The 57,671-nt window shown below is 65.5% G+C and carries 47 protein-coding genes and 1 pseudogene; 19 read left to right on the forward strand and 29 right to left on the reverse strand.

The features are described 5' to 3' along the window. Positions 1–169: 169 nt before the first annotated feature. Both P8R42_20875 and P8R42_20880 read right to left on the reverse strand, forming a co-directional pair. Positions 170–1,966 (reverse strand): hypothetical protein, encoded by a 1,797-nt coding sequence (locus P8R42_20875; protein ID MDG2307053.1) that lies wholly within the window; start codon positions 1,964–1,966, stop codon positions 170–172. Positions 1,967–2,106: 140 nt separating this feature from the next. Next, positions 2,107–4,281 carry a sulfatase gene (locus P8R42_20880; GenBank protein ID MDG2307054.1) on the reverse strand — a complete coding sequence of 725 codons (2,175 nt, stop codon included), beginning with the start codon at positions 4,279–4,281 and terminating at the stop codon, positions 2,107–2,109. Positions 4,282–4,356: 75 nt separating this feature from the next. On the opposite strand from P8R42_20880, the gene P8R42_20885 reads away from it, so the two are divergent. Further along, positions 4,357–4,623 carry a hypothetical protein gene (locus P8R42_20885; protein ID MDG2307055.1) on the forward strand — a complete coding sequence of 89 codons (267 nt, stop codon included), beginning with the start codon at positions 4,357–4,359 and terminating at the stop codon, positions 4,621–4,623. Here the strand turns inward: P8R42_20885 and P8R42_20890 are convergent. Continuing rightward, positions 4,606–6,177 (reverse strand): aldo/keto reductase, encoded by a 1,572-nt coding sequence (locus P8R42_20890; protein MDG2307056.1) that lies wholly within the window; start codon positions 6,175–6,177, stop codon positions 4,606–4,608. The two genes, P8R42_20885 and P8R42_20890, sit on opposite strands and share 18 nt — an antisense overlap. A gap of 1,309 nt (positions 6,178–7,486) precedes the next feature. Here P8R42_20890 and P8R42_20895 point away from each other — a divergent pair. Beyond that, complete coding sequence (locus P8R42_20895; GenBank protein ID MDG2307057.1) at positions 7,487–7,669, forward strand: hypothetical protein; 183 nt, start codon at positions 7,487–7,489, stop codon at positions 7,667–7,669. A 60-nt stretch (positions 7,670–7,729) separates the two neighbouring features. Here P8R42_20895 and P8R42_20900 read toward each other — a convergent pair whose 3' ends face one another. Continuing rightward, a complete protein-coding gene (locus tag P8R42_20900; GenBank protein ID MDG2307058.1) occupies positions 7,730–9,160 on the reverse strand; it encodes a hypothetical protein in 1,431 nt (476 codons plus the stop codon). A 166-nt stretch (positions 9,161–9,326) separates the two neighbouring features. Between P8R42_20900 and P8R42_20905 the strand changes: the two genes are divergently transcribed. Next, positions 9,327–10,583: an aldo/keto reductase gene (locus tag P8R42_20905; protein MDG2307059.1), complete on the forward strand. Its 1,257-nt coding sequence runs from the start codon at positions 9,327–9,329 to the stop codon at positions 10,581–10,583. 8 nt (positions 10,584–10,591) lie between these two features. On the opposite strand, the gene P8R42_20910 is transcribed toward P8R42_20905, so the two are convergent. The 7 genes from P8R42_20910 to P8R42_20940 form a co-directional block, all read right to left on the reverse strand. Beyond that, positions 10,592–11,608, reverse strand: a complete 1,017-nt coding sequence (locus tag P8R42_20910; GenBank protein MDG2307060.1) for a haloalkane dehalogenase — start codon at positions 11,606–11,608, stop codon at positions 10,592–10,594. Next, entirely contained in the window at positions 11,586–12,017 is a 432-nt protein-coding gene (locus P8R42_20915) for a hypothetical protein (GenBank protein MDG2307061.1), read from the reverse strand. The genes P8R42_20910 and P8R42_20915 overlap by 23 nt, the downstream gene beginning before the upstream one ends. 200 nt (positions 12,018–12,217) lie before the next feature. Beyond that, positions 12,218–12,541 carry a multidrug efflux SMR transporter gene (locus P8R42_20920; protein MDG2307062.1) on the reverse strand — a complete coding sequence of 108 codons (324 nt, stop codon included), beginning with the start codon at positions 12,539–12,541 and terminating at the stop codon, positions 12,218–12,220. A 33-nt stretch (positions 12,542–12,574) separates the two neighbouring features. Then, a complete protein-coding gene (locus tag P8R42_20925) occupies positions 12,575–13,144 on the reverse strand; it encodes a TetR/AcrR family transcriptional regulator (GenBank protein ID MDG2307063.1) in 570 nt (189 codons plus the stop codon). Between the two features lie 84 nt (positions 13,145–13,228). After that, positions 13,229–13,468, reverse strand: a complete 240-nt coding sequence (locus P8R42_20930; protein ID MDG2307064.1) for a hypothetical protein — start codon at positions 13,466–13,468, stop codon at positions 13,229–13,231. 64 nt (positions 13,469–13,532) lie between these two features. Then, entirely contained in the window at positions 13,533–13,745 is a 213-nt protein-coding gene (locus P8R42_20935; protein ID MDG2307065.1) for a hypothetical protein, read from the reverse strand. Between the two features lie 48 nt (positions 13,746–13,793). After that, a complete protein-coding gene (locus P8R42_20940; GenBank protein ID MDG2307066.1) occupies positions 13,794–14,537 on the reverse strand; it encodes a phytanoyl-CoA dioxygenase family protein in 744 nt (247 codons plus the stop codon). Between the two features lie 133 nt (positions 14,538–14,670). Here P8R42_20940 and P8R42_20945 point away from each other — a divergent pair, with 133 nt between their 5' ends. After that, positions 14,671–15,300: an NUDIX hydrolase gene (locus P8R42_20945; GenBank protein MDG2307067.1), complete on the forward strand. Its 630-nt coding sequence runs from the start codon at positions 14,671–14,673 to the stop codon at positions 15,298–15,300. 7 nt (positions 15,301–15,307) lie between these two features. Here P8R42_20945 and P8R42_20950 read toward each other — a convergent pair whose 3' ends face one another. The 4 genes from P8R42_20950 to P8R42_20965 are packed head-to-tail and all read right to left on the reverse strand — an operon-like array spanning position 15,308 to position 19,421. Then, on the reverse strand, positions 15,308–16,000 hold the full coding sequence (locus tag P8R42_20950) for a hypothetical protein (protein ID MDG2307068.1): 693 nt from the start codon (positions 15,998–16,000) through the stop codon (positions 15,308–15,310). Positions 16,001–16,049: 49 nt separating this feature from the next. Continuing rightward, a complete protein-coding gene (locus P8R42_20955; GenBank protein ID MDG2307069.1) occupies positions 16,050–16,589 on the reverse strand; it encodes an SRPBCC domain-containing protein in 540 nt (179 codons plus the stop codon). Continuing rightward, a complete protein-coding gene (locus tag P8R42_20960) occupies positions 16,586–18,127 on the reverse strand; it encodes an alpha-amylase family glycosyl hydrolase (protein MDG2307070.1) in 1,542 nt (513 codons plus the stop codon). The genes P8R42_20955 and P8R42_20960 overlap by 4 nt, the downstream gene beginning before the upstream one ends. 10 nt (positions 18,128–18,137) lie before the next feature. Beyond that, positions 18,138–19,421, reverse strand: a complete 1,284-nt coding sequence (locus tag P8R42_20965) for a cytochrome P450 (GenBank protein ID MDG2307071.1) — start codon at positions 19,419–19,421, stop codon at positions 18,138–18,140. A gap of 174 nt (positions 19,422–19,595) precedes the next feature. Between P8R42_20965 and P8R42_20970 the strand changes: the two genes are divergently transcribed. The 7 genes from P8R42_20970 to P8R42_21000 all read left to right on the forward strand — a co-directional run bounded on the left by P8R42_20970 (position 19,596) and on the right by P8R42_21000 (position 27,099). After that, positions 19,596–20,807 (forward strand): DUF362 domain-containing protein, encoded by a 1,212-nt coding sequence (locus P8R42_20970; GenBank protein ID MDG2307072.1) that lies wholly within the window; start codon positions 19,596–19,598, stop codon positions 20,805–20,807. A gap of 72 nt (positions 20,808–20,879) precedes the next feature. Continuing rightward, positions 20,880–22,604, forward strand: coding sequence for an amidohydrolase family protein (locus P8R42_20975; GenBank protein ID MDG2307073.1), 1,725 nt, complete (start codon positions 20,880–20,882; stop codon positions 22,602–22,604). A 13-nt stretch (positions 22,605–22,617) separates the two neighbouring features. Continuing rightward, on the forward strand, positions 22,618–23,646 hold the full coding sequence (locus P8R42_20980) for a TauD/TfdA family dioxygenase (GenBank protein MDG2307074.1): 1,029 nt from the start codon (positions 22,618–22,620) through the stop codon (positions 23,644–23,646). A 55-nt stretch (positions 23,647–23,701) separates the two neighbouring features. Then, a complete protein-coding gene (locus tag P8R42_20985) occupies positions 23,702–24,580 on the forward strand; it encodes an LLM class flavin-dependent oxidoreductase (GenBank protein MDG2307075.1) in 879 nt (292 codons plus the stop codon). Positions 24,581–24,734: 154 nt separating this feature from the next. Continuing rightward, positions 24,735–24,923 carry a hypothetical protein gene (locus P8R42_20990; GenBank protein MDG2307076.1) on the forward strand — a complete coding sequence of 63 codons (189 nt, stop codon included), beginning with the start codon at positions 24,735–24,737 and terminating at the stop codon, positions 24,921–24,923. 72 nt (positions 24,924–24,995) lie between these two features. Next, the gene (locus P8R42_20995; protein ID MDG2307077.1) at positions 24,996–25,799 is read left to right on the forward strand and encodes a DUF2470 domain-containing protein; all 804 of its coding nucleotides are present in this window, start codon (positions 24,996–24,998) and stop codon (positions 25,797–25,799) included. 97 nt (positions 25,800–25,896) lie between these two features. Continuing rightward, positions 25,897–27,099, forward strand: coding sequence for an amidohydrolase family protein (locus tag P8R42_21000; protein MDG2307078.1), 1,203 nt, complete (start codon positions 25,897–25,899; stop codon positions 27,097–27,099). 22 nt (positions 27,100–27,121) lie between these two features. Here the strand turns inward: P8R42_21000 and P8R42_21005 are convergent, their stop codons facing one another. From P8R42_21005 to P8R42_21045, 9 genes are all read right to left on the reverse strand, one after another. Further along, positions 27,122–28,024 carry an alpha/beta hydrolase gene (locus P8R42_21005; GenBank protein ID MDG2307079.1) on the reverse strand — a complete coding sequence of 301 codons (903 nt, stop codon included), beginning with the start codon at positions 28,022–28,024 and terminating at the stop codon, positions 27,122–27,124. An 81-nt stretch (positions 28,025–28,105) separates the two neighbouring features. Then, a complete protein-coding gene (locus tag P8R42_21010; protein MDG2307080.1) occupies positions 28,106–29,656 on the reverse strand; it encodes an NAD(P)/FAD-dependent oxidoreductase in 1,551 nt (516 codons plus the stop codon). Between the two features lie 14 nt (positions 29,657–29,670). Next, positions 29,671–30,315: a TetR/AcrR family transcriptional regulator gene (locus tag P8R42_21015; GenBank protein MDG2307081.1), complete on the reverse strand. Its 645-nt coding sequence runs from the start codon at positions 30,313–30,315 to the stop codon at positions 29,671–29,673. 64 nt (positions 30,316–30,379) lie between these two features. Further along, a complete protein-coding gene (locus P8R42_21020; GenBank protein ID MDG2307082.1) occupies positions 30,380–31,192 on the reverse strand; it encodes a hypothetical protein in 813 nt (270 codons plus the stop codon). A gap of 164 nt (positions 31,193–31,356) precedes the next feature. Further along, a complete protein-coding gene (locus tag P8R42_21025; GenBank protein ID MDG2307083.1) occupies positions 31,357–32,664 on the reverse strand; it encodes a DUF1552 domain-containing protein in 1,308 nt (435 codons plus the stop codon). 1 nt (position 32,665) lies between these two features. Beyond that, the gene (locus P8R42_21030; protein MDG2307084.1) at positions 32,666–36,706 is read right to left on the reverse strand and encodes a glycosyl hydrolase family 18 protein; all 4,041 of its coding nucleotides are present in this window, start codon (positions 36,704–36,706) and stop codon (positions 32,666–32,668) included. A 363-nt stretch (positions 36,707–37,069) separates the two neighbouring features. Further along, positions 37,070–38,014: an SPFH domain-containing protein gene (locus P8R42_21035; GenBank protein ID MDG2307085.1), complete on the reverse strand. Its 945-nt coding sequence runs from the start codon at positions 38,012–38,014 to the stop codon at positions 37,070–37,072. 12 nt (positions 38,015–38,026) lie between these two features. Further along, entirely contained in the window at positions 38,027–38,473 is a 447-nt protein-coding gene (locus P8R42_21040; GenBank protein MDG2307086.1) for an NfeD family protein, read from the reverse strand. 79 nt (positions 38,474–38,552) lie between these two features. Next, positions 38,553–38,771 (reverse strand): hypothetical protein, encoded by a 219-nt coding sequence (locus P8R42_21045; GenBank protein MDG2307087.1) that lies wholly within the window; start codon positions 38,769–38,771, stop codon positions 38,553–38,555. Positions 38,772–38,877: 106 nt separating this feature from the next. Here P8R42_21045 and P8R42_21050 point away from each other — a divergent pair, with 106 nt between their 5' ends. Both P8R42_21050 and P8R42_21055 read left to right on the forward strand, forming a co-directional pair. Next, the gene (locus P8R42_21050; protein MDG2307088.1) at positions 38,878–39,261 is read left to right on the forward strand and encodes a hypothetical protein; all 384 of its coding nucleotides are present in this window, start codon (positions 38,878–38,880) and stop codon (positions 39,259–39,261) included. Positions 39,262–39,929: 668 nt separating this feature from the next. Continuing rightward, entirely contained in the window at positions 39,930–42,077 is a 2,148-nt protein-coding gene (locus P8R42_21055; protein MDG2307089.1) for a M12 family metallo-peptidase, read from the forward strand. Between the two features lie 602 nt (positions 42,078–42,679). Here P8R42_21055 and P8R42_21060 read toward each other — a convergent pair. From P8R42_21060 to P8R42_21070, 3 genes and pseudogenes are all read right to left on the reverse strand, one after another. Next, entirely contained in the window at positions 42,680–43,309 is a 630-nt protein-coding gene (locus P8R42_21060) for a class I SAM-dependent methyltransferase (protein ID MDG2307090.1), read from the reverse strand. 657 nt (positions 43,310–43,966) lie between these two features. After that, a pseudogene (locus P8R42_21065) lies at positions 43,967–44,806 on the reverse strand (ADP-ribosylglycohydrolase family protein). Between the two features lie 57 nt (positions 44,807–44,863). Beyond that, positions 44,864–46,558, reverse strand: a complete 1,695-nt coding sequence (locus P8R42_21070; protein MDG2307091.1) for an adenylate/guanylate cyclase domain-containing protein — start codon at positions 46,556–46,558, stop codon at positions 44,864–44,866. 41 nt (positions 46,559–46,599) lie between these two features. Between P8R42_21070 and P8R42_21075 the strand changes: the two genes are divergently transcribed. Next, positions 46,600–48,765, forward strand: a complete 2,166-nt coding sequence (locus P8R42_21075) for a hypothetical protein (protein MDG2307092.1) — start codon at positions 46,600–46,602, stop codon at positions 48,763–48,765. A gap of 38 nt (positions 48,766–48,803) precedes the next feature. After that, positions 48,804–50,051, forward strand: a complete 1,248-nt coding sequence (locus P8R42_21080) for a cytochrome P450 (GenBank protein MDG2307093.1) — start codon at positions 48,804–48,806, stop codon at positions 50,049–50,051. 103 nt (positions 50,052–50,154) lie between these two features. Here the strand turns inward: P8R42_21080 and P8R42_21085 are convergent, their stop codons facing one another. Further along, positions 50,155–50,526 (reverse strand): DUF2237 domain-containing protein, encoded by a 372-nt coding sequence (locus P8R42_21085; protein ID MDG2307094.1) that lies wholly within the window; start codon positions 50,524–50,526, stop codon positions 50,155–50,157. 96 nt (positions 50,527–50,622) lie between these two features. Between P8R42_21085 and P8R42_21090 the strand changes: the two genes are divergently transcribed. Continuing rightward, positions 50,623–52,551 (forward strand): ABC-F family ATP-binding cassette domain-containing protein, encoded by a 1,929-nt coding sequence (locus P8R42_21090; protein MDG2307095.1) that lies wholly within the window; start codon positions 50,623–50,625, stop codon positions 52,549–52,551. Between the two features lie 551 nt (positions 52,552–53,102). Next, positions 53,103–54,716, forward strand: a complete 1,614-nt coding sequence (locus P8R42_21095) for an NAD(P)/FAD-dependent oxidoreductase (protein MDG2307096.1) — start codon at positions 53,103–53,105, stop codon at positions 54,714–54,716. Positions 54,717–54,719: 3 nt separating this feature from the next. Here the strand turns inward: P8R42_21095 and P8R42_21100 are convergent, their stop codons facing one another. Continuing rightward, a complete protein-coding gene (locus P8R42_21100) occupies positions 54,720–55,952 on the reverse strand; it encodes a sulfotransferase (protein MDG2307097.1) in 1,233 nt (410 codons plus the stop codon). 173 nt (positions 55,953–56,125) lie between these two features. On the opposite strand from P8R42_21100, the gene P8R42_21105 reads away from it, so the two are divergent. Next, positions 56,126–56,563, forward strand: a complete 438-nt coding sequence (locus P8R42_21105; protein MDG2307098.1) for a hypothetical protein — start codon at positions 56,126–56,128, stop codon at positions 56,561–56,563. Between the two features lie 109 nt (positions 56,564–56,672). Next, positions 56,673–57,656, forward strand: a complete 984-nt coding sequence (locus P8R42_21110) for a hypothetical protein (GenBank protein MDG2307099.1) — start codon at positions 56,673–56,675, stop codon at positions 57,654–57,656. Positions 57,657–57,671 lie beyond the last annotated feature (15 nt).

Here is a 57,671-nt window from a genome sequence, read left to right on the forward strand (position 1 = left end):
TCCATTGGGGCGACCGGTGGAGCGACGGGCCTCTTCGAGCACGCAAGTGATCGCCTTGCCGCGCGTCGGTGGCCTCCAGCATCGGTACGCGTGGGCGGAGGCGGCGTGATCGTGTCGCGGACGGGTTCTGAGAACGCACAGGGAGCAATGAGGCAAGCCCGGGAACGGCTCAATCAGCTCTTCGGGGTCGACACGGCGGCGCCGCCCGCAGTTCCTCAAGCTGGTAGACCGTGAGAAACTTGTCCTGGAAATGAGGCCGCGGCCGCAGGCGCTTCGCGAACGGACTCGTCGGCGACAGGCGGTCGTGGTGCACGACGACGAAACGGAAACCGTCGAGCGCGAGCCCGTCGAGCGCCGCGGCCGTTTTGGCGAGAGAGGCCGCGCCGCATGGGGGGTGTACGCCACGCTTCCAATGCGAGAGCAGGTAGTTCGCATCGACGTACCGATACGCATTCGCCGGCATTCGTCCGGAGATCCCCTCGGCGATCGGTCTCCCGTGGATCGACTGGAGGTACATGTACCGCTTCGATGGCTCCCGTCCCATCGGGAGATCGATCAGGGCGCCGCCGTTTGGTTCCGCCCGGAGCGTTTGGTGGAAGGGGCTCGCCTCGAGCAGGGCTCCTCGGTAGGGCCCGTTCGAATACTCGAAGAGTAGGAGGGCGCAGCCCGCGGTCGCGAGGACCGCTACGGTGCGCCGTGAACGGTCTCGCAGGAAACGGTCCAGCCCCAACGCGGCGCAGACGGCAAGTGGTAGCAGGGCACCGAGCATGAAGTAGTCGGGGCGTCCGACGGCTCGAATGGGCGGCAGCCAGGCGACGAAGGCTCCTGGTAGAGGGATCGAGTCGTAGACGTGCCCGTTCAGTCGGAGGACCGGGCCGAGGCTGAGCAACACGAAGCCGACCCCAATCGAGAACCACAGCACGACCCGGGCTCGAGCTGTCGACCGAGCGAGCGCGAAGAGGGTGAGAAGGAGGGGAAGGGCCCCAAGGTACGCCGGCCACTTCCTGTTCATGCCGAACGCCGCTGTGACCTTCGCCACAAGGGGTCCGAACACGGGATGGAAACGCGGGGGCGTAACGAGCGATAGGAGGTCGGTTTGCCGGCTGTCGGCGCGGTACTTCGACTCGATCGCGAACGAGAGCCCGTCGCCGTCGAAGAAGATCGGCGTGAGACGGATAGCGAGAGTCACCGCGCAGACCACTCCGAACGCAAGGGCAACGCGCCAAAAGCCCGCGGTACACCATCGCTGTCTGGTCAGCGCGCCGTGCAACGCGAGCGGCCCTACCGTCAAGATCGTAAAGACCATGATGTACAGGCTGGTGAAGGTTGCGAGGCTCAGCATCAGCGACGCCGCGACGGCGCGCCCTACGCTCGCGCGTTCGATTGCCTGGATCGTCAGCAGGGCGGTGAGCGGGATCGGAAACAGGTGCGCCAGGTCGGGATGCCCGCCGGACTGCGTGAGTGCATACGGCGCGAACCCGTAAACCAATCCACCGAAGATCGCCCCGGCGCGCTGATCGACCATCGTTCGAATCAGGAGGTACGCGCCGTAGGCGTTGCCGAAGACGGCGACGAGGATGCTTAGATTGTAGGCGACCACGCGGTCGACGACCGTGCCCAGCGTCGCCGAAGCCGAAGCGACGGTCCAGCTGATGCTGTGATACGACAGGTCGAGTCCGATCGGGTGGAAGAGCAGGTCGGAGCGCGTGAAGGACAACTCGGGGAAGGCGTGCGTCGCGACCCACCAATTGTCCCAGAGCTTGGCGTAGGTGTCGTCGTCGTGGCTAGCGAGCCACAAGCCGTCCAGGTTTGCGACGATGGGCCAGGTCATCACCGCGGTTGCGACTGCGAACAGGGCGAGCGGGCCGGAGTCACGCCGCAACCACTCGAACCACGCTCGGCCCAGAGCGCCGATCGTTCGCCGGGTCTCCGTCCCGCTCGCTGTGGGTTCCCGTTGGCTCGGCACGGGAGGACCCTACAAGGCCGCGAGCGGAGTGCCCAACGTTTCAGACCATGCCCGCGCGTATCGCGCACGATGCACGCGGCAGCGGGGGACACGACGCTTCGGTAACGGACCGCTTGGTCCCTCTGTCGAAGCTCTCGTCCTCAGAAGGCGTAGCCCAGCGCCCGCAGCCTCTCGGCGAGCGCCTCGTCGACCTTGCCGGCGTCGAGTGCCTCTCCCGGCTGCACGTACCAGATCCGCAGATGGGTCTCGCCGGCGTCGGCGACGCACGCGATGGCCTCGCCCGACTCCACGGTTGCCTCCGCGAACAACGATTCCAGGGGAGGGATCGGCCCGCGCCGAAGCGTGCTGCTGTTGCCGAGGGCGTAGGGGAGACTTCCGGACGCCGACCGGATCCACGAGCCGCCCTGGCTCAGCCCCGCGGCGTCGATCAGCAGCTCGTCCTCGTCATTGAAGTACGCGCCTTCCTTCCCCTGTCGGTCGAGCCGCGAGCGGTAAGTCGGCTCGAGTCCGAGGTCGACGTGCAGCTCACCCGCGCGTTCGCTCAGTGCGTCGCCGGCTTCGAGAGCGCGCGGCTGCACCGCTTCGGGCCGTACAGAAAGAACGAGGTTCACATCCGAAGGGCCCTCGTGCCCGCACACCCGGACGTGCAGATCCTCCTCACTCGCAACTGTCGCCGAGTCGAGCAACGTTCGTAGCTCCGTGGCCTTCTCCCGATCGGTCTCGACCCGATTCTGGAGCTCGCCTGGATCTTCGCCCAGGTGAAAGAGCATCTCCCGGTTTTCGAGCTCGTCGCGGATCAGCTTCCAAGGCCCGTCGACGACGGCGGCCAGCCGTTTGCCGTCGACGCGCAACGTCGCTACGTGCGGCCTCCGCCCGAGGCTCGGGGTGTTCTCCACGGCAAGAACGTCCGTCGGCTTCAGGTCTTCGGGAAGGGGGAGATCCAACGCGTTCAGCACTGTCGCCGGAAAGTCCGCCAGCGCCACGTAGTCGTCGATCCGCGTACCGGCCAGCGCGTTGCCCGGAAGCTTGAGCCACGCAGGTACGTGGAGCATCTCCTCGTAGAGAGTCTTCCCATGACGCACGCCACCGTGTTCGCCAAACTCCTCGCCGTGGTCGGAGACAACGAGGATCAACGCATCGTCGTACAGCCCGCGGGTGTCCAAGAAGCGGAAGAAGCGGCCGAGCTCGCGGTTTACGTCGAAGATCTCGCCCACATAGGCCAGATACCGTCGGCGCTTCGCTCGCTTTGCCGGGAGAATGTCCACCGCGGCCTTGGCGGCTGCGCGGCCCCATTTTCCCGGACGATACGGCACGTGGGGGTCGATGACGTGGATGTAGTGGAACGCGGCGTGGCCCTCGTTTCCTTCCACCGCGTCCTGGACCTGCAGGAAGACCGTTCTTCCGTCGGGCTTTGCCCGATTCCACTCCCCGGTCCCGAGATCCTTAAAGACGTCGAAGCCGCGCGCGAATCCCCAGACCGGAAGAACGTTGGGATTCGTCGTCCAGCCCATTGTCACGTAGTGACTGTCCTGGAAGACCTCCGGCAGTGTGACGAGTTCGGTGCCCAGGATGTCGTAGCGCCCGAAGACCCGGTGGCGCATGGGCGAGACTCCCGTGAGAAGGCTCGCGACCGAGGGGCGTGTCCATGACGTCGGTGCGCGCGCGCGTTCGAATGTAATTCCGTCTCGTTGTAGGCGGCCGACCCCGTCTCGGAGCTTGCCTTCCGCCGAGAAGGTCCGAACCTCTCTGATGCGCGTGGTGTCCACGACGATCACGAAGACCAAAGGGAGACCCTGCGGGGCCTCGCTGCCGATGAGAAGGGGCGAGGAGATGCACACCGTGTCGTCCTCACGGACCGAGGACCAGTCGACGTCGAGGACCGCGTCACGGTAGAGCCCTTCGAGGGGCAGCTCGCAGGCGTGCCACTGGTTAGCCGCCGTCGGCTCACCGAGATCGACGGCGCAGCGGCGCTCCGACTGCGCCAGGAACCGTCGACCATCGCGCAGCCTGAGCTCGACGCTACCGGAATCCATCGGACGCGTGGACGAGACGCTCACGTCGACGTGTAACGTGCCGCGCGCAAGGTCCCCGAGTTCCACGTCGCCCGGCTTTTCGAGGCAGAATCCGAGCCGCGTGGTACCGGCCACGTCTACCGGGGCGAGCTCGACGTCGGGCGAGCCCTCGAGCGGACGTTCAAGACCCGCGTCCGGAGTCGAGCAGGCGAGCGCGGCGATCGCGAACCAGACGAGTCCGGCCCACGAGCGTGTCGCACCGGTGAACGAGGAGGCCGGCATGAGCGATAAGCCCCAATCCATAGCAGCCCGGAACCCGGCCGACAGCGGCGAGCGCGGTCGGCCCAGGTTCAGCCGGCTCTGTGGATGCGCCGCGCGATGAAGAGGTTGCCGGGCGCGACCACCTCCTACCTCGACCTCGAGACCGGTGTGGCGGAAGTTGGCGAAGGCGCCGCCGATCGCGGCGTCTGCCACGCTGAACGCGTCACCGACCAGGTACTCGTGGTCTCCGATGGTTTCGTCGAGTTAGGCGAACATTTCGGGGAGGTTCGCGAGAGCCTTCGCGACCGAGCACTCCTGCTTTCCGACCTGACTCCACGTCACGGCTCTGCGCTCCGCGTGGTGTGGCTAGACGAGGGTCAGTAAGTCGTGTGCGCCCTGGAGCCGCTCCTTGATCGGGATGCCCACCGGGCAGGAGCCGAGGCACGGGGCGGGGCAGGTCGCACAGAGCGACGCATTCTTGTCGAGCTTCGCGTAGGCTTCGAGGCCGACGCGCTCCGCGCGGTAATCCTCGAAGTACATCCGGTGACGGAGGATGTCGTTGATCGCGAGTTCCTCGGGGCAGGAGTCGAGACAGTCGCCGCAGTGCGGGGTGCAGTAGCTGCCGAGGATCTGCTGGTCGTACCGCTCGAGCCGCGCGACGTCGGTGCCGCCTGCCTTCTTGCCCGAGGCGTAGAGGTACTCGTCGACGTGTTGCATGTCCGAGAACGAGATCACCGCACACGACACGTTCGGGTTAGAGTGCACCCATTTGAGAGCCGACTGCGCGTAGGAACTCGCGTCGTCCCGGAAGCCCTCGAGCCCGTGGTGCTTTGCGCCCTTCAGCGTCTTCATTGCAACGACGCCCATGTCCTGCTCGTTGCGCGCCTTCTCGATGAGTGTGCCGAGTTCCGACCAGATCCCGTGGTGGTAGGCGACCATCATGACGTCGAACTTGCCGGATTCGATGGCAGTCGTGGCGACCTCGGGTAGACGGGGCGTGTGGCTCGAGAAGCCGAGGAAGCGGGCCTTGCCTTCGTCGCGAAGCTGCTCGAACGCGGTGTGCATGTTCGGATCCATCAACCGATCGACCTCGTCGCACGAGTGGACGTGAACCAGGTCGACGTAGTCGGTGCCGAGCCGCCCGAGGCTCTCGTCGATCACCTCTTTGTAGCGCTCGACGGGCGATCCTGCGGGAAGGTGGCCGATGGGGGTGCAGAACTTCGTGGCGAGGAAGACGCTGTCGCGTGGCACGCCTTGGAGCGCGCGACCGACAGCCGCTTCACTTCCGGCCCCGGCGTAGTCTGGCGCGGTGTCGATATAGTTGATGCCTCGCTCGAGAGCGAGCTGGACGATCTTGGTACCGGATTCGCCGCGGAGCGACCCCGTTCCGAGAACGGTGTCCGAGACCGGCCACTCGGTGCGTCCGAGTCGGCCGTAGGCGGCTACCCGGCTGCCTTTCCACTCGTCTTCCCAGACGGGGTGCGTCTTCACAACGTCGCCGCCGAAGACTTCGGTCACGGGTCGGTTCCAGCCGGGCTTCCCGGTGCCGAGACCGAAGAGCGCTCGGCCGAGCATGCCCGTGCCGCCCGCGATCAGTGCGGTCGCGGCGGTCGCGGAGCTCGCGAGGAACCAGCGTCGGTCGGACCGCTCTCCCTCGACACCCTCATTCTCCCGGTTCTGCGCGCGGATGGTTCCGCGCACGACGAAGAAGGTCGCGATCGCCATGGTGAGCACGAGCGCAAGGGCGAGGATCAATCCGCCGGCGGCCTTGTCGATCTTCGGCGAGACACTCGTCGCGACCGACTGGAGCGCGTCTCCGGCCGGGAAGTGGGACGAGTCGAGCCCGATCAACGAGTCGTACAGCAGGCTTCCCGAAACAGTGAGACCGACGAGGCCGCTGATCGCGATCGCGGAGAGAATGATGGTCCTGGTTCGCATGTAATCGCCCCTTCGTTTCGGTCGCCGCAGGTGCACGGGTCGCTCCAGAGCGACTATACGAAAACGGGCTGCGAGTACAAAAACCAGACTGACGGTGCGGAGCTCACGACCTGCCCGGTGAACGTCTCCAGAGGGGGCCGTCCGAGGGCCTCGCTGCAGGCGTTGTGGAAGTGATGCAGGCCGGGTTGGTTTCGCCCAAACACGATACCGTCGAGGGTTTCCCGGGGCCGGGTAGATGCGGATCAGCGACGCGCTGTTTTCGCCGACGTTGAATTGCACGTTCGGGAACTGGAAGTAGATCACGTTTGCGGACCCGGCGAGACTCCACTCGCTCTTGGGCTTGGTACAGATGGCATCGATGCCCTGGAAGGCAAACGCGAAGCGTGGTTGGGGCCGAACTCTTCGTGCGAAAGTGCGTCGCCGAGGAGTGCGTCCACGTCGGGGGCGCCCTCCGGTCTCGGGTGGACCCACAGTTGGTCGCATTTCTCGACGGGCCATTACATCACGGGCGATTTATCGATCGCGATCGGCGTTTGGGCGCGGCCCGCGCCGCAGGAGAGGAGGGTCTGTGGCGCGGGCCGCGACGTGGCGTGCTGAGGGACACGCCTGGGTGTCGATTGGGTGCCTAAAAGTGACGGCGATCGGGTACGTGACTTACGAACGTTCGGTTGGTTTTTTTGGAAGTCGCACGCCGGCAACGCGCGAACCCTGCGTTGCGGGCGCCTCGTTCGATGGGTCCTCGAGTCCCGTGCGCGGGGGGCAGTCGGGACAGCCTTGGACGACCTCGAGGCCCTGCTTCCCGTTGAGCCAACGGAACCGCATCTCCCCGCTGCAGCTGTCTTGGTCGAACGCGACACCGTCGGCCTTTGCGGGCGGGAACTCCCAATCGAGAGTGATCGGCGTCGAGTCGGGTGGGCTGATGGTGTCGTCGATGCAATCGCGGAAGCCGGGCAGGTACGTCGCGGCATCATCGAAGGTAGCGCGGGGCGAACCCTTGAGACCGACGGATACGATGCCGACTTGTTCGAACCCGTCGTCGGGACGCGGCGATCCGGACTACCGCGGTGTCTCGACGTTCGGGAGGCTTCTCGCTGAGAGCTTGGAGGATGAGGCTCCGGGGCCCCTCATCCTGGTCACGGCGAGTTGAAGTGCATGTCTATGCTCCGCAAGATCGGCGCCGGGTGGGGAGGACCATCTCGCGATTGCGAACCTGCTCGGGGAGTCGAAGCTCTCCCGGTGGAACGGGGAGGGCGCGTGAGGCCACGAGCTCCTCTTCCTGCCGGATGACGATGGGGACTTCTTGGTCCGAGTGAACTTGGTGACGGGCACGCGCGATGCGCCGATTGTCGAGTTGGCGTCGCAGATCTACCGTGGTCGCGGCGGTACGTTCGAGGTCGTCGAGGAGTTCCCGACGTTCGGAGGAACCAAAGCGTCGGCCTTCGAGGCGGCAGGCGTGCAGTTGCTCTCGGTCGCCAACAGCCTTTCGCCATAGGCCGGTTTCCGGACGGATACAGTGATCTACCGCTTCGACCGCTGACGTTTGTCGTCGCGGCTACGATTCCGGCCCGCTGCCGCGAACCGTCGTCGTCGAACGGCCGTCCTCCACGACGCAGGTGGTCGACTCCGTCTGTGACTGGGTGGGGTAGTAGAAGGCGAACAGGTTGCAGTGCTCGTTCTCGTCGGTGAACGGGCCGAACTCGTAGTCCCGGTCGCTGCGGTTGTCGTAGGTGCAGGTCCACCGAAGGCTCTCGTCGGTCTCGAATGTGGGCAAGGACATCGGAGAGTAGATCCGGAACTCCGGATCTTCATATCCCTCGTACTCGTACAAGGGCGGGCTGGCCGGGGCTCCGCCGTGCAGGCGCTCGGTCAGGAAGTGGCGTCCCCGGTAGTGGTAGTGCCCGGTCATGGCCATGATGTTGATCGGCTCCGGGAACGTGCACTCTCCGCTGCGCCTGGAGATCGAGTTCGCCGGGACGAGGACATCACGGTCCTGACCGAAGATGGACCCGGCGTGCGCTATTACTCTGTCTTCGGGCACGGTGTGCAAATTGACGAGCACGCGGGGCTTACCCAAGGTCTCGAGTCCGCCCACGTTTACGAAGTGTGTTTGCAGCAGAAGCTGCTCGCCTGCACGGAAGTGAAAGGCGACCCCTTCCGGGAGCTGCCAGTCGGTGCGCGCGAGCTGTGCGGCCGCGACGAGTTCCCACTGGTTGAAGTCGAGCGTGTAGTCGCAGTCGAACGATTCGTCGCGGAGATCGAGACCGGCGTCGAACGGGCGGTAGAGATGGATGTGGTGACTGCCGCCCGAAACTGCGACCTCGAACCGGTTCACCTCGAGGGAGACGTCGCTGTCGAGCTTGAACGTGTGGCACCGAGTCTCTTCGCTTCCGAGGGGGAGTGGGCGCGACGTGACGTCGAGCTGCACCCCGGTGCTCGGGGGTTCGAGCTCCTGTACTCCGTCGTCGGTTTCGGTCCCGAGGGCTCGGCCGTCGTCGCCGGCGACGCGGCCGGTGCGCGGAGCGCCGGCGAGGATCCACGCGCGGACCACCTGGGCTGTGTACTCGTCCAGCGGCGGCCCGCCGTAGGGCATGGCGACGCCGAGGTCGGGCGGTAGCTCGTCTTCGATCTTGTGGCACAGGAGGCTGCTCTCGGGGTCGCCGGGCAGGACGCGGCGCATCCCGGCGTCAGCTGCTGCGGGGTAGGACGGGGTGACGTCGACGAGCTGTTCGTACGAGAGCCCGGGCTCCAGGATCAGGTCGGCCGCGCGGCCTTCGGAGCTGTGGCAAGACTCGGAAGCGCAGCTGGCCGAGAAGACCTCCTCTTGAAGTCGGTCGAACGTGGACGACTCGGCCGGAGGCGGTTCGGGTACGGGCGCATTCGTCGCCGGCTCGCCGTTTCCGCCGCCGCACGCCAACAGGAGCGTGGCTGCCGTGGCGAACCCGATCCGGGCTGCGGTGCGCGTCTGTAAGATTTGATCCTTCATGTCCTCTGGCCATATTACCTGGGCCGGATCGACTGTGGAACCAGGATTGGAAGCCCCGTTCTCACCGAGCTCTGCACTGTCCGTGGTGGCTTCCATGGGGAGACGTATGCGCGGCGTGTTTTCTTCGAAGAAGCTTCGGGATACTCTCGCGCGAGCAGGAGGAAAGATGACGGCGAAGTCAGGACGGGACGACGACACCAAGCTCACGCGCCGAGCTCTGCTCACCTCGACCGGTGCGATCGCCGCGGGGGTAGCCGTGGCCGGCTGCGAGTACAAGACCCAGTTCTATCTCCTGAGCGACGCTCCGGAGTCAGAGGCGACGAATGCGAGCTGGCAGGGATCGTCGGTGGTAGCGCGTCGGCCTCTTGGGCGGACCGGCTTCGACATGTCGGACATCTCGTTCGGTACGTCGAAGCTGCAGGACCCGGCCGTCGCTCGTCGCGCCATCGAGCGTGGGATCAACTACTTCGATACTTCACCGGACTACTCGGATGCTGCGTCCGAGCGCGCCCTCGGCGAAGGGATCAAGGGAATCCCGCGCGACCAGCTCTTCATCGCGTCGAAGTTCTGCAGTCCCGACGGCCATCTGGACGACGACACCCCGGTGCCCGAGGTGATAGCCGCCGTCGAGGGGAGTTTGAAGCGGCTCCAGGTGGATCATCTAGACCTCGTGCACGTGCACGCCGTGAACTCCGTCGACCGCCTCATGGCTCCCAATCTCCACGAGGCCTTCGACCGCCTGAAGGAGCAGGGGAAGGTGCGGTTCCTCGGAGTGTCGAGTCATACGCCGCGCCTCGAAGAGGTCATGCGCCACGCCGTCGACAGCGATCGGTTTGACGTGATCATGGTCGCGTACAATTTCAAGAACTGGCCGAAGCTCCACGACATCTTCCATGATGCGCACGAGAAGGGCATCGGCGTCGTTGCGATGAAGACGCTGAAGGGTGCCTATCATTCGCAGCTGGCGGACTTCACCGCGACCGACCGCGAGTCCTTCTCGCAGGCGGCCTTCAAGTGGGTCCTCGCGAACCCGGACGTGAGCGGACTCGTCATATCGATCGCCCACTTTCCGCAGATCGACGAATACCTCTACGCCTCGGGCAAAGCCCCGACGAAGCAGGATGTCGCGTTGCTCGAGAAGTACGACGAGTCGATCGCGAAGGTCTACTGTCGGCCGGGGTGCGGAGAATGTCTCGAGAGCTGCCCGGCGGACGTCCCCGTCGATGATCTCCTACGGTACCGCATGTACGCCGAAAGCTACGGGCAGGAACGCGATGCGATGCGTGCGTACGCGAAGGTCGACCCGGACCGAACCGCGGCGAACTGCGCCACGTGCCCCGCGCCGTGCGAGCCCGCGTGCCCGTTCGAGATCCCCATTCGAGAGCGCCTCGTGGAGACGCACCGGCTTCTGCGCTGGGCCTGAGGCTGCGCTCAGCCCGCCTTGGTGCTCTTCATGAAGCCGGCGATGGTCTGAGCGAGTTCTTCGCCGCGGCCCTCTTGCAGGAAGTGGCCGCCGCCCTGGATCGTCGTGTGGGGTTGCCCCTTGGCGCCGGGCACACGTTCTAGGAAGGGCGCGTCTCGGCCCGCCGTCACCGGGTCGTTGCTCGAGAACGCGCACAGGAACGGCTTCTCCCACTTGGCGAACACCTCCCACGCCTTCAGGTTCGCGGGCAGCGACACGTCGTCGGGGAGCGTCGGCACCTGGCTCGGCATCGCCCGCGGACCCATCTTGTACGCGGGGTCGGGGAACGGCGCGTCGTAGGCGGCGATCTCCTCTCCCGACAGTTGCCGGCCGTCCGTCGTGCCACCGATCAACATGCCGATGGGCAGATCTTCGTTGTCCCAGCAGAAGCGCTGCCAGTAGACGAACTTCTGCTCGGGCGGCTTGTCTCCGCCCATGAGATTCGCTGACATGACTTCGATCGTCGGGGTGGGCATCGTGCGGCGCAGCTCTTTGGCCGCAGCGATACGGTCTTCCGGAATGTTCTGTGGAATGGGGATGCTGGTGTTCGCGATCGCGACTCGAACGAATCGCTCGGGGTTCTCCGCCACGAGGCGGAGTCCGATGAGTCCGCCCCAATCCTGGCCGACGAACGTTGCGCCCTGGACCTCGTTCGCCGTGAGCCACGCCGTCAGCCAGTCGACCTGGCGCTGGTAGGAGTAGTCCTCACGCGCACCTGGTTTGTCGGAACGGCCGAAGCCGACGAGATCCGGCGCGAGCACGCGGTAGCCGGCACGCGTGAACACCGGAATCATGTGACGGTAGAGGTAGCTCCAACTCGGCTGGCCGTGCATGCAGACGATCGTCTCGCCATCGCGAGGGCCTTGGTCGATGTGGTGGATGCGAAGCATCTGGCCGTCGCCGGCCGGAACGTCGGTGTAGTGCGGATCGAAGGGGTAGTTGGGCAGGTTGGCGAAGCGTTCGTCAGGCGTGCGCAGGATCTCCATATCCATCTATTGGCGTAGTTTGTGCCATAATGTCAACCGTGTGTTCAGAGCCGGCATCCGGGCGGGGCGCCTGGCGGATCCCGCGGGGGCCGCCGCGCCGGCCCCCGCGGGAGGGGGGCTGCGCGGTGCGGCAGGGTCCACCCTTGCGAAGGGCAGAGAGCGCGCTGCGCTCGTCCATTCTCGGCGTGGTCACGCCGCTCTTCGGATCGCGGCACGGCGGCTCGGTGCTGCGGAGTGCTCCCACGATGGCGTCAGGCGTTGCCTTGGGAGCCTTCTGGCGAAGCGCCTCGATCGCGAGTCGTTGCTCGAGTAGGGCCGCTTCGTCGGGGAGGAGAGACTCGACAGCGCAGTCGACGGCCAACTCGGGGATCACCTCGAGGTCCATGTTCTCGCGGGCGGCCGCCGTCATGGCAGGAGAAAGCTCTGCCGCGTGCGCGTCTGTGTTCTGAAGTCAGAGCAACAGAAGAATCGTGAGGAGTACCTGGATGGGGCGGACGGCAGTCGCGGGGACGAACATCAGCGGGATCCTCTCGAACGCGCGGCTCCGCGTTGCACGGAGCCGGGGATGAGCCCGCTATCGGCTTTCTGCGGCGCGCGCCTAAGGTCGCCTCACGCCGCGCCGGAGTAGCCGGCGACGAGCGCGACGCCGAGCGCGACGAGCACGATGCCGCCGATGGCGGCGGGGTGCAGTGCCTCTCCGTACACAGCCCACCCGAGGAGGGCGACGAGGGCCGTTCCAATGCCCGCCCAGGCGGCATAGACGACGGCGATTGGCAGCTCCTGCAGGGAGAGCGAGAGACAATAGAATGCGGTGACGTAACCGAATGCGACGATCGAAGCGGGGAGGGGGCGTGTGAACCCCTCGGTCGAGCGGAGCGTCAGCGTCGCCACGACCTCGGCGAGAATGGCGACGGCAAGCCAACGAGCGCCCATATCAGACTCCGAGGGTGGAACACGCGTGATTCATCATGTTCTCGTCATCCCCTCCAGCGCCCCGACGACCTGGCGGTCGAGCGTAGGGTCGACGCGTTTCAATCCGAGCAACGAAGAGAGCCACAAGCCATCGGCGGCGAGCCGGACGATCGCGGCCTGCACCGGGTCGACGGCGTCGTCCTGGATGCGGCGATGCCATTGCGCGAAGTGATCCTGCAGGTCCGTGAGGCCCGATGTGTTGCCTCCGAGTCCGGCGAGCAGGCTCGCCATCAGCTGGCCGGATTGTCCCTTCGGTTCGCCGTCGGCGGTTACGGTCGAGGCGAGATAGGCGCGGGCCCAGCGCCCGCGACCGTCCGGTTCGTCGTCCGCGAGATCGCTCTGGGCCTGCTCGAACTCGGCCAGCATGCGGTCGGTCAGGCCCGCGACCAGCGCCTGCTTCGAGCGGAAGTGGTAGAGCAGGCCGCCCTTGCTCACTTCGGCCTCCGCCGCGACCGCGTCCAGAACGAGGCCCGCCGGCCCGTGCGCGAGGAGTCTCCTCTCGGCGGCGTCGAGGACGCGCTCGCGTGCGCCCCGTATCCGTTGATGTTTTCCCGAATCCACCATTGCGGAAAGTGTATACCGTCCAGCCGGTATAGTCGCAAGAGATGGGTTCGATTCCGGGCTCGTCGAGCGCGCGGTTTTCGCTCCTCAGAACCCGGCGTCGAGGAGGATCAGCGCATCTTCTGACGTCCGGCTGCGAAAGTCGGCAAGGGTCGACCTGGCGAGCCACGCGTCGGCTTCGGAGCGGTTGGATACGCGGTACACGAACGCGCCCTCGATCGCGTGCATCGCTCCGTCGAGGCTGCCGCCGTTGAGCTGCGCGTCGACGGCAAGCTCGAGCAGACTTTCCCGTGTTGCGGCGAGCGTGGCGACGTGAAGGATGTTCACCCCAGTGCTCCGCTCGGACGGGCTTCTCTGCGGCCGTGAGCTGGCCGCGCTTGAGGCCGGGGAATCACCAGATGATGTTGAAGGTGACCGACTCGGCGGGCAAAACGAGAACCGAGACGCGGACGGTGAAGGTCGTACAAATCCTGCCCGGCGTGAACTTCGCGCGCGATCTCTCGACGGCGAGTGCGTCGTGCTTGTTCGTCGGAACCGATTCGTTCCGTTGCAGCAGGGGACCTGCGGCACGGACATCGAGTTTTCGTGGTCGAACGCGAAGCAAGCGTGGGAAGCGTCGGCTGGGTGTGATCCCTATCCGGACTCGGCGTCGTCAGCTCAGATCGAGTCGCCGCTCGGCGAAGGGTGGATCGACGCGCGTGCCGTCTTTGAGAACCCAGGGTCGGTCGTCGTAGGGCTCGCCGGTCGTGAAGTTCTTGGCGTCGGCACGGCCGTACTGCATCACCCACGCCCGTCGTTGTCTGTCCTCGGTTTGGTTGCCGACGGTCTGGTGCAGGAGGAGGGTCGAGAAGAGCAGTGTGTCGCCCGCCTTGGCCGGGAGCTCGACCGCGTTCGAGTCGTCGACGCCCGGGACGTAGAAGTGCACGGTCTCGAGGACGTGTTCGCGGGCGCCGTTTTTGTGCGAGCCCGGTAGAACTTGAAGGCCGCCGTTTGCGAGATTGGAGTCGTCCAAGGCGAGCCACGTAGTGAGGAACTCGGGGCAGCCGCCCGGGTGGTAGCCGTTGTCCTGGTGCCACGGGATGAGGCTCCCGGAACCCGGGGCCTTGTTGATGCCCTGGTCCCACCAGAAACGGACGTCGGGGCCGATGACCTGCGCGACGAGCCCGAGCATCTCGGGGTGGTTCACGAACGTGCGCAGCGTGGCGCTGCGGAAATTGAGCATCGCGCGGTAAGGGTACACGCCGTCTGTCTCGTTGCCGAGAGTCTGCGCTTCGAACGTGACGAGACGGTCATACTCGCCCGAGATCGTCGCGAGTTCGTCGTCAGTGAAGATTTGCCCGACGTTCACGAAGCCTCGCTCGCGGAAGGTCTCTAGGTGCTGGGGAGTGAGCTTCATGTCTTCGTCGTACTCCGCCCGCGGCAGGAGCGCCAGGCATGGATTTCCTGCCCGAGTTGCGGCGCGGGCAGGGCCGGCGAGAGCAAGCGAGGCGTGGCGGCGATTTGCGAATCATGACATTAGTTTAGAGCCTATGAGTGACGCGTTGGTTCCGCCCTGGTTACGATTCGTCCAGCAGGTTCAGTCGATCGCGCAGATGGGGCTGCACTACACGGACGGCGAGCACGACCGCGAACGGTACCGGCAGCTCCTCGAGCTAGCCGCGGAGATGGGCGCCCACGGAAGTGGGGACTCGGTAGAAGACGTGCGCGGCGTCTTCTCGCGGGAGCAGGGGCCATCGACGCCGAAGGTCGACGTGCGCGCCACGGTATTCCAGGACGATGGCGTGCTGCTCGTGCGAGAGCGCAGCGATGGGCGCTGGTCGCTGCCCGGTGGGTGGATCGACGTCGGAGAGTCCGCCAGCGAGGCCGCCGCCCGCGAGGTCCGCGAGGAGACGGGCTACGAAGTCCGGCCCACTCGGCTTCTGGCCGTCTGGGACAAGGGCAAGCACGAGATGCGGCAGGACGCGTTCCACATCTACAAGATCATCTTCGACTGCACGGTCGAGTCGGGAGAGGCGCGCACGAGTTTCGAGACGAGCGCAGTGGCGTTCTTTCCCGTGACGGAGCTACCGGAACTCTCGTTGCATCGCGTGATCGAGCCTCAGATTTTCCGGCTGTTTGAACTCCACCGGGATCCGGAAGCCCCGCCCGACTTCGACTGAGACAGTCTTAGCCCTCGATGCGCATCTCGATTCGTCCCATCGGTCCGAAGTCGACGTGAAAGAGATCGCCCGGTGCGGCCTCGACCGGCTGGATCAGCGAGCCGCAGAGGATCCAGTCGCCGCCGTCCAGTCGCTCGTCGTAGCGTTCGAGAAGAGCGGCAGTGCCGAGCGCGATCGGGGCGGGGTCGTTGAGCGCAAGTTCGGGCACGGCCTCGGCGACCTTCTCGCCGTTGCGGTAAACGACCGGGAATTCGGGCCCGATCGGGTAGAAGGCACTGTGGGCACCGGCGACCCACGAGCCGGCATGGAAGAAACTGTGGGCCGAGATGCCCGCGAGTCCGCCGTCGTTGGGGAGTGCGTAGTCGACGATTTCGATCGCTGGCGCGTAGCCCTCGATCGACTCGGCGGCTTCCTCCGCGGTGGCGAGGGAGGGGAGGCTGGTGCCGAGGCGGATCGCGATCTCCGCTTCGAGGTAGATCTTGCTTTCGCTCGATGCCTGGAAGATGGGTTCGTCGAGGACACACTCGGCGGGTAAGGCGCCGAGCACCCAACCATCGAGGCCGAGGTCTTTCTGGACGGCGGGCACATTGAGGGCGACCTTCCAGCCGACCCGCTGCAAGCCCCGGTCTTGTTCTGCCCGGACGCGCGCGAATTGGCTCATCATCCCGGCGTCGAGTTCCCTGACGGTTTCTTCTTTCATCGCGTTGGTTGACGACGGTAGCACGAACCGGCGCAGCTTGCTGAACGGGCTACAGCCTCGGCTGCTCGGCTCTTCCCTTCAGTGCCTCATTCATCTTGACGAACGACTCGTGGGTGGCCTTCTGAATGTCCGGCGCGCGTTCGCGCAGGATGCGAGCGAGCAGGCCGCGGAACTCCTCGCGCTGAATCACGAGTGAGCGCTCGTCGCCGATCGCTTCCACGACAAAGGAGTGATCCGTATCCAGGATGCCTGGGATCCCGACGCGCCCGCGCCACCGGAGCTCCCTCGGCTCGAACGTCACGACGACGGGGTGCACGGTGAGCGGTTCCTTCCAGGTTCGCTGCGAGAGCGTCGCGGAGATCGTCTCGCCCGGACGGACCGGCCCGACGATTTCCAGGAGGTACGGGTTCCACTGTGGGTAGGCATCGGTGGCGGCGAGGATCTCCCACACGCGCTCCGCCGGGGCCTCGATCTCGAGCCGGTGCTCCACCGCGTATTGGACCTGGGAACCGAAGATCAGCAAGAGAACCACGAACACTGCGAGCGCGGTGGCCGCTAGGGCTCCGAGAACGACCGCGACCCTCTTCATGTCGTCGGTCGTAACAGGACGGCCTGAAGTGTGTCGAGTGCCCCGGTGAAGACCGCGCCCTCTCCCGCTCCATCGCTCGAGACTTCGACCGTGGTGTCCGGTGGGAACCCGACGGCGGCAGCTGTCTCCTCGAAATTGATCAAGATGATCCGTGCGTCGCCGTCGACGGAGCGGCGATAGCCGAGGACGCCGCGGGGAAGGTCGTCGAGCAGTTCGAAGTCGCCTGCGGAGAGCGCGGGTGAGGCGCGCCGGGCCGTGAGCAAGCGGCGGTAGAGCTGAAGCATGGAGTCGGGCGATTCGCTCTCCGCCTCGACGTTCCGCAGATCGGCGTCTGGGGGCAGAGGCAGCCAGGCGGGATCGGGCCAGCCGTGTCCGGCGGCGCGCGTCCACGGCAGGGGAGCACGGCAGCCATCGCGCCCGCCGGGATCGACCACGCGGTCCGCCGGTACCACCGCATCTTCGAGGCCGAGCTCTTCGCCCATGTATAGGAACGGAGTGCCGCGCAAGGTGAGAAGGAGAAGCGCTGCGGCGCGCGACCGCGGCTCGCTGCCGAGCCGCGTCCGGTGGCGCGGCCAATCGTGATTCGACAGGACCCAAGTCGGCCAGGCACCGACCGGGTCGAAGGCGGCCGCGACCTCTTCGAGACAGTCGCGCCACTTTTCGGCCTTCCACTTGAGGAACATCGGCGGGAAGTTGAACGAGAGGTGAAGGCCGGCGCCGTCCGCGTAGTACGGCGCGATCTTCTGGGTGTCCATTAAGAAGACCTCGCCCACGATCATTCGCTCGCCCGGATAGGAGTCGAGGAGTCGTCGAATGCCCCGGAGGTGCTCGATCGTGCGTGGGTCGTCGTTCAGTGCGCAGTGCGGGATCTTTGCGACGCGGTCTGCGACGTCGAGGAGGGCAGGGTCCTTCCCGATGTTGTGCACGACGTCGGCGCGGAAGCCGTCGACACCTCGATCGAGCCAGAATCGGAGGGTGTCGTGCATGGCGGCCACGACGTCGGGATTCTCCCAGTTCAGGTCGGGCTGTTCTGCGAGGAACGAATGCAGCCAGTACTGGCCGGAGGCCTCATCGAGGGTCCAGGCCGGGCCGCCGTCGGAGAAGGCGCTGGTCCAGTTGTTGGGCGGCGAGCCGTCGGGTTTCGGGTCGCGCCAGACGTACCAGCTACGTTTCGCAGCGTCGCGCGAGGAGCGCGAATCCAGGAACCAGGGATGATCGCTGGAGGTGTGCGAGGGGACCCAGTCGAGGATCACTCTGAGGTTTCGCGCGTGAGCCGACTCGACCAGCGCATCGAGGTCGGCAAGCGTGCCGAAGACCGGATCGATGTCGCAATAGTCGGAGACGTCGTACCCAAAGTCGCGCATCGGTGAGCGAAAGATCGGAGACAGCCAAAGGGCATCCGCGCCGAGGCCGGCGATGTGGTCGAGGTGCTGGCGGATCCCCTCGAGTTCCCCGACGCCGTCGCCGTTCGAGTCCGCAAACGAGCGCGGATAAATCTGATAGACTACCGCGCGTTTCCACCAAGGCTGGCCGCCCACCGGCTCGTCCTCAGGCGGCCTTCGGCGTGAACTCGCAGGACAGGTGCTTGATGCCGTGGATGAAGTTCGACGCGAGGCGATCGGGCTCGCCGTTGATCTGCAGATCCGGGAGGCGCTGGAAGAGCTCGCGGAAGAAGACGGTGATCTCTCGTCGCGCCAGGTTGGCGCCGAGGCAGAAGTGCGGCCCGGGGCCGCCATAGCCGACGTGCTCGTTGGGGGTGCGAAGAACGTCGAAGCCGTAGGGGTTGTCGAACACGAGCTCGTCGCGGTTGCCCGAGTTGTAGAAGAGGATGACCTTCTCCCCCTTCTCGAGCTTCTGGCCGCCGAGCTCGCAGTCCTGGGTCGTCGTGCGGCGCATGAAGATGACAGGCGAGGCCCAACGCACGATCTCCTCGACCGCGGTCGGCGCGACCCGGTCGAAGTCTCCCTGGAAGAGCGCTCGCTGCTCCGGGTAGTCGCACAGCGCCTTCATTCCGTGGCTGATGGAGTTGCGGGTCGTTTCGTTGCCGGCGACGACGAGCAAGATGAAGAAGCTTCCCATGTCTTCATCGCTCATCTTGTCCCCGTCGACGTCGGCGTGAACTAGGGCCGACGTGATGTCGTCGGTCGGATTCTCGAGCCGGAGCTTTCTCATGTCCTTCATCAGAGCGACGAGGTCGGCGCCCGCACCGAGGAGCGCGGGGATGATCTGCGTCGGATCGGCGACGTACTCGGGGTCACCGGCTCCGAGGATGATGTTGGTCTTCTCGAAGACGAACGCGTGTTGGCTTTTCGGAATGCCGAGCATGTCGCACACGATACGGATGGGGAACGGCGCGGAGAGGTCGGTTACGAAGTCGCACTCGCCCTTCTCGGAAACGGCACCGATGATCTCGGCGGCGGCGTGTTCGACGTCATGTGAGACGCGCGCGAGCTGCTTGGGCGTGAAGCCCGACGAGACGAGCTTTCGCAGCCGCTGGTGGCCGGGGTCGTCCATGTTGATCATGCCGCCGAAGAACTCGAGGAACGGTGGCGGTAGGTTCGGGATGCTGGTCGCTCCCTCGCGCGAACAGAAGATCTCGGGATTGCGGCTCGCCTTGAGAATGTCTGCATGACGCGACACGGCCCAGTAACCCGCACCGGGCGGCACGATCCCCACGCTGAGTTCCGAGTAGTCGAGTTCCTTGTGGAACGACATGGGGCGTTCTCGGCGGAGCATCTGGAAGGCGCCTTCGCGCTCCGCCCACGGCCGCACCCAGAATTCGGGAGCGGAGAGATCGATCTCCTCCAGAGTAAGAGCTTCCACGGGCTGCATAGGCATGTTCTCCTGCGAGGTTCCTGGCCCGACGTCGGGCGCTCCCAGGACACCTACGGGCCGAGCGGTCGCTCGCCAAGGGCCATGGGCAATTTTTGAGCAAACGGCCGTTCTGACTGACCGATGGGTTGCTCGACCGGGCCCATCGGCCCGGCTTCGTGCTAGAATGCGGGAATGATCAGTCGACGACGGTTCAACCAGCTCGGCGCAGTGGGGATTGCTTCCCTGGCCCTTGCGAAAACCGGTGCTCGCGCCGCTGCGAAGCCGCGCACGGTGGACGATTTCAGCTACTCGGACGCGCCGGCACGTCCGGTCGCGCTCGCGGGTGTGCCGCGTGGCTCGGATGCTGATGCGACGACGCAGGCCGTCCGGAAGGCCGCCCTGGCCGCGACCGACTTCTCGTGGCTGAGCCGCGGCGATTCGGTGTTGATCAAAGTGGTCTGCAATTCGGGGAACGACTACCCGGCAACGACGGATCCTCTCGCCGTTCACGCGATGGTGACCTTGCTGAAGGAGAGGGGTGCCGGGCGAGTGATGGTCGGCGACATGTCCGGCGTGCAGTTCCTCCGCTTCAGCAAGGACCGTCTCTCGGGGAGCAGTCGCGAGTTGATGACGGGCAACGGACTCGTCGGCGCCGCGCAGGATGCGGGAGCCGAGGTCGTTGCGTTCGAGGAGGCTGGGTGGGACGGCTTCTTCGAGGAAACCCCGGCCGAGGGCGAGAACTGGGCACGGCCGCTCATGATGCCGAACGTCCTGCTCGAGTCCGACCACGTGATCCTGATGCCGCGTTGCTCGCGTCATGTCCTGGCGGGTAGCACTCTGGGGTTGAAGGCGGCCGTCGGCTGGTGGCGTCACGATTCGCGGCTCGAGTACCACCACGATGCGGCGAGCTTCTCGAAGAAGACCGCGGAGTCGAACACAGCACCAAGCTTGCTCGCGAAACAGCGCCTCGTGCTGAGCAGCGCGACGAAGGTGCTCACGACCTTCGGCCCCGATGAGGGCTACATCGCCGAACCCGACACCGGCCTGGTCATGGCGAGCCCTTCGGTCGTCGCGCACGACATGGCCTCGCTGGCCTGGCTTCTAGACAACCAGCAAACGGCGACCCCGGCCGAGGCGCGCGAAGGCGTGATGAACGACCCGAACCAGAGCGAGCTCGTCGTGAACGTCATCAATCGCTTCATCAATTTCTGGCTCGACGGCGGCCTCTCGAGTCCCTTCACCGCACAGACCCTCGAGCGCTACGACCTCGACACGATCTGGGATGATAGAGTTCTCGCACGGGCGTTCGAAATCTCGGGCGGCGTGCCGCATATCGAGTACGAAGCGCTGGACGTCCCGGACGCCTTACAGTCCCGGCTTTCGGGGGCCACGGTTCTCAGCTGAGCCGCAGACACATCCCGCTTTGCATTCGGGGGGCAGGCTCCTAGTCTAGGTTCTGCGGAGGGAGACCGTTCCATGGAGAAATTCGATCTGGTGATTCGCGGCGGCACGCTCGTCGATGGCACGGGCGGCGACCCGGTCGAGGGCGACGTCGCGATTCAGGGCGGCGTCATCGCGGAAATTGGGAAGGTCGCAGGGCAGGGCCGCGAAGAGATCGACGCCCGTGACCTCCTGGTCACGCCGGGCTTCGTCGACATCCACACCCATTACGACGGCCAGGCCGTTTGGGGCCCACGGCTGACGCCGTCGTCCTGGCACGGTGTCACGACGGTCGTCACGGGGAACTGCGGTGTCGGATTCGCGCCGTGTCGCCCGAACGATCACGATCTTCTGGTCAAGCTGATGGAGGGAGTCGAGGATATCCCGGCTGTCGTGTTGGCCGAGGGCCTCGATTGGAGTTGGGAAAGTTTCGGGGAGTTCCTGGATCGACTCGAAACCCAGCCGCACGATATCGATTTCGCAACGCAAGCGCCGCACGGCGCGATTCGCGTGTACGCGATGGGAGAGCGCGGAGCCGACCGCGAGCCGGCCACGCCTGACGACATCGCCGTGATGGCGCGTCTCGCGCGCGAGGCCGTCGAGGCGGGCGCGCTGGGCTTCACCACGTCCCGTACGCTGAACCACCGGAGCAGTGACGGTCGCCCGACGCCGACGCTCACGGCCGAAGAGGACGAGCTTCTCGGCATCGCGATGGCGCTCAAGGATTCCGGGCGCGGCGTGCTGCAGGTCGTGTCGGACTTCGCCGATGCGAAGGCCGAGTTCGGGATGCTCCGCCGCCTCGTCGAGCAATCGGGACGACCGCTCTCGATGAGCATCGTCCAAGATGACCGTCGCCCGAACCAGTGGCGCGACCTGATCAGTTGGATCGGCGAGGCGACCGACGCGGGACTGCCCATGAAGGGGCAGGTCTGTGGCCGCCCGGTAGGCATCGTCCTCGGGCTGGAGTGCACGCTGAACCCGTTCCTGCTTCACGCCGCCTACCGCGAGATCGGGCGTTTGCCGCTCGCCGAAAAGGTCGCGCGGATGCGAGACCCTGAAGTGCGCCGTTCGATCCTCGGTGAGAAGCCGTCGGCGGAGAACGGATTCCTGCACAACATGCTGACGAACTTCGAGCGGATCTTCGAGCTGGGCGACCCCCCGAACTACGAGCCGCGTGTCGAGGACAGCATCGCTGGCAAGGCGCAGGCGGCCGGACTCGCGCCGATCGAGTGGGTCTACGACCGCTTCCTCGAGAACGACGGGCACACGCTGCTGTATCTCCCGTTCCTGAACTACGCGGACAAGTCCCTCGAGCCCTCCCTCGAGATGATGAAGCATGCGGACACGGTCCTCGGTCTCGGTGACGGGGGTGCTCACCTGGGTACGATTTCGGACGCGAGTTTCCCGACGACCATGCTCACCTTCTGGACGCGCGACCGCACGCGCGGCGACAAGCTGTCGGTCCCGTTCGTGGTTCGCGCACATACCCACGAGACGGCCGCTGCGGTGGGCCTGCGCGACCGCGGGCTGCTTGCTCGGGGATATAAGGCCGACGTAAACCTGATCGACTACGACGCGTTGACGCTGCGCCCGCCGCACGTCGTTCACGATCTGCCGTCCGGCGGACGGCGGCTCGTGCAGACGGCGGAGGGGTACCGCGCCACACTGGTCTCGGGGCAGGTGATCTACCGCGACGGTCAACCGACCGACGCGTTGCCGGGCAAACTGATCCGCGGCGCTCAGTCGCGACCCGTTACGTGAGCAGGAGAGTCGAATGACGACCGAGCCCCGAATCCTGGAGGCCGCGAGCGAATGGCACGCGGACGATGTTGCCGACGAAGCGAAGTGGATCGTCCGTTTCGATGACGCGGAGGTCGAGGAACTCGACGCGGCACTACGCCACGCGCTCCGCAATGCGGGCGACCTCCTCGACATCGATCGTGCCGCGTTTCCGTTGCCGGGCCTTTCGGCTCGCTTGAAGGACGTCGAACGAGAGCTGATCGAGGGGCGCGGATTCGTCCTTCTCCGAGGCATCCCGCGAGAGCGCTACACCCAGGCGGAGATGGAGACCCTGTACTGGGGTATCGGAATGCACCTCGGCCGACCGTGGCCACAGAACAACAAGGGTCATCTCCTCGGCGACGTCCTCGACCAGGGGAAGACCGGTGCCGAGAGCAACTCGCGGGGAAACGAGATCGGTGGGGCAACGCCGTTCCCGTATCACTCCGACGGATCCGATCTGGTGGGCCTCATGTGTTTGCAGAAGGCGCAGAGTGGGGGCCTTTCGACGGTCGCGAACGCGGTTTCGATTCACAACGATCTGCTCCGTGAACGGCCCGACCTCGTGGCGGAGCTCTACGGCCCGCTCCCCTACGACTTCCGCGGCGAGCAGCCCGAGGGCGGACGGAAGTGGTACACGATGCCGGCGTTCACCGAGCACGCTGGTCGCCTGTTCGTTCGCTACATCCGGCCGTACATCCTGTTCTCGCAACGTCACGACGATGCACCGCGGATTTCGGAGAAGCAGGAAGAGGCGATGCGTCGAGTCGACGCGATGACGCAGGACCCAGGCTATAACGTCTTCATGGATCTCGAGCCGGGCGACATCCAGTTCGTGAACAACTATCATGTGCTGCACGCACGGACGACGTACGTCGACGACCGCGAGAGCGGACAGGTGCGTCACTTGAAGCGTCTGTGGCTCGAGACCGAAGTGCTCGACGATCGGCCGCCGCTGTTCCGCAACAACGTGGGCTCCGATTGGGGCAAGAACCGAACGGTCAGTCGGATCGGCGTGAACTAAGGGGCCTGATGAGGGCTGGCTGCGGGGAGCGGGTCCTTCCGGTAGGGCATCTTCGATGAAGATCAGCATCTGCGTCCCTTACGCCAAGCCCGAGTACAACCGCGCGACGACCCTCGACTGGTGTCGCATGGCCGACGAAGGCCCGTTCGAGAGCCTGGGTTGCGGCGAGCGCATCATCTCGCACACCCAGGACATGCGGGTGATCCTCTCCGCTGCGGCCGCACTGACGCAGCGCGTGAAGATCGTTCCGTCGCTGTACATCCTGCCGATGCACTCGGCGGTGCGCGTCGCGAAAGAGCTCGCGACGATGGACGTCCTCTCAGAGGGCCGGGTGATCGCCACAGTCGGCGTAGGCGGCCGCGATCACGACTACCGGGCCGTCGGCTCGCCTTTCGAGAAGCGCCTCAAGCGGCTCGACGAGGGCGTCGCTACGATGAAGAGGACCTGGGCCGGGGAGCCGCCGTTCGAGGGGACCGATCCGGTGGGGCCGGTCCCGTTCCAGAAGGGCGGGCCGCCGGTCTGGTCGGGGGCCATGAACCCGAAATCGATCGCCCGCTCGGCGAAATGGGCCGACGGTCTCTACGGCTTCACGATGAACGGCGACGCGGGGCCGGCGCGCCAGCAGTTCCAACTCGCGCTCGAGGCCTGGAAGGCGCAAGGGCGGGGGCGTCCGTACCTCGCCACTGGTTTCTGGTGTTGTCTGGCCGACGACGCCGACGCGCGGCTCAAGAAGTACGTTTACGACTACCTCAAGATCGCCGGCGACGAGATCGGGAAGGCCGTCGCCGACATGATGTACACGTCGAATGAAGACGCCGTCAGGCGGTGTCTCGACGCTCTCGAGGAAGAAAGTTGTGACGAGTGTTTTCTCGTTCCCGCGACCGCCGAGTTGGTCGAGGTCGAGCGCCTCGCTGAAATTGTCGTGAAGCGTTAGGGGTCTGTCTGAATCAATCGATTGGTTTCTCCGGTAATCAAACGACCGAATGCGACTAATCGATTGATTGAATCAAACGAATGGTGGTTTTTTATTGCTTGCACCCACACCCTAAGTAGTCCGCTAATGATCGCGCCAACCAAGGGGGGAAATGATGACCTCGAACGCGATCGCAGACAGATGGCAGTGTGAGTACGCAAAGTCGCTCCGCAAGCTCGCCGAAAAGGGCGTGCCCCGCGGGCGCAGTGACGAGGCACTCCTCGACATCGTGCGAATCTCGCTTCAGATTGCTCGCGATGCCTTCAAGCGGCTCGAAGGGAGACGCACCGACATCCACCAGTAGGCCCGCCATGGGGGAGGGCTCCCGCTCGACGCTTCCAAGCGTTAAGCTCACGTCTCGCAAAGGAGACTACCTGTGAGCAACGACGCGCATTCCCGCCCCTCGGGAGAAACCGAGGAGCTGCTGTACGACCCCGACGTTCCGACTCCGACCCATGGGGAACGGGCCCGGACGTTGGTCGCGGCGATCAAGACCGGCACCCTGTGCACGATCGCCAAAGAGCCCGCCGGCTATCCCTACGGCTCGTTCGTCACGTTCGCGATGGACGGAGGGGCCCCGGTGTTCTTCATCAGCGAACTCGCCGAGCACACGAAGAACCTGCGACTCGACGGCCGGGCCTCGCTGCTCGTCGCCGAGGGCGGCGAAGGGGATCCACTCGCGAATGGGCGCGTTACGCTGCTCGGGGCCTGTCGTCGGCTCGACGACGGACCCGACCGCAATGCCGCAAAGGCCGCGTATCTCGAGGCGCACCCAAACGCCTCGTATTACATCGACTATTCCGACTTCTCGTTCTGGCGCCTGGACGTCGAGGGCGTGCGCTACATCGGCGGATACGGTCGGATGTCGTGGGTCGATGTTCCCGACTGGAGCGGTTCGGACTCGGATCCGATCGCCCCGCTTGCGCGGGGGATCATCGATCACATGAACGCCGATCATCAGGAGGCAATGGTGAGCTACTGCCGCGTCTTCTCGAAGGCGGCCGACACGACAGCGGCTACGATGACGAGTGTCGACCGCTACGGATTCGAGATGTCCGCCGAAACGGGGAAGGGCCCGCGCCCGATCCGCCTCGCGTTCTCGGCGCCGATTTCGACGTCGGATGAGGCGCGTAACGAGATGGTCGAGCTCGTGCGCCGTGCACGCGCGGCACCGAGCTGACGCTTTACTGTCTGCGCCTCCTTGAACGTTCGTTTAGGTCAATCACTTGACCGAATCGGCCTCGATTGCGATCGTCTTCTCGGAGGAGGCTTGTTTAATGGCAACGGAGACCAACGACCCCTACGTACTGATTTCGGCGGACTGTCACGCCGGTGCGCGTATCAGCGGCTATCGCGACTATCTCGAGGAGAAGTACCTCGAGCGATTCGACGCGTGGCGCGAGAAGTATCGGAACCCGAACCGGTCCCATCTGAACAAGAAGAAGGACAAGACCTGGGGCGGTGAGGAGCGGGTGAAGGACCTGGAGTCGCAGGGGGTCGTCGCCGAGGTCCTGTTCCCGAACAACGTACCGCCCTTCTTCCCGCCCGACGGGATCGTGGTCTCCCGACCGCCGACGGCCGAAGAGTACGAGCTGCGCCTCCAGGGAGTCCGCGCGCACAATCGCTGGCTGTCGGACTGGTGCGCTGACTACCCGACGCGCCGTGCCGGTGTCGGCGTCGTCCTTTTGAACGACATCGACGACGCACTCGAGGACATCGAGTGGATCGCCAAGCATGAGCTCAAGGGTGGCGTTCTTATCTCACAGGTTGCAGACGATACCGACCTCGAGCCGTTGTACTCGCCGGTTTACGAGCGCATCTGGGCGGCGTGTCAGGACAACGACCTCATCATCCACCAGCACTCCGGCGGTGGCTGCCCCAACTACGGGAATCATCCGGCGTCGAGCATGGTGTGGGTCTACGAGATGTCGTGGTTCGCGACGCGCGGGCTCTCGCACCTGATTCTCGCGGGCGTCTTCGAGCGGTATCCGAAGCTGCGTTATCTGATCAGCGAGTCGGGCTGTGCGTGGGTGAAGCAGACCATGGAGCACATGGATCACCTCTGGAAGCAGATCGCGAAGGCGGGGAGCACCGGGGAGGTCGACTTCACGGGGCGCGGCGTCACGAAGGAGCCGCCCAGCCACTACGCCAAGACGAACTGCTGGTACGGGGCGAGCTTTCCGCGCCCGGCCGATCTGGCCGGCCGGCACCTCGTCGGCCTCGAACACGTTCTGTGGGGCGCGGACTACCCGCACTACGAGGGGACGTATCCGTACACTATGGAATCGCTCCGCCTCGCGTTTTCCGACATCGATCCGAGTGAAGTCCGGATGATGGTCGGCGAGAACGCGGCGAAGTTCTTTGGCTTCGACATGGAAGAGCTGAAGACTTACGCGGCGACCTGTGGGCCCACCGTCGACCAGTTGCGCGAGCCGCTTCTCGAGAAGCCGAAAGACGCGACGAGCCCGTGCTTCTGGTGAGTCGCCGAGCCGTTTCGGCGCCTTAGTTCGGTCGTAGGTGCTGGTTCAGAAACTGCGCGATCTTCTCGACGGCGTCCTTCGACTCTGGGACCATGTCGCCGAAGGCTTGCCACACGTGAACCATCTCCGGCCACACCTCGAGCTCGACGGTTCCCCCGGCCGCTCGGGCCTTCTGGGCAAAACGGGTCGAGTCGTCTCGTAGAATCTCGGCTTCGCCCACCTGAAGGAGAAGGGGCGGGAGTCCCTTGGGATCGCTGAACAATGGCGATGCGGTCGGCGTGTCCTCTGCCTTGTCGTCGCCGAGGTACCAGCCGGCCATACGGAGGAGGCCCGGCATGTTCACGATCGGATCTTCGTCGGCCTTTGTCGTGTTGGATTCGCCGATGCCGGCGAGATCGAGCCACGGAGAGAGGCCGGCACCGGCGGCGGGGAGCTCGTCGCCCGCGTCGCGCAACGCGAGGAGTGTTGCGACCGTGAGACCGCCGCCTGCCGAGTCGCCGGCAATCGCAATGCTTGCCGCATCGAAGCCTTCGGCGCGCAGGAAGCGGTATGCGGCGACGGCGTCCTCGACCGCGGCCGGGTGCGGATGCTCGGGTGCGAGCCGGTAGTCGATGATCAGCACGCGGGCGCTCACGTCGCGCGAGAGGCGGGCGGCCAGGGAGCGGTGCGTGTTGATGGATCCGAGCGCGTAGCCACCACCGTGCAGGTACAGGACTGCCCGGTCTTCGCGTGCTCCGGGCATCGAAACCCACTCCGCAGGGATGCCGCCGGCATCGACCGGCGCTGCGGTCATTCCTTCGGGCGCGGGCATCGAGGCGGTCATTGCCTCCATCCCCTGGCGAAGCATCTCGAGGGGGGCCTCGGGGTCGAGCGGGGGCATCGAACCGAGGAGCTGCAGGATCATGCTGAATTCATTGCTGGCCATGCATGGGTGATACTCGACGGAACCGTGTGGGTACAGTCCGAGTGGCGGCTTTCTCGCCGCTGCGCGCCGAATCTCGAGAGGTTAGGCCGCCGTCGCCTCGCGCGCTTCGGCCGGGGCCTCGGTTGTGACGCACTCGTAGTCGCGGGCTTCGAAGTGGCCCGCGCCTGCGACGTACTCGAAGGCCGGGCCCGGGTACAGGGAGTAGTTGCTCCCGTCGGGATTCAGGTACCAGCTGTTGCAGTTCCCCCAGGCCATGTGGGGCATGCGGGCCTGAATCTTGTCGTTGTAGTGCCCTTGCGTGTCGGGCCGCACGTCGACGTAGCGCAAGCCTTCGCTTCGGATCTTCTTGATCGCACCGAGCGCGTGCCGCATCTGCGCCTCGGTGAATACGAGCACCGAGGTGTGACCGGGGCCGGTGTTCGGCCCCATAATGATGAACCAGTTGGGGAAGCCGGAGACGGATACGCCCTTGTAGGCGACGGCGCCATCTTTCCATGCGTCGCTGAGGGGGCGTCCCTCGAGCCCGAAGATGGGGAAGGGCGCGTTCGAGAGGCCGAGGTCGAACCCGGTTGCGAAGACGATCGCGTCGACCTCGTGCAGAGTTCCGTCCTTGGTGCGAATGCCGCCGGCTTCGATTGCGAGGATCGACTCACACTCGAGCTCCACGTTCTCGCGTTCGAACGTCGCCCAGTACTCGTCCGAGATTAGAATCCGTTTGCACCCGAACTGGAAGTCCGGCGTGAGCTTCTTGCGGAGAACGGGATCCTTCACCTGGCCGTGGAGGTGTCGGATCGAGATCTGTTCGCCGCGTTTTGAGAGACGCGGCGAGTTGAGGTACACGATCGGGCCGAAGAGCTCGCTCATCCAATACTTGAAGGACCGGCTCAGCTGAAGGAGGAGCGGGAAGCGCTCGAAGAGGCTCTTCGTGCGCTCGGAATACTCGCCGTCGAACTTCGGGACGACCCAGGCGGGGGTGCGCTGGAAGACTTGGAGCTTCTTCACCTTGGGGGCGATCGCCGGAACGACCTGCACCGCGCTGGCCCCGGTGCCGATCACGGCGACGGTCTTTCCTTGTAGGTCGTATTCGTGATCCCAGCGGGCGGTGTGGAAGGTCTTTCCCTCGAAGGATTCGATGCCGGGAATGTCGGGTAGCTTGGGGTCGACGAGGCCTCCGACGCCTGAAACCACGACTTGCGCCGTCACGGTTTCGCCGTCCTCCGTGCGCAGCGTCCAAGTGCCGGATCGCTCGTCGAATCGCGCCTCCTCGATCTCGACTTCGAATCGCAGGTGTTCGCGGAGCTTCCACTTGTCGACGAGGTCGAGCAGATACGACTGGATCTCGTTCGAGGGGGAGAACTTCCGGCTCCAGGTGGCCTTCTGCTCAAAGGACAGGGAGTACGCGTGTGACGGAACATCGCAGGCGGCGCCGGGGTACGTATTGTCCCGCCAGGTTCCGCCGACTTCGCTCGCGCGTTCGAACATCGTGAAGGAGTGGATGCCGGCCTTCTTCAGTTGGATCGCCATTCCGATCCCACTGAAGCCGGCGCCGATTATCGCGACGGACAGATCGGTTTTGGTCGGGGTGTGTTCGTCGGCGGCGTAGCGGCCGTTCTGTTCGAGATGTTCGATCATCTGGTTTTCTCCGGTCAGGACTTCCGTCGCCGGCTCTGTTCGAGTCCGCCGCGAAAGAGCTTCATGTACGCGGCGACGACCACGTCGTCGCCCGGGTACGCGGTGCCGTCGATCCCTTCGATCATCTGGTCGAGGAAATAGTGGGCGCCGGTGATGAGGTACGCGGTCGCGGAGATGTCGTCGTCCGACATGGGGCGAAGCGTGCCTTCGTCGACGCCTTGTCGAATCGCCGCTCGTTGCAGCTCGACCCATTTCGCGAGGTTCGCGCGGTAGATTTCCGGGTGGTGGTGGCGGACCTGCTCACGGAGGCGAGCGTGCGAGGGGTGCTCGTGGATGAAGCGCAGGTAGGCGCGGATGCCGGCTTCGCCTCGGGCGAAGAGGTCGCCTTCGTCGGCTCCGGCGAGAACGACGTCGCGCTGAAGCTCGGTTCCGACGCTCTGCATGACCTCCCGGAGCAGCTCTTCCCGGGATCCGAAGTGGTAGCTCACATTGCCGACGGCGACGCCGGCCCGGCTGGCTACGTTGGACAGCGAGACCTCGTGGAATCCGAGTTCCTCGGCCGCATCGCGGACCGCAGCCAGGATCTTCCCCCGGGTTTCGGCGGTTTTGGCGTAGTTGCCCCGCTTTTGGAGCTTGGGGCCTGTCGCAGTCCTCGGCATCGCTTCAATTTTGAATACTGATCTAAGTTTCAAAATTGGCAATGCCGAGGAGGGCGAACGGTCGCTAGGGTTGCACGAAGTAGCTGATGCTCGGGCCGAACATCTCGTTCTCCGTCGTGACCCCACCCACGATGGGGCAGGCGTTGCAGAACCCGTCGCCCGCACCCGGGGTGCTGTCACAGGCCGCGTCGTCGCCGGCACCGTCGACGCCGTTGTTGAATAGCGCGCAGAACTTGAGCCGGCGTTCTTCGGGGTCCTCGGAATCGAATGCGAGCGGTGGATCGAAGTACTTCTGTAGCGGGTCGCTGTAGACGTAGCTGTCGTAGATGTGTTCTCCGCTGGGCAGCTCGTACCAGAAGTGCTTGCCGTGTTTGTGGGTGGGTGAATTCATGCCGGTGAAACGGGCACCCTGCGGGAGCAGCGTCGTGTCACACATGACCTTCTCGGTATGGGGGAGAAGGTAATTCTCGCGTCCGAACTGGGCTTGCTGAGTGCCGCTGAACGTAATGGGATTCACTTCCGGAGCTGCGCGGGAGCCACTGCTGGCTTCCACCGGGCCGGCGCAGACTCCGGAGCCGCAGTTGCCCGCGTCTAGGGGATCGCAAGACTGGTCGGCACCGCCGCCGCCCATGCAGGCCCAGTTCGAAACCAGGGAGGGGTCGACGTCGTTCCCGCCGAACGTGTCGATCGGGATCTGCATCAGGAGGTGATGGCTGCTCGGGTCCTGTCGAATCTCGAAAGCGTTGGTGTAGAAGAACTTCCCGTCGTCGGTCTTGTCCTCGTCGGGGATCTGATTGGAGGAATTGCAGTAGGTGACGAAGCAGACTTCGTTCTCCGACGCGGCGGGATGATCCCACGGAGGCAAGACGAATTGCATACCTTCGTCAGGCGCGGGCGGTTCGAGGGCGCTTGGACGAGGCCCGCGTGCGAGGCGTAGGCTCGACGGTCGAGCCCGCCGGAGGAACTGGTCCCACCGCCCCCTGCGCATCCCGCAACGACCGCCAGCCCGGCCGCCACACTGAGTTGGAGTTCAGATCACGGTCAGATTCCGAGGCCGGGGAGGCCGCCTGTGCCGTGGCCGGAATAGCCGTAGGTGCTGATGGGGACGTCCATCGACCTGGCGATCGAGACGAGGAGCTTCGTGTGAGCCTCGTCTTCGAACTCGAGAAGGCGTCCGTTCTGGAACTCGGCGGATGCGCCGGCGAGTACGAACGGGCAGCGGCGGTGATCGTGCAGGTTGCTGTCGCCGAGCTCGGAGAACAGAAGCACGCGGGTGTGGTCGAGGAGGTTGCCGTCGCCACTCGGGTCGGGACGCGCCTCCAGGGATTGCAGCAGTTCGGCAAATCGTGCGGTGAACCACTGTTGGCTCGCGATGAAGTCCTGCGCGCTGGTCGAACTCGGATTGCCGTAGTGGCTCGCGTCGTGATGCCGTTGCCCGGCGCCGGCCCAGCTCAGGTGCGTGGGGCTCACCGGGTGCGACCATTGAAGCGAGGCGACGCGCGTGAGGTCGCACGCGAGAGCTTCCACGATCAGGTCGGTCTGGAGCTTCCCGACCAGTACGAAGTTCTCCTCGCGATCATAGACCGGAGGATAGCCGTGCCACCCGGAGGGAACGGTGAAGCCTTCGGGGTTCCAACCGGAGGGATCACAGGAGACGCCGGCTGCGGCCTCGAGCCGTTGCTCGACTTCCCGCAGGGAATCCAGGTGGCGCTCGAGCTTCTGCCGCTCGGTCGATCCGAGTTGTGTCTGAAGCGCTTGGAGCTCGGCGCTCGCGGTGTCGAGTATGGGCAGGCGTGGGTCCCCGGCCCCCGGCGGCGGAGTGGTGCCGTCCCCGAAGATGCGCTCGTAGGCGTTGATGGGGTTGTCTTCGGGCGAAACCGGCGAGCCCGAACTCAGGAACGAGAAGCCGCCCGAGCCGTTCTCGTAGTTCGCTCCTACGCCGAGGTAGAGCGAAGGGAAAGCCGTCGCGCCACCGATCTGTTCGGCGAGGAAGTCGTCGAGAGATTGCGCGGCGTTGCCGGTCAGCACCTTCCGGACGCCGCCCTCGTGCGTGGCACCTCCCTCGAACATCTGAAGCCCGGACAAGAACGTGCAGTGCTGTTGTACGACGGAGAGCGGCTGCGTCATCGCCGGCAGAGTGAAACTGAACTCGCTACCGGTGGGATGCCATAGGTCGGGGATACACCCGTCGGGGATGTAGATGAAGATCGTGCGCTTCGCGGCCGTAGCGGCGCGCGCCGCCCGCACGAGGCTAGTCAGCGAGAGCGACGTGGCCATGCCCGCGATGGCGAGCCCCTTCAGGAAACTGCGACGATCGAGTCGGCGGTTCGTGAACGATGGGCGGTTCATTTCAGTTGCCTCCGCGGGCCGTGAAGGACGGCAGCTCGATCAACGTCAGCAAGAGCTCCCGGAGATCGTAGTCGTGCTGCGCGAAGCGCGCGGCGAGCGCATCGATCTCGCACGCGTCCTGCGCCGACTCCTCGGCGCCGGCCGCGTAGCGATACAGCTGAAGGCTGAGGCATCGTGGTGCCGAGTCGCTTCCGGCGATCCAGCTGCTGAGCTCGCTCGTGCCGTCGAAGGGAATGATGGACGACGTCTGGTCCAGTCCTTCGAGGCCGACGAGATCGCCGGTTGCGTCGACGGGCACCCCGTTCTCGGTTTCACGCCGTCCGCCGGCGCCGTCGAAGTGCTCGAAGCCGAACCCGACGCCATCGATGAACTGGTGGCAGGACTGGCACGTAGCGTTCGAGCTGTGCAGCGTGAAGCGCTCGCGCGTGGTGAGATTCGGGTCGAGTCCGGGAGGTGTGTTGTCCACGTCGGGTGGCGGGGGTGGAAGGTCCTGGCAGAGCACGCGGCGTCTCACGAAGACGCCACGTCGGACCGGCGAACCGTCATCCGAATGCGCGTGCGCCGACAGGACACTACCGAGGGTCAGGAGCCCGCCGCGGCTGCCGTCCGTAACGGCAATCGGCGAGAAGCCGCTGCCGCCGGGGAGGGGGAGCCCGTAGTACGCGGCCAGAACGGGGTCGGCCACCACGTATCCCGGGTCGAACAACTCCGAGAAATCGCCGGTCGAGTCGAAGGTGACGTGACTCACGAACTCCTGGAGTTCGCCGAACTGGGACTCCTGCACTTGCGAATTGAACGTGGGGAAAACGGAGGGGTCCTTCTCGCCGGCGAGCAGCGGATCCGCGTCGAGCCACTGGCTCGCGAAGCGGCCGAGCTGCCCACGCGCGCGCGGATCTGCGAGAAGGCGCTCCGCCTGTGCCCTCCGGCCCGCGGTGGTGTCGAGCGTGCCATCGGCCGCCGCGCCGAACAGCGCCGCGTCGGGCATCGTGCCCCACAGAAGATAGGAGAGCGAGGACGCGATCTCCCATCCGTCGAGATGGTAGTCGCCGTCGCCGCCCAGCGTGCCGACTTCTGAGCGGTACAAGAAGTTCGGTGAGATCAGCATGGCCCACAGGGCATCGTGGAGGCCGACGTCAAACTGTGCCGGGTCGGCCGAGAAGAAGCTCGTGAGTCGGTCCACCTCCGCCGTCGTGATCGGTCGCCGGTACGCCTGCGCGCCGAACGACTCTAGAACACTTCGTGCGCATGCGATCGCTCCGGTGCTCGGGTCACAGGTGACGATATCGCTGCGCTTCTCGGCCACGGCTCGGAGGGCCAGGTCTTCGGCTTCAGCGAGGTACTCGTCGATGTGCCGGGAAGTCACGTCGGCCACCTGGGAGTTGTTGTCGTATCCCTGCACCCGGATCTCGACCGGAAAATTCACGAGGGCGCCGGTCGCTTCGAGTCCGAGAAGGTCTTCGATCGTCGCGGCGTACTCCCGGCGTGTGAGAAGGCGAAGCTGTTGGCTGCGCAGCGTGGATGCGCTGCAGTTGATCGGAGGGAGCGGGAGGTCGGTAAGATCGTTCAGGATGTACTGCGCCACCTTCGTCGCGCAGTCACCGCTGCAGGCGCTCGGGTTCCCGAGCGGCATGTCGACGTCGATTTTAGTCGCGAGTGCTGCTTCGTCGGTCCAGTTGAGAAGTGTCGGCGCTGCGGTTGTCCCGCTTCCTTCGGTTCCGTGGCAGAAATGGCAGCTGTGGAGCGTGAACAGTTCCTCGCCCGTGGGGCCGGCGGGAGTGGGAACCGGTGTCGGAGTGGGTTCGGGCGTCGGGATCGGCGTGGGTGCGGGCGTCGCTGTCGCCATCGGCACTGGGGTCGAGGGCGGTGTTGGGGCCGGTGTCGCAGTCGGGTTGGGAGTTGCGGTCGGTGCCGGCGGCGGAGTTGCGCTGGCGGTCGGCGCGGGAGTCGAGGTTGCACCGGGTGTCGGCGTCGCGCCGGGCTCTGACTGCAGTCCCAGGTAGGTCGCCTCGACCAGCGATGCGGGGCCCGACCGGACGTCCCCGGAGAGTTCCCACAACATCGCGCCCCCGAGGTTGTGCGCGTTCACGTAATCGGTCTTGTGACCGATCGACTCCGGATCGTCGTAGGTGACCAGGATCCCGGCGCTCGGGGAGTAGGCCCACGGAGCGAGCGCCCCGGCATGCCAGTGGCGCGCGTAGCCGTTGGGCAGAAGGTTTGTAACGATGTCCCTGTAGTCGTAGTTGCCGGGCTCCCACGTACCGGGTGCAGCGCCGGTCGCAGACTGGAACAGGCCTGCATTGCTCGTTGGCACGCCGGTCCAGCCCCGTCCGTAGATTCCCATGCCGAGGACGAGCTGTTCGTTTGGAACGCCGGCCGCGAGATACGCCTGCACGGCAGCGTTGACGTTGAACTCGGTGCGCACGACGGGGTCGGGCGAAGGGTCGTCGGATGCGGCGTGCAGCGGTGCGTGGAGGCCCGTCGTGGATTCCCACGCGCCGTGGAAATCGTACGCCATTAGATTGATCCAATCGACGACATGAGCAATCTCGTCGAGCTCATAGTGCGCGTAGGCCGACGGACCGGCGGGCGCGGCGATCGTGAGTTGGTACTCGCCTCCGTCGAGGCTTTCCTGCGCGTCGAGCTGGGCGCGGAGTTCCTGCAAGAGAAGCGTGAAGTTCTCCTTGTCTTCTGGGCGCGTCGTGTTGGCCGGAAGACCGCCGCCTACGGGGTACTCCCAGTCGATGTCGATGCCGTCGAAGCCGTAGTCGAGCATGAACTGCACGCAGGACTGCGCGAAGGTCGCGCGGGCCTGCGCGGTGAGCGCCGCGTCCGAGAAGCGCCCTGACCAGGTCCACCCGCCGACCGAGAGAAGCGTCGCGAGATGCGGATGGTCCTGCTTGAGCTTCTGCAGCTGGTTGAAGTTGCCGCGAAGCGCGCCGGCGTCCCACGAGTCTCCTTCGTAGAACTTTTCGACGTCCGCATAGGGGTCGCCGAGTGTGCAACGGCCATCCGCTGAAACGTTCACGAACGCGTAGTTGATGTGGGTGAGCTTGTCCGCGGGAATGTCACTGACGTGGTAGTTGCGGTCGTAGATGCTCCACGAAGTGAAGTAGCCGACGATTCGTTTGTCGGGCGAAGGACCGGTCGGGCTCCCGGTCGGAGCCGGCGTGAGCGTTGGCGCCGCCGTCGGACTCGGGCTGGGACCACCGGGTGTCGGCGTGGGTCCGCCAGGGAACTCACAGGCCACTGCGTTGAACAGGCAGCCGGTCGGGGCTCCGGGGGGTGCGGCGACGCTCGCGTTGAATCCGACCGCAACGGAGGCACCCGGCGCGATGGTTCCGTTCCAAGGTGCGTTCTGGATGCGGTAGTGGCCTGGCGACGACGCGAGCAGATTTCCGTTCCAGACACTGGTGATCGTATCGGTGAGATCGAACTCGAGGACCCACCCGGACACGGTCGTCCCGCCGTGGTTGGCAACCACGAGATCGGCCGTGTAGCCCAGGCCCCAATCGGCCGACTTCGTGAGCGAGACCTGAATCGCGGCAGCCGCGGGGCGAGGTGTGGCAGTCGGTGCCGGGGTCGGCGGCGCGGTGGGCGCCGGCGTGGGCGTCGCCGGGACTCCGGGAGTGCTAGTCGCGGCCGGGGTGGGGCTTCCCGCAGCGCCAGCGATCCGGCAGGAGTGCCCGTTGAGTTTGAACGAGCTGGGAACGACCGGTTCTCCGCTGAAGGAGGCTCGGAAGCCGAGTCCCGTCGTCGCGCCCGGCTCGATGCGGGCATTGTCCGGGACGTTGCCGAGTTCGACCTCGCCGGCCTGGGCCACGACCTCCGCGCCCCAGATGTCCTCGATGTTCTGGCCTTCCGTAGCCGGGAACCGGAGGGTCCACCCATCGAAGGCGAGTTTAGTCCGAAGGTTCGTCACGAGGATCTCTGCGACGAAGCCACCGTTCCAGCTGCTCTGGATGGTGTAGTCGACCTCGCACTTCTTGTTCTTGGGGCAGGCCGTCGCGACGATCATCAGCGCAGCGAGGCCGATGGAACCCATCGCCCTCGTGGTGCGCCGCACGCGTGCGTGCCTGTCCAAACGCTCTGGTCGTGTTTCCATCGACTCCCCCAAAACCCGCGCGGGTGGATCGTCGTGAGCGGGGGGAGGCGGGTGTTTAGGCGTGGGAGGCTCGCGGCGGGCCGCGCTGTCGATCTCGTAGAACCCTAGGCGGACCATGATGCTGTTTGTACCGTTTTCTGCCGAACCGGACCAGCAGATGAAACATTTGTCGGAATTCTCGTGCGGCTTTGCTCGCTCGTTTGACAGCTCGCACGGCACCTGCACCGTCCGCCCGCCTCGGAACGTCATACCCGACGACGGCCTGCTTCCGGACGGAAGCGGAACGTCGCCGTGCCGAGTGATCTACGCGCCGTCTTCAAGCTTGCTGGGCGCGCGCTGCTGGTCGAGCGCGCTCATCGCTACGCCGACCATCGAGGCGACGTCGGCCACGTTCGCCGGAAGGATGAGGGCGTTGGTCTCGCGGGCGAGTTCGCCGAACCGGTCGACGTACTGTTCTGCGACCCGCAGTCGAACGGCGTCGCGGCCGCCCGGAAGCGTGACGGCCTCTGCCACCGCGCGAATTCCTCCGGACGTCGCGCGGGCGATCGCGAGGATCGCCTCGGCCTCACCCTGGGCCTCGTTGATCTGCGATTGCCGCTTGGCCTCCGACTCTTTTACAATCTTCTGCTTCTGGCCTTCGGCCAGGTTGATCGCAGCCTCCCGTTCGCCCTCGGAGGTGAGGATGACGGCGCGCTTCTCGCGCTCGGCGCGCATCTGCTTTTCCATCGCGGCGACGACGTCTTCTGGCGGATTGATGTTCTTGATCTCGTAGCGGAGCACCTTGATGCCCCAGGGTTCCGACGCCTTGTCCAGCTCTTTCACGACTTGGGTGTTGATCTGGGTGCGCTCCTCGAACGTGCGATCGAGTTCGATCTTGCCGACCTCACTGCGCAGCGTGGTCTGTGCAAGCTGACTGATCGCGAATTCGTAGTTGGCCGCGCCGTATGAGGCGCCTTCCGCGTCAAGAACCTGAAGATAGAGGACGCCATCGACGCCGACCTGGACGTTGTCTCGTGTGATGCAGACCTGCTCAGGGATGTCGACGGCGAGCTCGCGGAGGTCATGCCGGAAGCGAATGACGTCGACGAACGGAACGAGGACGTGGAAGCCGGCTCGCAGCGTCTTGTGGAACTTGCCGAGCCGTTCGACGACGTACGCGTTCTGCTGCGGAACGACGACGGCGGTCTTTGCGATCACCACGACCACGAGCACCGCGAAGAACAGTGCCACCCCTAGAAGTCCCGACATCAAAGCTCCTTTCTAGTCCGCTCCTGGGCGCGGCTCTGGAGAGACCCACAAGACGAGTCCCTCGACCTTGTTGACTCGACAGCGGGTGCCGCTCGCCAGGGGCGCGGCTCCCGCGGTCCGAACCGACCACGTCGAGCCGCGGAATTCGGCCGTGCCGACGCTGCTGGGCTCGAGAACTTCGGTGAGTACCACGGAGTTGCCGACGATCTCACCGCTGTGGCTGCCTTCTGTCGCGGTCCATCGTTTCGAGAGCGGCTTTCGGAGGAAGGCGACCGCGACAAGCGCGACGACAGCAAAGGAAACGCTCTGAACCCACATGGACTCGAGAAGGCCGCTCGTCGCACCGACTCCGACGACGATGGCGGCCAACCCGAAGAAGAACATGAAGAAGTCTGTTGGGATGAAGACCTCGATCACGAAGAGCGAGAGTCCGATCAGAATCCAAATCCACCAAGGCATCTGATGGAGAAGTTAAGCACGATTTGAAGGACGTCAAGAAAGTGCTGCGGGCTCGGGCGCAGCACGTGCACGGCGGACGCTATTCGGCGTTGGCTTCCTTCTCGTGGTCGGTCTCGTGCTTCTCGAGACACTGCTGCACGCATGTAGAGTCGTCGCCTTCGTCGGCGCACTTCGACGTGCATTCTTCCTGCGTGTCCTTCTCGCCGCCTACGCCGCAGCTGCCGCAATGGGCAAAGGCCGGGACGGCGAAAGTGAGGCTGGCAATGATCACGGCGGTGTAGCGGGCGATGCTATTCATGAATTCGACTCCTTTGGGAACGCATTGGGTGAGGACGGGATAGCCCGCGGGGGGCGTACATGGAAGCTGGCACGGGCATTAACAAAGCTAATGATTCTAACCAATGATGCGGTTGTTCGTTAGTGGTCAAGTCGCCAATCATCGCCAGGCCGTTGGCGCGGCCAGCACGGCCCCGCTCGACATCCTGACCGTAGCTGGGACTGGGGCGACGAGCACGATCACGGTCGCCCCGTGTGCGAGTAGCGTCTTCGACATGCCGTCGTCCCCGGTCGGCGCGCAGCTGTACTCGAGTGATGGCCGCGTGTTGTACGCCGGAGCGTCGGTGGATCATGGCTCGCTGACGCATGACTGGGGGTACTACATGATCCCCGAGGCTCTTCTGACAAACCAGCTGCTCGTGCCGTGGGCGGATGGCTGCGACCCGACGATCCCACCGGCATGCACGCAGAACGGCAGCCCCGTCTGGGTCACTCCTGTTTGCGACACCTAGGTCTATGCAGACTTCGATCTCGATGGTGCGTCCGACAAGATCGTTCTGAATGGGGACGGCGACACCTGGGAGGCTTCGAAGAACGGCTGGTAGCTGAAGCGGTTCGACTAGTCGTCTGGGGCCCCGCGCTCTCGTGTTTGGCCGCCGGCTTCGCTTGGGATCGGAAGCCGGCGGTCTCAGGAGGGAAGCCATGGCTCGTCGGTTCGTCCAGGTTTGCGGAACCTTGATCCTTCGCCGCTCGTTCACCAACTTCGCGAAGCTGTTCCGAGAGGCTGCCGTTCTCGTGTTTTTCGGGCAGGATCCTGCGCACCGGCGAAGTGATGATTCCAGCCGCGCTCGTCGGCGCGTTCATGCTCGTCACCGGGGTAGGAATGCTCACCGGAGCGAGGTGGGTGCTGCCGATGATCGCGGCCTACCCCGGCTGATGGGGGCTTGCTCTCGCACCCGCTGCTGCACTTGGGCGGAACTCGCGAACGCGCAGGCGGTCGCCGATGCGGCCGCACCGGCGAACGACAGATGTCGGTGTTATTTCGAAGAAAATACCTCTAGGGTCCTCAAGCGCCCCCCCTGCTCAGGCCGATCGGTTCGGTAGGGGCTGAGAGCTGCACATGGGGCTTTTGCAGAGTCGAATCGAACCATCATCCAGACGTCGTGCGAGGAGGGGAGCTGTGCTCTTCCCGGCCCTCGTGTTGCCGTTCGTCGCCGCAGTGGCGTTCGCTGCGTCGCCCGAGAGCCATTGGCTTCTCTCTCCGGAGTTCTCGGAACGGGCGCGTGACGTGCCCACCGGAAACCGGCTCCGCGTCGAGGACGTGCCGCTCGAAGATCCCCGGCCGCAGGCCGCGCGCGCGGCTCGCTCTGCGAACGCCGCCGCGGGCCAGGCGACGGGTGCCTTGAGCCTGCGTCGCGTGGAGGTCTTTCGCCCGGGGGCGCTGATCGTCGTGCACCGTGGCACGCGGACGGTGTCGGTCCCGGCGCCCGACACCGCGTACTTCGCCGGCACTGTCGAGGGGCGCCCCGGTTCGTTCGCGTTCCTCTCGGTCGATGCGGAGCGCCGCACGCGGGGCCTCGTTTCGGACGGCGAGGGGATGTGGACCGTGACCTCGGAAAACGGAACGCCTGAAGTTCAGCTGGTGGATTCGAACGAACCTGTCGGAGAGGGGGCTGCGCCCTGGGCCTGTGGGAGTGGTGGGGCGCTCGAGCCGCCGCCTTCTCTTGCGGCCGTGGCCGCGGCGGCCGCCGATCAGCTGAATGCCGCGTCGGCGGATGCGTCGGGGCTGTATGTCGCAGACATCGCGCTGGAGACCGATTGGGAGTTTCACCAGCTGTTCGACTCGACCGAGGAGGCGGTCGCGTACATCGGCGACCTGTTCGCTGCGATGTCCGCGATTTACGAACGCGACGTCGGCACGGTACTGCGCGTGAGCCATCTCTCGTTGTGGCCCGACGGCAAGGATCTAGATCCGTGGGACGTGGAGACTACCAGCGGAGGGTTCTACGAGTTCAGGGACGACTGGCGGGCCAACATGGGGGGCGTACCCAGGACCGTCGCGCACTTCCTCTCCGGAAAACGGACCGGAGGCGGGATCGCGTATGTGGGTGCCCTGTGCTCGGGCTCCTACGGGTACGGGTTCACAGGCAGCATCAACGGTCAGTTTAGTACGACGGACTCCAGGTTCTTGTGGGACATCATGGGCGTGAGTCACGAGCTCGGTCACAACTTCGGGAGTGGCCACACCCACTGCTATTCCCCGCCGATCGATGAGTGCTACGGCTCGCAGAATGGTTGCTACGCCGGCTCGACGAGCGTTCCCACGAACGGCGGTGGAACGATCATGAGCTACTGCCATCTCCGCTCGGGCGGGTACTCGAACATCAATCTCTGGTTCGGGCGCGAGGGGCAGTACGGCGACGATAGCCTTCGGGTTCCCGACATCATGCGCGCGCGGGTGTTGTCGGCTTCGTGCATTGACGAAGTCGCGGACCCGCCGACCGTTACCTTGACTGCGTTGCCGGCGGCGATCCTCGCTGGCGAGACGACGACCCTCGCGTGGGAATCGACGAATGCGGATGCCTGCGAGTTCGTGCAGGGGGGTGGTGGTTCGGTGGTGCCCGCCGGCGAGGTCGTCGTGCAGCCGGGCACGACGCGGACGTACGAGATCGAGTGCCACGGCATCGGCGGAACGAGTTCGGATCAGATCGACGTGATCGTCACGCGGCCGCAGACGGTGCTCTCCCTCTCCGCGGGCGTGATTCGACTGGATGGTCCACCGAGCGCAGCGTCCCGCATACAAATCCGAAGCTTCTCCGGGGTCGAAGCCCCGTACCTCGACATCTATGATCGCAGGACGGAGATCCGCCTGTCGGACGGCGTTCCCTGTGTGCACGATCGGAACCGCGTTCGCTGTACCGGTGTCTTCTTGTCGGTCGAGGTGTTCCTCGGGAGCGGTCGGGATCGCGTGACGGTCCGTGGTGATGTCCCGGTGCATCTCGACGGTGGTGCCGGCGACGACGTTCTCCGAGGTGGCGACGGGAACGACGTGTTGGTGGGCGGCGAGGGCCGCGATCGGCTCCTCGGGCGCGGCGGCGGCGATTCCCTAGAGGGAAACGAAGGCGACGATCGTCTCGACGGCGGCACCGGCGACGACTTCCTGCAGGGGGGCTACGGCGCGGACACACTGATCGGCCGGGATGGGACGGACACAGCGATCTACGTGGATCGAACCGGTGCTGTTCATACGACACCCGACAACGTGCCGGACGATGGCGAAGCGGGCGAAGGCGACAACATCCGACATGATGTCGAGCTGTTCGGGTAGGGCCGCAGCGTCTCGGCGCCCCGTGTCGGCTTCGGTCCGAGGGAGCCGAGTGCTAGGCGGTACGTCGGGCCGACCTGCTCTCTAAAGCCGGGATGACCCGCGAGAAGGCCGTTCTCCTCGATCGTTTAGAAAATCACTTCCGCGATCGCGTCTTAGTGCGTCTGCGCGATTCCAGGCGTTGTTGATTCCGGCCCACAGCACGATCAACTCGGGTTCGTAGCGATCCAGGTAGTCGGTCCAGCGCTTCTGGATCTGAGCCGTATTCGCCCCTGGGACTCCGAGGTTGACCACGCGGAACTGCGTCGATCCGTTCCGGATACCCGCGGCCCTTGCCCCAGGTATGGGAATCGCCGACGCAGAGAATGACTCTATGTGACGTGGTGTCTTTGAGCGCGGCCAGTTCGAGGACCGCGACTGCTGTCGCGATCCGAGCCAGCGCCTCGAGGCTGACGAACTCGAGGACCAGGTCGAGGAGAACGAGCGCCGAGCGCCGGGCGCTAGGCGCTAGGCGCTAGGCGCCGAAGTTGAACCGGGGTCGACTCGTCGTCTCGATCCAATCGCGCTGCGATCCGGCGTGTGGCGCCGCGAAGCCGCCACGGCGCCTAGTTCCGCCGAAGGACGCACCACAGCCCGGCGCCAGCCTTGGCCGCCTTGCCCGACCAGTTTCCGGGCAGGGCACGGGCGACTTCCTCGGGCGGAAGATGAATGGGCGTCTGGTCGCCGCGCGAGTTGACCCACACCAGAGCGCCGCCCGGCCGCAGGACCCGGGCGGCCTCGGCCGGGAACAGCAGCATGTTCATCAAGACGAGCACGTCGGTGCTGTCGTCGCGCAGCGGGAGCCGGCTCGCGTCGGTCCGAACGCGACTTCCCCACTCGGGCTTTAGCCGGATCAACATCTCGTGTGAGAGGTCGAGCGCGTAGAGACGGTCGAAGTGGCTGGAGAGAACCTCCGTGCCGGGGCCGGTGCCGGCGCCGAGTTCCACGCACGACGCGCCGGAAACGTTCCCCCGCTCGAGTGCGTCTTCCAAAGAGACGAGCGGTTGGGCGGAATGTTGGCTCGCCCATTCGGGAGCAAGGTTGTCAAAGAGCGTCGCCACCTTCTTCGCGCGCGTCGGCGTCCAGCCGCCCGGATCGAAGGCCACCTGCTGTGTCACTTTCCGCATGGGATGGTCCGGGCCTGGGCCGTCCGTGGAGGGGGCAATCGGATCCAGGTCGGGGAGGTGGGTGATCATGGCTTGCGACAGTACCGCGCAGAGAGGACCCGTCGAGTCCGTGCATCACACGGCGCAGAGCGCCTTCACGTGCGTGCACTGCTCGTCGTTCTCCGGCGACGCTCGGTCGTCGGCGTCGCCGAGTCGTCGGGACTGGATCACGGCCTCGAAGTCCGTCGGCTCGGCCTGGCCGTGCCGAATGAGGTGGAGCGCGACGGTCGTACCAGTGCGCCCGACGCCGCCCCAGCAATGGATGTAGACGGTTTCGTCCTTCGCCAGCGATTCGTCGAGGACGTTCTGGATTTCCATCTGTGTCTCGGGGGTCGGGATTCCGAGATCCGGGACCTCGAATCGCAGGCACTCCACGTCGACGCCGAGCCGTGCCGCGGCCTCGCGGACGAGAGGTTCGTAGGACGCGAATGGCTGCCCGGAGGCGTTCGTCTCGCCGGCTTGCATGAGGTTCACGATCCGGCGGACGCCGGCGGAGAGGAGCGCCTGGATCTTCGTCGTGGCCTTTTGCGGATCGAGATCGCCAGGGTACGGTCCGGCGATGACGCTGCCGGGGTTTGCCCAATAGGCCTGGTAGAAGGGGCTCGGCAGGAGCGGCCAGGCCCCTGCGAGCGCATCCGCGAGCCCGCGGACCTCTTCGCCGCGGGCGAGGAGCCGCCGCCATGTAGGAGGAATCCCTTCCTCGCCGAAGTGGGCGCCGGCGAGTTGGCCGACGATTGCGGCGGTGGTGTCGGCGTCCTCCCCGAGGTTCGCGGCGAGCAGGATCGCCGATTCGAAGGAGTCGGTGCGCGCGAAGCACCAAAGGGCCGCCTCGAGGGACCGAAGGACGTAGCCGCTCCCTCGGATCTCGTCTGCCGTCTTGTCGCGGCCGCTTCCCGAAGCGAGCGCTGCGATGGACGGTGCAAGATCGGAATCGAACGTCGTCGCCGGCACCGGGCGTAGAATCTCTTCTTTCGCCTCGCCGCGGAGAGCTCGCAGGAGAAACGCCGCATACAGTCGGCACGCGTCGACGGCTTCGGGCGCGCCGTGCGTCGTGCGAGAGCTCTCACCGGCCATGCGCACGGCCGTCTCCGGCTCGCGACGGAAGTAGATGACGACCGGCGCGAGGCGCATGAGCGATCCGTTGCCCGCGTCGCCGGGGTCGGTCGATCCCGCGAAGGGCTCGCCGTCCGCCCGGAAGCGTCGCAGTGCAGCCGAGACGGTCGTGCCGATGTCGAAGCAGCGGCCGTTGCTCGAGAGGTAGGCATCCTGCGTCCAACGCACGTAGCGTCGCATCTGGTCGGCGGGGTCGAAGCCGCGGGAGTCGAGGAGGCTCCGCGCGAGGCACAACGCCATCGAGGTGTCGTCCGTCCACTGGCCGGCTTGAAGATCGAACGGGCCACCGCCGATCATGTCGGTGAGAGGCGTGAAGGATCCGCGCGGGCGGAATTCGACGGTCGTGCCGACGGCGTCTCCGGCTGCGAGGCCGAGCAGGGCGCCGCGACAGCGGGCTCGATCGTGGTAACTCATGCTGAGACGCTACCATCGCGCTGAGGACAACGATTGTCCGCTCGGCCCGGCTCGGCTCTACTCTTGTGGATCGCGTGCTTGGCAGATGCGTCGGCCGGTGAGGTACCACGTGTTCATGGGGCCCTTGCCCTTGAGCTCGACCGAACCGCGCTCCTCGAACGTGTAGTCGTCCTGGAGTCGGACCCGGACGGCGTCGGAGACCTGAATACTGCCGGGCTCGCTCGTGGACTCCATCCGGCTCGCGACGTTCACCACGTCTCCCCACAGGTCGTACGCGAACTTCGAGGTTCCGACGATGCCGGCGACGACGGTGCCCGTGTGGATTCCCGTACGCATCCGGAGGGGTCGCCCCGAGCTCTCCGCGTAGCCGCGCAGGGTCTCCTGCATGTCGAGCGCGAACTCGGCTATTTGCTGGGCATGGGTCGAGGTGCGGTCGGGGACTCCGGCAACCACCATGTAGCAATCCCCGATCGTCTTGATCTTCTCCAACTTGTGCTTCTTGGCGAGGGCGTCGAGGAGGCCGAAGACGTCGTTCAGCATCTCGACGACCTGCCTGGCGCCGAGCCGCTCGCTCATCTTTGTGAAGCCGACGATGTCGCTGAAGAGGACCGAGACTTCGGGGAACGAGTCGGCGATGCCTTCCTCGCCGCCCTTCAGTCGGTCGGCGATGGTCGCGGGGAGCACGTTCAGAAGGAGGTGCTCACTGCGCGAGGTCTGTTCGGTGAGTTCGTCGGTCTGCTTCGAGAGCTCCTCGTGGGCATTCTCCAGCTCTTCCACCTGCCGTCCGACCGAGGTCACCATCGCGTCGAAGGTCGCTCCGAACGTCGCGATCTCACCGGAGCCTTTGATCTGGGCACGCGCCGAGAGATCCCCGCTCGAAACGCGATCGGCGGCCGCCGCGATCTCCTCGATCGGCGCAAGGACACGCCTGCGGATCAGAACCACGGACATGAGGGTCGTGAGGAAGAGGGTGCACGCGAGGAGCATGTCGAAGCGTTTCACCGAACGCTCACGATCGTTCAGTGCCGCTACGGCCGTCTCGGTGCGCGACTCGATCATGTCCTGGAACTCGCCGATGGGCTCCATGATCGTCGCTTTCGCTTCGTGGTACCGCTTGCCGTGCAGGAGCTGGATGGCGCGTTCCCGATCCGGCGGTCCCTCGCGGGCGAAGTTACCGGTCCCGTCGTCGAACCGGCCCTGCATGGCGTTGATCGCGACGTTTTCGATCTGGACGAGGTCGTCCGAACGCGCCTGGGACTCGCTGAGCTTGTCGAACTCGGTGGTCGTGAAGCCCGCCTCGAGCATGCGGTCGCGCAGCGACTGCGCCCGGTGCTCCTCTCCTGTGGGCGTCTGGCCCGCCGCTACGAGGTCCCAGTAGACACCTTCGTAGCCCTCCGGTCGCGGAGCGTCGCCGTTGCGGATCGCGAGCACGGTCTCGAAATACTTCCGGTACTTTTCGTCTCCGGTGGCAGCGTACGTTCGTGCGAACCGGGTGAGGTCGTCGGAGGACTGCCGAAGCTGGTCGGCGAGCTGGAAGGATTCGAAGCGCCGGTGCTCGGCCTGCTCGGTTTCCCTCTGGGTCTGCTCCATGACCAGGGCGACCGCGATCAGGCCGGTGGCGAGGAGGAGCTGAACGCCGAGGACGACGAAGAGGATGGTTCGGATGCGCATGCGAGCCTGGTCCCTATAGAGGATCGAGGGTTCTGAGAGAACCGCGCCGGGGTCGAACGGCTGTTCGAGCGAATCCGTCATTCCGGACGAGGGTTCGCTGGAGCGGTCGCCACGGCGTGCCGATGGCACGGGTAGGGCGCCGGTACGACTTTCGCGTCCTCGGTGACGTGACCGAATCTGGCGCTGGCACGATCGGTGAGGAAGGCGCCTCCGACGGGCGCACGACCGCGAAGCGTTTGGGTCGCGGCCGCGGCGGGCCGCCGGCGCCCACGATCCAGGAGGCACCTCTGGACCTCGGTCACCCGTCGTTCACGGAGGCGCTTTGCTCGCTCGAGGAGTTCGACGTCTCCAGCCAGACCGTAGGGAACGAGCGGTACTCAAAGTTCCTGATCCACGTTCACACCGATCAAATCTGCTACTTCGATACGAACGCGTTCGCGGTCCACGCGGACTTCGTCCTCGCGGAGCTCACGAAGAAGTGGAGCACCGAATCCAGTCTGCTCCGGCCCCTCGCGAAGCGCTACAGTCGCTGGCAGGTCCGCGGGCGACTGAAGGCTTACAATCGAAACTGCGAAGAGTTGAAGCCGGAGTTCCTGCTTGGCACGTTGGTCCACCACACGGATCAGGACATCTACACGCTCGCGCTCTGGGAGGGCGATCTCGCCGCGCCGACCGACATCCGTGGGGTCTACGACAAGATGCAGAAGACGTTCCATCTCGGCGCTGAGGTGAAGTTGCGTCCGAACAGCACGCGCCAAGAAGGTCTGCTGGATCATCCCGCGATCGGAGGCGGCTCGTGCTTGCGCCCGTTCATTTCGTTATCCCTCCATCTCGCCCCCGCGCCTCGCGCGGCCGGGGTGGGACGAAGCGAGCCGCGGTCACCGGCGGCCAGCAGGAATCTTGGAGGGGAACACGAAATGCTCGATCTACTGAATATCGCCCGAACCGAAGCCGATGGCGGCGACCTCTTGGGCCTGCTCCAGGGCCTGTTCGAGCCGGCGGACATCCGCCCCGACGGCTACCCCGAGGCGGTCGTCTGGAAGGGTGGGAACTTTGCCGGAGACATCAACCCGATCGCCCACTCGCTGACAGACGCGTACGCGCTCCTGGGCACTCTGGCGGCAGTCGACGTTCTCGGGCTCCCCTACTACGGCGTCCCGATGTGGGCGCAGTACCGCCACGACATGAAGCTGGAGCCGCTCTCGTGGTTCGGCAACCTGCCGTGCGCCTCGATCAAGTGGTCGACCGCCGGCGACGCATACGTCAACGACGGGAAGGGCGGGAAGGTCGTCGTGATGGGCAAGTCGGGCAACGCGCCGCTCCGCACGCAGGCCGGTGTCTACTGCAACGTTCGGCCCTACGGCTGCATCACCGTCGTGCGCTGCATGCCGTGCCTGCCGTACTCGCAGGACAAGGCGAAGTTCGATGTCAGCGCGGAGACCGGAATCATCCACTCCGAGATGAACACTCCGGGTGTTCAGATGGCGCACGCGTGTCGCCGCTTCCTGCAGATGGTGCACGAGACCGGGCGCATCGGGCGCGTCGCGTTCAAGCCGACCCAGGCCCAGGAAGACGGCATCAACGCGGGTATCCTCTCCTGGATGCTGCAGGGTACGAAGTTCCAGGTCGGTCGCAAGTACGCGGTCGATGGCTACGTGGAGCACCGCGAGCGCGTCGACCGCATCATCGCGCTGCTCCCGGCCGACTTCAAAGCCGGCATGGAGAACTGGGGCGGTCGGGTCGAGCAGCACATCTCCGACACGAACTACGGTCTGCTGCTGTGGGACCTGATCGACCATCAAGACTCCATCATCCTTGCGACGGATCTCGACGGCGACCGCCTGACCGATCTTCTCGCCGACGTGTCGGAGCCGCTGCGTCACTTCGGCCAGCTCGTCATCGACAAGGTCGGCGCGGAGGCCGACATGAAGAACCTCTGGAGCGAGATGGGCTACACGACGGGCAACGGCCGAGATATGACGTCGGTCATGTACCGCATGGAGGGCCCTCCGATTCACGAGCAGACGCTCGGCTCGGCCGACGCGATGTTGCTTCGTCTCCTCGAGGGAGACGAGTCGATGGGCGGGAAGAAGAAGCCCTACGACCCGCGGATCCACTTCGTTCTCATCCGCGAGGCCTATCTCGACGCGAATCCGGGCAACGAGCGGCTGGCGGCGTGGCTGGATACGGCGCTGGCAAAGTTCGATGAGATCTACGGGGCAGAGCGCCCCGGTTTCCTCACGGGTTACGAGAAGTTGAAGGCCGAGATCACGCCCTGGGCGGGCTGACGGGAAGCCGCCTCCGCAAAGGTGCTACAGGATCGACCATGAGCACCGAGTCTCTGCCGACCACCGAAGACATCATCGGACCCGACACGTTCGCGCAGCACGGGTATCCGCACGCGGCGTGGAAGCGTCTGCGTAACGAGGCGCCCGTACATTGGTTCGACCTGAAGGGCGGGGTCGGCTTCTGGGCGATCACCAAGCGGGACGACATCGTTTCGATCTCGAAGCAGCCGCAGCGTTTCCTGAACGGCCCGCGTCTCGCGATCTTCGAAGAGGGGGCTCCCGTGGAAGGGGAGCGGACGCTCGCACGTCATCTCCTGAACATGGACCCGCCCGATCACCAGGCGTTCCGGCGCGTCGCGGCAGGGTGGTTCACACCGCGGGGCATCCATCGTCGTCGTGGGGAGGTCCGGCAGATTACGCGCGATCTCTTGACCGAGATGGGGGGCGACGGCGAAGAGCGGGAAGGAGACTTTGTCGCCGATTTCGCCGCTCCGCTCACGCTGAACGTGCTGGCAGACATGCTCGGCGTTCCACGCGAGGACTGGCACCTCATGTTCAAGTGGACGAACCAGATCGCCGGTTCGGCCGACGAGGAGTACAAGACGGGCGACGTGCCCTTCGAGGGCGTTGAGCAAGCGCGCACGGGCCTTTTCGAGTACTTCACGGACCTGGCCGACGAACGGCGCAAGGCGCCTCGCGACGACATGGTCAGCATCCTGTCGACGGTCGAGATGGATGGTGCGCCGATGCCCGCATTCGAGCTTCTGTCGTATTTCCTGCTCCTCGTCGTCGCGGGCAACGAAACCACGCGAAACTCCGCAAGTGGTGGCCTTCTCGCTCTGATCGAGAACCCCGACCAGATGACGAAGCTGCAGGGCGATCCCTCCCTCCTCGACGATGCGGTCGAGGAGATCGCGCGCTGGACCGCGCCGGTGATCCAATTCTGTCGGACGCCCACCGAGGATTTCGAGCTTCGCGGTCAGAAGATCCGCGCGAACGAATCCATGTGCCTGCTGTACCCCTCGGCCAATCGCGACGAGGATGCGTTCGAGAATCCGGATCAGTTCCGGATCGATCGCAACCCTAACCCTCATGTCGGCTTCGGAATCGGGGAGCACTTCTGCCTGGGTGCGCACCTGGCCCGGTTGGAGCTGCGTGTGATCTTCGAAGAGCTCGGGGCGCGCCTCGAGTCGGTCGAGCTCGCCGGGCCGGTCGAGCGGATGCGGTCGAGCTTCCTCGGCGGGGTGAAGCGCATGCCCTTGCGCTACCGCTTGCGGCCGAACTGAGGGCGTCGCCCGACGGAGCCGAACCGGTAGTAGTTCCCGAGCCTCGGTCGTGCGCATCAGCCCACGTCTCAACGTCGGGCCGGCCGAGTTGGGGGGTGATGTCTCAGTTCAGGTCGACCGCGAAGTCCCGAAGGACCTTGAGGGGGATGATCTCGAGAGCCTTGTGGTGGGTGCGAGTGAGCCACACGCGGGGGGCCGCCTCGCTCTGGTAGGCCTCGAGCCACCGCGCCGCACACAGGCACCAGCGGTCGCCCGGTTTGAGGCCAGGGAACCCGAACTCGGGGCGCGGGGTCGACAGGTCGTTCCCTCGTAGGCGGGAGAAGTCGAGGAACTCCTCCGTCAGTTCGACGCACACGGTGTGGGAGCCGCCGTCTTGCTCGCTCGTGTTGCAGCACCCGTCGCGGAAGAATCCGGTCAAAGGGTTGTTGCTGCAGTCCTCGAGAGGCTCCCCGAAGACGTTGGTGGACTCGTCCATCTGCTCTTCCGACACGGCTTCTCCTTTTAGCGGGAATATCCCGGCGCGCCAGCAGGCTTGACCCGGCGCGGTCGGTAGCGTTCCGTCACGAGTTCAGTGAGCGCCGATCCGAAACCCATCATCGACGGAGCCCGTCTGCGCAAGAGCTACGGCGACCGAACGGTGCTCGCAGACGTCTCGCTCACGCTCCACGCAGGCGAGCGGGTGGGCCTGGTCGGCAACAACGGCTCGGGGAAGAGCACGCTCGGTCGAATTCTCGCGGGGGTCGAGACCCTCGAAGGCGGAGCGATCGCTCTTCGTCGCGGTGCGGTCGTCGATTACCTGGGACAGGAGCCGAACCTGCCCGCCGGCGAGACGGTGCGGCACGTCGTGTTGCACAGCCTCGATGCGTGGAGCGGGGCGAAGAAGCGGTACGAAGAGGCCACGGCCGGTCTCGCCGAAGGAACCGGAGACGTCAACGCGCTCGTCGTGACGCAAGCGGCGGCGGGAGATGAGCTGGAACGACTCGGCGGCTGGGAGCGTTTGCACGAAGCCGAGGCGATCATCGGCCATCTGGGCATTCGCGACCCGGGTCGTAGCGTAGACTCTCTGAGCGGCGGGGAGAGACGGCGCGTCGATCTCGCACGCGTTCTGGTCGGAGACCCCGATCTCGCAATCCTCGACGAGCCCACGAACCACCTCGACGTCGCGACGATCGAGTGGCTCGAAGAGCACCTCGTCAACGAGTTCAAAGGCGCGCTCCTCCTGATCACGCACGATCGCTACGTGCTCGATCGCGTGACCACGCGGACTTTCGAGCTCCACCGCGGTTCGGTGATGAGCTACGCGGGCGGGTACGCGACGTATCTCGAAGCCAAGGCGGAGCGAGAGGCGCAGGAAGAGCGGACGGAGCGCAACCGGCAGAACTTCCTGCGGACCGAGCTGGAGTGGCTCCGTCGTCGGCCGAAGGCGCGAAGTACCAAGCAGAAAGCGCGCGTCGACCGGGCGGAAGCGGCTCGCGACCAGAAGAAGCCGGAGAAGGAGCGCGTTGCGGCGCTTCGCTCCGGAATGTCGCGACTCGGCAAGACGATCCTCACGCTGGAGGGTCTGTCCCTCGAGCGGGACGGCCGTCGGCTGATCGACAAGCTCGATCTTCGTCTGGGCCAGGGGGACCGAGTCGGAATCGTCGGGCCGAATGGCTCCGGTAAGACCAGCCTCCTGCTCTGCCTGCTCGACCAGCTGACGCCGACGGCCGGCGTGAAGACCCTGGGGGAGAACACGAAGCCCGGGTATCTCGATCAGATGCGTGGACAGCTCGACGAGACGCGCTCGATCCGGGAGTCGGTCGCCGAGGATCAAAACGAGATCTCGATCGGAGACGAGCGACTCGACGTTGCGTCGTATCTCGAGCGGTTTCTTTTCGATCGGCCGGCGCAACGTCACCAGATCGCCACGCTCTCCGGCGGCGAGCGCGCGCGCGTGTGCCTCGCCCGGCTCCTTTGTCAGAATGCGAACCTCCTGCTCCTCGATGAGCCGACGAACGATCTCGATGTGGCGACGCTCGGCGCACTCGAGTCGATGCTCACCGAGTACTCGGGTTGTGCGCTGGTCGTAAGTCACGATCGGTGGTTCCTCGACCGCGTCGCGACGTCGATCCTCGCGTTCGAAGGAGACGGTCGGGTGGTCCTACACGCGGGAGGCTACACCGAGTACCGTGAGCGCGTCGCGCGCGAAGAGGCGGCTCGTGCGAAGACGCAGACGAAGCCCGTCGTCGCGAAGGTGCCGCCCCGGGAGAAGACGACCGCGCCGAAGAAGCTCACCTTCGCAGAGAAACGCGAGCTTGATGGCCTTCTGGAGAAGATCGACGTCGCAGAGGGCTTGGTGCGTTCTTTGGAGGAGCAACTGGCGGATCCAGCGACGTACCGCGACCGGGGCGACGCGGTGGCGGTGCTCCGGGCCGACCTCGAGTCCGCCGGCGCGTCGGTGGCGGAGCTGACGGCGCGGTGGGAAGAGCTCGAGGAGAAGCAAGCCGCGTTCGAGAGCTAGCTCAGCCCCGTCGCTGCACTCGTCGGTCGACCCGGGGGTCTGCGGCGGGCACGGAGGCCTGTGCTGATCTCGACCAGGCCCGGATCGGGAGCGGGGCCCTGGCGTCCGATGGAACGTGGCGCGAAGTGAACGCCGCTCTCTGTCGGCTGGTCGGATGCGATGCTGAAGACCTCGTCGGATACGCGTTGACGGAGGTTCTTCATCCCAACGAGCCGCGAGCGGGGAGCACCGAGCTCAGCACGATCTCTCGCGTATCGAGACCGGACGAATGCGGCCTCACACTCGGGAGTTTGCTCTTCGGGAGTGGCTCGCCGAAGTCGTCGATCCGATGCGAAGCCTGGCGGAGGTGAAGGGGCTCGTGCGAGAGTGAGCTTCAGTTCGTCGTCGAAGATGCCGGGACGGGAGTCCCTACGCGGTAGTGCGCGCTCATCTTCAAGCCGTTCGTTCAGGGCGACGAACCGAAGCCGGGCACCGGACCCGGGAGTGAAGCGCTTTGAGATGTAGAGACGGGATGTTGGCCATCTCCGTGCCATCACTTATGTTCAAAGCCCATGTCTGCTTCCAACGGCAGCGACCTTCCTGAGTACGACGCCGTCGTCGTCGGGGCCGGATTTGCTGGGCTCTATATGATCCATCGTCTGCGCGGCATGGGACTCTTGGCCCGCGTCTTCGAGACGGGACACGACGTCGGCGGGACCTGGTATTGGAACCGGTATCCGGGCGCGCGCTGCGACGTCGAGAGCCTCGAGTACTCGTATCAGTTCTCCGACGAGTTGCAGCAAGAGTGGGAGTGGTCTGAGAGGTACGCGACGCAGCCCGAGATTCTTCGCTACGTGAACCACGTCGCGGATCGATTTGATCTCCGCCGCGACATCGAGTTCGAGACGCGGGTCGAGTCTGCGATGTTCGACGAGGATACGAGTCGCTGGCACGTAGAGACCGCGGGCGGGCACGCGACGGCGCGCTTCGTCATCATGGCGACGGGTTGCCTGTCGTCCGCGAACACGCCGAAGTTCGAAGGGCTCGACACGTTCGGTGGCGACACGTTCCACACTGGTCGCTGGCCGCACGAGGGTGTGGACTTCACGGGAAAGCGCGTCGGGATCATCGGTACGGGCTCGTCGGCGATCCAGTCGATCCCGCACATTGCCGTCGAGGCGAAACACCTCTTCGTGTTCCAGCGCACCGCGAACTACTCCGTTCCGGCGCACAACAAGAAGCTGGACCCGGAGATCGTCGCCGCGATCAAGGCCGACTACCCGAACTTCCGCGCCGAGAACAAACTCATGCCGTCGGGCTTCGGAGCACGCACATCGCGGAACATGGAGCAGGGTGCGCTCGAGGTCGACGCGGTGGAACGTGAGGCTGCTTACGAGGCGCGCTGGGAGCATGGGGGCTTGTCGTTCCTCGGTTCCTTCAATGACCTGCTCTTCAGTCGGAGCGCCAACGACACCGGGGCGGACTTCGTTCGCCGCAAGATCCGCGCGACCGTAGAGGATGCGAAAGTCGCAGAACTGCTTGCCCCCAAGAGCGTCCTTGGCTGCAAGCGGATGTGCGTCGATACCGGCTACTACGAGACCTACAACCGGCCGAACGTCACCCTGGTCGACGTGAGTGAAGCGCCGATCGAGAAGATCACGAAGACCGGACTGCGCGTCGGCGCGGAAGGCTACGAGCTCGACTGCATCGTGCTCGCCACGGGCTTCGATGCGATGACCGGCGCGCTTGGGAAGGTCGAGATACGGGGCCGCAACGGGCGCTCGCTCGCCGACAAGTGGGCGGAGGGTCCGCGAACCTACCTCGGTCTGCAGACCGTGGGGTTCCCGAACCTCTTTACGATCACCGGCCCCGGAAGTCCGTCGGTGCTCACGAACATGCTCCCGTCGATAGAGCAGCACGTGAACTTCATCGCGGACTGCATCGAGCGCATGCGCGAGACCGGAGTGTCCATGGTCGAGCCAACCGCCGAGGCGGAAGACGCCTGGGTCGAGCATGTGAACGAGGTGGCGGGGGTTACGCTTCTGCCGACCTGCAACTCCTGGTACCTCGGCGCGAACATCCCGGGCAAGGCGCGGGTCTTCATGCCGTACTTGGGCTTTCCGATGTACGTGGAGAAGTGCGAAGAAGTCGTGGCGAACGACTACGAAGGCTTCGAGTTCCGCTGACGGTCAGATCTCGAAGTCGGAGCAGTAGTCGGCGAAGCGCGCACGAATGCCGTCGCGGCTGAGACCGAACCCTTCGGGTGAGTGCTCATGCACGTGGCGAGGTTTCTCCGCCTCGGCCTGGATGTAGTTCGTCATTGCTCGCCGTGCGTCCTCGTTGAAGGGGACGCCGAGTGCGGCATAGGTGCTCTCGACGGTCCCAAGCGGGTCTCGCACCAGGTCGGGATGCCGAACGTCGGTGTAGCGTTCCGGCCGCAGGCGGTCGCGCAACGCCAGCGCGCGTTCCATGGCGCGAGGCCAATGCCCGTCCATGATTTCTAGGCCGAGTGCGACCGGGTCGACGTCGTTCGTGAACAGTGCACGGGTGTACGCGTGTAGGCTGCAGAGGGAGCTGAGCGCGGTTCCCGGATCTCGGTGCGTGAAGATCACCTTCGCGGTGGGGAAGACCTCGAGCAGGGTTTCGAGGTGGACCAGGTGCGTCGGGTCCTTCAGCACGAATCGGCGGCCGGCGGGTCGGTGGAACTGGATCAGCTGCAGTTGGCGACGGTAGCTCGTGTACGCGATGCTCGTGTCCTGATCCAGGAGCCACTCGACGTACTGCGGGGCGTGGTACTGGATGTCGAACTGTAGCGTGCGGAGGTCGTTCATGAACAGCGCGACGCATTCCTCGGGCATGTCTGCGGTCATTGGATGGATCGCGTCGTAGCTTGGCGCCATCGAGGCGAGTTGGTCGAGCATCCGCGCGAGCCGGTCCGCGCGCAGGTCGGGGCCGGAGGAGGGAGGAACGGGGTCGAAGCTCTCCCAATAGGGGATCGTTCGGTTCTCGGGGTCGCGAGCGAGGATCTGGTGCAATGCGGTCGTTCCGGTGCGCGGCCACCCGACAATGAAGATTGGCTCGGGGAGGGTGGTCTCTGCGATCGCGGGGGGGTGCCGCAGTGCCTGCCGGATCCGGAGGTGCGTCCGGGCCAGGCGTACGGTGTCGTCTCGCGCCGAGATCCGGCCGATGAGCGAGAGCGTCGTGTCGCTCCGGATCGATCGAACGAGCACGTCGAGGGCTTCACGGGCTTCCGGCGCGGGGTCGACCGCCGCAGGTTCGTGGGCAAGAGCGGCCTCCCACCAGGCATCGGCGGACGGGACCGCCAGGCCGGGGGCCAGTCGCCCGACCTGGTTGGCCGCTCGGAGCCACAGGGGTTGTCCCTGCCGAGCGTGAACGAACTGGCCGACGCGTAGAGCCTTCATCGCGCGCGGGATTCGGTCATGACGCCTCGCCGCCGTCAACCGACGCTGACGGTCGCAAACAGAATGCGACACCCGCCCCTCCGGCCCGAACCGGATTCCTCAGTGTTTCCGAGCGACGCGTTCCGGCACGGCCCTTGCGAACCACAAGAGTCGACATGGTCAGGGAGGGAACGATGGTAGCGAGATTCGAAGAGATTCGCCGGCTGCGTCGGTCGCGACGGCCTGGTTGTCAGCTCTCCTTTGTGGGATTCGATGCGCGCCGCAGTGAGGCATCGCGCGCGTCCTGCGTCGCGCGGTCCGGACCCGGACCCGGACTCGGACCCGGACCCGGCCCCGGACCCGCCGCCGGGACGCCTTCTGCGCGCGCAGGCGCGCGCAGCCGTCCGCGCGCAAACCATTCGGCCGGCCTGCGCGAGAGCGTGCTCTCGCCGACGGAGCAGATGGAGACGCTCCTGCGTCACCCGCACCTCATGCGCTCGCAGGACCGAGAGTGGGTTACGAAGATCGGGGAGACGGTCTCCGCCCGCGGCCCGGGGGCAGGGCTGAGCGACCGTCAGCAGGCAGTCATCTGTGACATTTTCGACCGCCTCCGGGAACGGATCGGGCGCTGAGCGACTCGCCCGGTTCGCGGGCTGGGGGGAGTGCTTGCGCCGCGAGGCGACGAGCGGGCATCGTCGGTGGATGTTCCGACGCAGGCGATTACTCCTGAGGCTGTGGGTCGTGGTGCTGGCCACCGCGGCGAACGTCCCAGCCGCGGCAGAACCGCAGGTGCGCAGCTGCGCGGATCTCTATTTCGGGATCACCGCGCCCCCGGATTTCGAGTCGGCCTACGCCTGCTTGGATGCAGCGCGGGCACGACCGCGGGGTTCGGAGGTCGCGCCGGATTGGCTCGGCCAATACGCGCCGCTCGTCCTCATGCGGCTCAACGGCGACGGGGTCCCGGTCGATCTGGATGCGGCGTCCGCGCTGGTGGCGCAGTGGCAGGCCGTCGACCCGGCGAACACAAAATCCCAGCTGTTCCTTCGTCGGATTCTTCTAGAGCGTCGCGCCGGCCTCAGCGCAGAGCCGGGCAAGACGCTGGTGTTCTGCGAACTTCCCGGCGGCACCTCGCTCGAGTCCCGCTGCGAGGAGGTTCGGCGTCGACGCGAGGAGGCGCGCCGCGAGGAGCACGTGCACGCTGTCCGCGAGCGTGTACCCGAGGCGGCCCGAGCCGAGCTTTCGGGCCTGCTTTTCCACTTCGGGGGCTATTCCGACCGCGAGGGGGCGCGGATCGAGCGGGCTCGGGTGCTCGAGGACGACGCGGAGAGCGCCGCGCAGCGACAACGGGTGCGTGTTCAGGCGGATTTCGACGCCGTGGTCCGCCGAGCGTTGGTCGAACATGTCCTCGAGCCGGTGTCCGCCTTGGACGCGAGTCGCAGGGAGCGTGCCCTGGAGACGACCTACGCAGAGGACCGGCGCGAGCGGGCAGAGAGCTTCGTCGTGTACGAGCGCGCGCTCCCCGACAGCGCCGAAACCTACGAGCGGTATCGCCGCCGGTACGACGACGCGGCGGAGCAGTCACAGGCCGCTTGGCGGCGCTACAGGGATGCGTGGGTCACGGTCGTCCGCGCGGCCTCCGGCTCGGACCCCGAAGCCGCGGCGGGTGAGGCGGCGATCCGTTCGCTGCTGGCAGCGCAGAGAACGAAGGCACTGCGACCAGACTGACTTCGATTTGTCCTC

The organism is Candidatus Binatia bacterium, assembly GCA_029243485.1.
In the GTDB taxonomy this organism is placed as follows: domain Bacteria; phylum Desulfobacterota; class Binatia; order UBA12015; family UBA12015; genus VGTG01.

Excerpts from the sequence above, each read along its gene's own strand:
- P8R42_20880 (MDG2307054.1), bottom strand. The coding sequence starts at position 4,281 with ATGGATTGGGGCTTATCGCTCATGCCGGCCTCCTCGTTCACCGGTGCG.
- P8R42_20885 (MDG2307055.1), top strand. The coding sequence starts at position 4,357 with ATGAAGAGGTTGCCGGGCGCGACCACCTCCTACCTCGACCTCGAGACC.
- P8R42_20890 (MDG2307056.1), bottom strand. The coding sequence starts at position 6,177 with ATGCGAACCAGGACCATCATTCTCTCCGCGATCGCGATCAGCGGCCTC.
- P8R42_20900 (MDG2307058.1), bottom strand. The coding sequence starts at position 9,160 with ATGAAGGATCAAATCTTACAGACGCGCACCGCAGCCCGGATCGGGTTC.
- P8R42_20905 (MDG2307059.1), top strand. The coding sequence starts at position 9,327 with ATGACGGCGAAGTCAGGACGGGACGACGACACCAAGCTCACGCGCCGA.
- P8R42_20910 (MDG2307060.1), bottom strand. The coding sequence starts at position 11,608 with ATGGAGATCCTGCGCACGCCTGACGAACGCTTCGCCAACCTGCCCAAC.
- P8R42_20915 (MDG2307061.1), bottom strand. The coding sequence starts at position 12,017 with ATGACGGCGGCCGCCCGCGAGAACATGGACCTCGAGGTGATCCCCGAG.
- P8R42_20920 (MDG2307062.1), bottom strand. The coding sequence starts at position 12,541 with ATGGGCGCTCGTTGGCTTGCCGTCGCCATTCTCGCCGAGGTCGTGGCG.
- P8R42_20925 (MDG2307063.1), bottom strand. The coding sequence starts at position 13,144 with ATGGTGGATTCGGGAAAACATCAACGGATACGGGGCGCACGCGAGCGC.
- P8R42_20940 (MDG2307066.1), bottom strand. The coding sequence starts at position 14,537 with ATGAAGCTCACTCCCCAGCACCTAGAGACCTTCCGCGAGCGAGGCTTC.
- P8R42_20945 (MDG2307067.1), top strand. The coding sequence starts at position 14,671 with ATGAGTGACGCGTTGGTTCCGCCCTGGTTACGATTCGTCCAGCAGGTT.
- P8R42_20950 (MDG2307068.1), bottom strand. The coding sequence starts at position 16,000 with ATGAAAGAAGAAACCGTCAGGGAACTCGACGCCGGGATGATGAGCCAA.
- P8R42_20955 (MDG2307069.1), bottom strand. The coding sequence starts at position 16,589 with ATGAAGAGGGTCGCGGTCGTTCTCGGAGCCCTAGCGGCCACCGCGCTC.
- P8R42_20965 (MDG2307071.1), bottom strand. The coding sequence starts at position 19,421 with ATGCAGCCCGTGGAAGCTCTTACTCTGGAGGAGATCGATCTCTCCGCT.
- P8R42_20970 (MDG2307072.1), top strand. The coding sequence starts at position 19,596 with ATGATCAGTCGACGACGGTTCAACCAGCTCGGCGCAGTGGGGATTGCT.
- P8R42_20975 (MDG2307073.1), top strand. The coding sequence starts at position 20,880 with ATGGAGAAATTCGATCTGGTGATTCGCGGCGGCACGCTCGTCGATGGC.
- P8R42_20980 (MDG2307074.1), top strand. The coding sequence starts at position 22,618 with ATGACGACCGAGCCCCGAATCCTGGAGGCCGCGAGCGAATGGCACGCG.
- P8R42_20985 (MDG2307075.1), top strand. The coding sequence starts at position 23,702 with ATGAAGATCAGCATCTGCGTCCCTTACGCCAAGCCCGAGTACAACCGC.
- P8R42_20990 (MDG2307076.1), top strand. The coding sequence starts at position 24,735 with ATGACCTCGAACGCGATCGCAGACAGATGGCAGTGTGAGTACGCAAAG.
- P8R42_21000 (MDG2307078.1), top strand. The coding sequence starts at position 25,897 with ATGGCAACGGAGACCAACGACCCCTACGTACTGATTTCGGCGGACTGT.
- P8R42_21005 (MDG2307079.1), bottom strand. The coding sequence starts at position 28,024 with ATGGCCAGCAATGAATTCAGCATGATCCTGCAGCTCCTCGGTTCGATG.
- P8R42_21010 (MDG2307080.1), bottom strand. The coding sequence starts at position 29,656 with ATGATCGAACATCTCGAACAGAACGGCCGCTACGCCGCCGACGAACAC.
- P8R42_21015 (MDG2307081.1), bottom strand. The coding sequence starts at position 30,315 with ATGCCGAGGACTGCGACAGGCCCCAAGCTCCAAAAGCGGGGCAACTAC.
- P8R42_21020 (MDG2307082.1), bottom strand. The coding sequence starts at position 31,192 with ATGCAATTCGTCTTGCCTCCGTGGGATCATCCCGCCGCGTCGGAGAAC.
- P8R42_21025 (MDG2307083.1), bottom strand. The coding sequence starts at position 32,664 with ATGAACCGCCCATCGTTCACGAACCGCCGACTCGATCGTCGCAGTTTC.
- P8R42_21030 (MDG2307084.1), bottom strand. The coding sequence starts at position 36,706 with ATGGGTTCCATCGGCCTCGCTGCGCTGATGATCGTCGCGACGGCCTGC.
- P8R42_21035 (MDG2307085.1), bottom strand. The coding sequence starts at position 38,014 with ATGTCGGGACTTCTAGGGGTGGCACTGTTCTTCGCGGTGCTCGTGGTC.
- P8R42_21040 (MDG2307086.1), bottom strand. The coding sequence starts at position 38,473 with ATGCCTTGGTGGATTTGGATTCTGATCGGACTCTCGCTCTTCGTGATC.
- P8R42_21045 (MDG2307087.1), bottom strand. The coding sequence starts at position 38,771 with ATGAATAGCATCGCCCGCTACACCGCCGTGATCATTGCCAGCCTCACT.
- P8R42_21050 (MDG2307088.1), top strand. The coding sequence starts at position 38,878 with ATGCGGTTGTTCGTTAGTGGTCAAGTCGCCAATCATCGCCAGGCCGTT.
- P8R42_21060 (MDG2307090.1), bottom strand. The coding sequence starts at position 43,309 with ATGATCACCCACCTCCCCGACCTGGATCCGATTGCCCCCTCCACGGAC.
- P8R42_21070 (MDG2307091.1), bottom strand. The coding sequence starts at position 46,558 with ATGACGGATTCGCTCGAACAGCCGTTCGACCCCGGCGCGGTTCTCTCA.
- P8R42_21075 (MDG2307092.1), top strand. The coding sequence starts at position 46,600 with ATGGCACGGGTAGGGCGCCGGTACGACTTTCGCGTCCTCGGTGACGTG.
- P8R42_21080 (MDG2307093.1), top strand. The coding sequence starts at position 48,804 with ATGAGCACCGAGTCTCTGCCGACCACCGAAGACATCATCGGACCCGAC.
- P8R42_21085 (MDG2307094.1), bottom strand. The coding sequence starts at position 50,526 with ATGGACGAGTCCACCAACGTCTTCGGGGAGCCTCTCGAGGACTGCAGC.
- P8R42_21095 (MDG2307096.1), top strand. The coding sequence starts at position 53,103 with ATGTCTGCTTCCAACGGCAGCGACCTTCCTGAGTACGACGCCGTCGTC.
- P8R42_21100 (MDG2307097.1), bottom strand. The coding sequence starts at position 55,952 with ATGAAGGCTCTACGCGTCGGCCAGTTCGTTCACGCTCGGCAGGGACAA.
- P8R42_21105 (MDG2307098.1), top strand. The coding sequence starts at position 56,126 with ATGGTAGCGAGATTCGAAGAGATTCGCCGGCTGCGTCGGTCGCGACGG.